Source organism: Faecalibacterium sp. 9, from assembly GCF_048320955.1.
Taxonomy (GTDB): domain Bacteria; phylum Bacillota; class Clostridia; order Oscillospirales; family Ruminococcaceae; genus Faecalibacterium; species Faecalibacterium wellingii.
Genome location: NZ_JBLWGB010000003.1, coordinates 448,267 through 505,651 on the forward strand (window position 1 = coordinate 448,267; position 57,385 = coordinate 505,651).

Below are 57,385 nucleotides of genomic sequence, written 5' to 3' on the forward strand. Positions count from 1 at the left end.
TTGGAGATGCGCTTCAGGGCCACCATCTGGCCGGTGACGCCCTCAAAAGCAGCCTTGGCAGCAGCACCGCCTACCTGATAGGCCTCGGTGATGTCGGTGCGGCTGGTCAGATGGCCTGCGCAGCGCTGCAGGGTGGAAAGCTCGATGCAGCGGGTCTTGGTGTCCAGATTGCGGGCCACCACGTTGGCCAGATACCGGGCGGTGCCGGTCAGGGCCTTGTGGCCAAAGGCGTCCACAGCGTGCACATCGTCGGCCAGCTCACAGACGTAACGGCCATCCTCCAGCTTGACGCCTTCGGACACGGCAATCACGATGCTGGGCTTCTTTTCCTGCATCACGCGCACCTTCTCAATAAAGTGTTCCACGTTGAAGGGGACTTCGGGCAGGCAGATCATGTCCACGCCCTCGCAGTCGTCGCTCTTTGCCAGAGCAGCGGCAGCGGTCAGCCAGCCTGCGTTGCGGCCCATGATCTCCACCACGGTGACGTACTTGGTGCCGTACACGGTGGCGTCGCGGATGATCTCCTTCATCACCACGCCGATGTACTTGGCAGCAGAGCCGTAGCCGGGGGTGTGGTCGGTGACCATCAGGTCGTTGTCGATGGTCTTGGGCACGCCCATAAAGCGGATGTCGCTCTGGATGCGCTCGCCGTACTCGGCCAGCTTGCCGATGGTGTCCATGGAGTCGTTGCCGCCGATGTAGAAGAAGTAGCCGATGTTCAGCTTTTCCAGAATGGCGAACAGCTTTTTGTAGACGGTCTCGTCCGCATGCCAGTCGGGCAGCTTGTAGCGGCAGCTGCCGAGGAAGCTGGACGGGGTGCGCTTGAGCAGCTCGATGTCCAGATCGTCCGTCAGCACGGTGGAAAGATCCACCACCCGCTCCTCCAGCAGACCGGCAACGCCATTGCACATGCCGTAGACGATGTCTGCGCCGCGGCTCTTGCAGCTCTCAAAGACGCCCGCAAGACTTGCATTGATGACGGAAGTAGGACCGCCAGACTGACCAACGATTGCATTTTTACCCATGATGATTTCTCCTTTTTTGTTTTTCTGTTTCGGCAATATATTACGTGCAGGATGCACGAAAACAGACGCGGGAAAAGGGGTTACAGACGGATGTGGCGCGGGGTGCCGTTGACGTAAACGGGGGTCACCTCGTCCAGGATCAGCGGACGGGCATACTCCTCAAAAGCAGCCGTCACCTGCATCCCGTCGGGGCTGATCCAGTCCAGCGGCACCTTCTTTTCAAGGTTTGCCACCTGCTGCACATCCACCGACTCGGTGATGCACTGATAGGGATAAGCGGAAATGCGCTTGAGCGCGATCATGCGGCCGGTCTCGCCCGCAAAGGCGGCGGCTGCTGCGGCACCGCCCACAGCGTAGGCCTCGTTCACGTCCGTGCGGCTGGCCAGATGGCTGGCGCAGCGCTGCAGAGTGGAGAACTCGATGGCGCGGCTCTTGCAGTTCAGCTTGTCGTGGATCAGGTCGGACAGATAGCGGCTGGTGCCGCTGAGCACGGCCTTGTGGCCAAAGGCATCCAGCTGACCGGCAGTGGACACCAGATCACACAGATAGGTGCCGTCGGCAGTCTTGACGCCCTCGCTGGCAGCGATGATGACGTTGGACTTGCGGCGCTGCAGCTCGTCCACCCGGGCAAGGAACTTGTCCTGATCGAAGGGCACCTCAGGCAGCAGGATCAGATCCGGGCCCTCGCAGTCGTCGCCGCCGGCAAGGCAGGCCGCACCGGCCAGCCAGCCCGCGTGGCGGCCCATGATCTCGGCCACGGTCACGCTGCGGATGTCATACACGGAGGAATCCCGGATGACTTCCTTTAAAATGGTGGCGATGTACTTGGCGGCAGAGCCGTAGCCGGGGGTGTGGTCGGTCAGACACAGGTCGTTGTCGATGGTCTTGGGCACACCGATGAACCGCACACTGCTGCCGACATGATCGCCGTAGCGGGAAAGCTTTGCGATGGTGTCCATGGAGTCGTTGCCGCCAATGTAGAACACCGCGGAGATGTCGTACTTGTCAAACAGGGTGAACAGCTTGATGAAGGGTGTGGAGTCCACATCCGGGTCCGGCAGCTTGTAACGGCAGCTGCCCAGATAGCTGGACGGGGTGCGCTTGAGCAGTTCGATGCTCATGCGGTCGTCCAGCAGGACGTTCAGCTCCAGCATTTCCTCCTTGAGCAGACCCTCGATGCCGTACTTCATGCCGTACACCTTGTCTGCGCCCAGACTGCAGGCTGCTTTGTACACGCCCGCCAGACTGGAGTTGATCACGGCGGTAGGGCCGCCGCTCTGACCAATGATCACGTTCTTGGCCATGAGAACCTCCTTTTGCAAATTTCATTCTTATCATTTTTACGCCGCCTGCAAGATACGGCTTCCGCGCCGCTTTGCATGGGAAAATGGTCCTGAGGCCCTGCACTGCCCGCAGACCGACGGTAAACAGACCGCACCTTGCAAGTGATACAAAAAAGTTTGCGGCACGTGCACACGCTTTTTGTAAAATGTGCAAAATTGCCACATCCTTATTGTACCTGTTTTGCCTGTTGTATGCAAGACCCAATTGGTTGCACAGGCAAAAAAATTATGATAAAATAAAAAACAGACCGCTCCGGGGGCGGTAAAAGTCCCCCTCTGCGGGGGAAAATTGGAGAAAGCTGGAAAAACCATGGGCATTTCACACGAATATCATTCGGCACCGCGCCGGGCACGGCACGGCACCGTCAGCGGCAGGCTGCGCTTTCTGGGCGCAGTGATCGCAATTTTGCTGGTATCCTACGCCATCACCGCCATTCTGGAAAAAGGCGCAGAGGGTGCGGACGATACCCCGTCCACCAATGCAGGCGGCATTGCCGAGAACATTCTGGCCCCGCTGCCCATGCAGGGCGAGGCAGACAGCAGCAGTGCCGCACCGGACAGCAGTATCGGCACACCGGACGCCGTCACCTTGGAAGCATTTGGCCCGGCAAAGCAGACCGCCGGAGCGTACACCGTAAAGGCCTATGACGCCAGTGTGATCCGTCAGCCCAGCTGCGGGCAGGTGGACCTGAGCTATTTTGCGGATGCGGCTTTTCTGGGCGACAGCCTGACCGTGGGCTTCTCGGATTACCAGATCAATCTGGGCGGGGCGCTCATCTGCGGCTATACCGGCGTGGGCCCGGATGCCATCGTGAACCGCAGCGCGGTCAAGAGCCCCACCCGCGGGCAGGAGGTGGCACTGGATGTGCTGGCCGCAGCGCAGCCCAAAAAGCTGTATATCCTGCTGGGCACCAACACCCTCACCACACTGGGCGCGTCAGACCGCTTCCTTGCCTACTATGGCCAGATGCTGGATATGCTGCGCCAGACGCTGGGCGATGGCTGCACCATTTACGTGCAGTCTATCCCGCCGGTGCGACCCTCGGCAGCTGCTGAAAAGCCCGGCCTTGCATCGGATGTGCTGCACGGTGTGAACGAGCAGCTGGCTCAGCTGGCAGCCAGCAAGGGCTGCGTCTATCTGGACCTGTGGGAGACCCTTGCAGACGGCGAGGGCAACCTGAAGGAGATGCTTGCCGCACCGGATGGTGTGCATCTGAGCGCCGGCAACGGCTATGGCGCGTGGGTCACCTACCTGCGCAACCATGCAAAGTACAGCGCGGACAATTCCTGGACGATGGGCAGCGTGTACAGCGCACAGTAAAACGGAGTGAAAAATAAAGAGCCATTGCACGAAACGGGTGTGCAATGGCTCTTTTTCGTTTGCAAGGCTTACTCCTGCTCCAGTTCCAGCAGATACTGCTTCATCTCCACGCCATAGGCATAGCCGGTCAGGCGGCCGCTGCGGCCCACCACCCGGTGGCAGGGCTGAAGGATGGCGATGGGGTTGCTGTGGCAGGCTCCGCCCACGGCCCGGCAGGCAGAGGGCCTGCCAATGGCAGCGGCCAGCTGGCCGTAGGTGCGGGTCTCGCCGTAGGGGATGCGGCACATTTCGGCCCAGACCGCTTTCTGGAAGGGGGTGCCCTTGGGGGCCAGCGGCAGGTCGAATTCCCTGCGCGCCCCGGCAAAGTATTCGTTCAGCTGTTCCTCGGCCTCCTGCAGAAGGGGCGTCTCGCATACCTTGCGGGGCAGGGGCTCCAGCTCCGGCACCCCGTCCGGGCAGAGGGCCAGTCCACAGATGGCATTGTCCTCCTCTTCCAGCCGGAAGGTGCCCAGAATGCTGTTCACATACCAGACGTTCAAAAGCTGCGCTTCCTTTCCTGTGAGTTTGTGTTATACTAAAGCTATCTTAACACAAATGTACATCCGGCGAAAGGGGCGTTTTTTGTTATGGTACAGGCATTGGAAGAAATCATTGCCAAAAGCAGCAGCATCGTGTTCTTTGGCGGGGCGGGCGTTTCCACCGAGAGCGGCATCCCGGATTTCCGCAGTGTGGACGGACTTTATCATCAGAAGTACGCCTACCCGCCGGAAACCATCCTGAGCCACACCTTCTGGGAGGAGAACCCGGAGGAGTTTTACCGTTTTTACCGCGATAAGCTCATCGTGAAGGGGGCAAAGCCCAACGCGGCCCACCTGCGGCTGGCAAAGCTGGAACGGGAGGGCAGGCTGAAAGCGGTCGTCACCCAGAACATCGACGGCCTGCATCAGGCGGCGGGCAGCCGCACGGTGTACGAGCTGCACGGCAGCACCCTGCGCAACTACTGCACCCGGTGCGGCAAATTCTACGATGTGGACTTTATTGCAGACAGCACCGGCGTGCCCCGCTGCACCGAATGCGGCGGCATCGTAAAACCTGACGTGGTGCTGTATGAGGAAGGGCTGGACGAAGAGGTGCTGTCCGGTGCGGTGAACGCCATCCGTCATGCGGATACCCTCATCATCGGCGGCACCAGTCTGGTGGTGTACCCGGCAGCGGGGCTCATCCGGTACTTCCGGGGCGACCATCTGGTGGTCATCAACATGCAGCCCACCGGGGCCGATGCCGAAGCCGACCTGTGCATTGCAAAGCCCATTGGTCAGGTGCTGAGCGAGGACGTAACGCTGGATCTGTAAAACAAAAAAGAACGGCCCTGTTTCGCGCCGATTCTCGCCCCCGGTCCGGTATGCTGAGAGCATAACGAAAAGAATGGGGGAAACCAAATGATCCAGGTTTGTGACCCGCCGCGCACGCGGCAGGTAAGGCGGCTTTCAACAGAAGAGTTCTGTCAGCTGGTCAGAGGTGAAGTGAGCTGTGTGTACCGCCCGCGCAGCGAGGTGCTGCGGATGCTGACAGTAGGCGAGGCATGGGGCACCGGCGGTGTGCGGGGCGCTCCCGGTGCCGGATGCATCCTGCTGCCCATGGACGCCGATGTGGCCGCAGCGGCTGCCCTGCGTAGCTTTCTGGGCTGGGGTTGCACGGCGGGCGGGTACTTTCTCACCCCAGCGGCCGGGCCGGACAGCCGTGCCGTCGGGACCCTTGCACCGCTGCTGGCTGCTGCCGCCGCCCGGCAGGAACAGCTGGCCCGGGGCCGGGTGCGGTGGGCTGTAGTGGAGTGCGCTGCCGAAGAAGTGCTGCCGCTGTACCTGCGGCAGGGGTTCGCGCTGCGGGCTATCCGCCCGCTGGACAGTCTGGCCCCCTGCTTCTGGCTGCAGGCGGGCTGTCTGGGACAGAACCAGCCGCCGGTCTGGGTGCCGCTGGCAGACCGGGTGCACATTGCCATCCTGCTGGCCCGGGGCTATGCCGCGCTGGAAAGCCGCGAGAGCCCGCAGGGCACGGTGCTGGCGCTGTATCCCGTGTAAAATAAAAGGGGGAGGAAGTTCAAATGAAAGCAGTTGTTTTGGAAGACTATGCTATACAACAGGGAGATCTGGACTGGTCGGGCGTGGAAGCGCTGGTGCCGGACGTCACCCGCTATGGGCGCACCGCGCCGGAGGAGGTGGTGCCGCGCATCGTGGATGCAGAGATCGTGTTCCTGAACAAGTGCCGCATCGACGAAACCGTTCTGGCCCGGTGCCCGAAGCTCCGGTGGGTGGGCATCATCGCCACCGGCACCGACAACCTTGACCTGCAGGCCTGCCGCCGACATGGCGTGGCCGTGGCCAATGTGCCGGGCTATTCTACGCACAGTGTGGCGCAGATGACCTTCAGCCTGCTGCTGGCCATCTGCCAGTGTGCCGACCGCTATGACCGTCTTGTGCAGGACGGCCGGTGGCGCACCGAAGATCCCGCTGCCTACCGGCTGCTGCCGCAGGTAGAGCTGCTGGGCAAGACCTTTGGCATCTACGGCTACGGCAGCATTGGGCGGCAGACCGCCCGCATTGCCAGAGCCTTTGGCATGGAGGTGCTGGTGTGCACCCGCACCGTGCGGCCGGAGTACGCCGCCGACGGGGTGGAGTTCGTTGACTTTGACGCCCTGCTGGCCCGCAGCGATGTGCTCAGCCTGCACTGCCCGGCAACACCTGCAACACGGGGGCTGATCAACGCGGCCACCCTTGCCAAGGCAAAGCCCGGCATGATCCTGCTGAACACCGCCCGCGGTGCGCTGGTGGACGAGCAGGCCGTGGCCGATGCGCTGAAAAACGGGAAGCTTGGCTTTTACGGTGCCGATGCCTTTGGCACTGAACCGCTGCCGCAGGCAAGCCCGCTGCGGGGCCTGCCCAACGCCCTGCTGACGCCGCACATCGCATGGGCCACCAACGAAGCTCTGCAGCGGCTGATGGACATTACCACCAACAACCTGCGCACATGGCTGGATGGCGCAGGAGAGAACATTGTGAACGCATAAAAATAACGGGAACGCCGCATGGACGTTCCCGTTATTTTTTAGTCCAGAACGCCGCTTGCCTTGATGGACTGCACCGCCTCGGCAATGCGCTCCGGCGGCAGGGTGAGGGCAAAGCGCACATAGCCTTCGCCCAAGGGGCCGAAGCTGGAACCCGGGGTGCACAGCACGCCGCTCTTTTCCACAAGTTCCAGACAGAAGTCCATGCTCTTTGCATACTTTGCCGGGATGGGAGCCCACACGAACATGCTGCCGTGGCTGTCCGGCACATTCCAGCCGATGGAACGCAGACCGCCGCACAGGGCGTCGCGGCGCTGCTGGTACAGGCCGCACTGGGCCTTTACCATGTCCAGCGGGCCGGTCAGGGCGGCGATGGCGGCTTTCTGCACCGGCAGGAACATGCCGAAATCGATCTGACCGCGCAGCTTTTTAAAGGCAGCTACCACGTCCCTGCGGCCCACAAGGAAGCTGATGCGGGCACCGGTGACGTTGAAGCTTTTGGAAAGGCTGAAGAACTCCACGCCCACATCCATGGCACCGGGCGTGTTGAAGAAGCTGTTGCCCACGGCCCCGTCAAAGATGATGTCGCTGTAGGCGTTGTCGTGGATGATGAGAATGTCGTACTTCTTTGCAAAGGCCACCAGCTCGGCGTACAGCTCCGGCGTGCCCACGCTGCCCACCGGGTTTGCGGGCAGGGAGACGATCATGTACTTTGCCTTGCGGGCCACATCCTCCGGGATATCCTTCACGTAAGGCAGGAAGCCATGCTCCTTGGTCAGCGGGTAATACCACGGCTTTGCGCCGCCCAGCAGACTGCCCGCAATGAACACCGGGTAGCAGGGGGTGGGCAGCAGCACGGTGTCGCCCTCATCGCACAGCACCATGCCGATGTGGCCCACGCCCTCCTGACTGCCGGCGCAGCTGGCTACCTGATCCGGCATGATCTCTACGCCGAAGCGGCGCTTGTAGTAGCCGCACACAGCATCCAGCAGCTCAGGCAGGTCGCGCAGGCTGTACTTCCAGTTCTGCGGGTCGGCGGCTGCGTCCATCATGGCCTTGCGGATGTGCTCGGCAGGCGCAAAGTCTGGTGTGCCGACGCTCAGATTATAAATGGTACGGCCCTGAGCTTCCAGATCCACCTTGCGTTCGTTCAGTGCGGCGAAGATCTCATCGCCGAACAGATCCAGTCGTTTGGAAAATTGCATATCCTGATACCCCTCTTTAACACGGATCATTTTGATAATAGGGCTATTCTAGCACGTTTTGCCTGCCTGCGCAACGAAAAGGGCAGATGGGGGAGAAAGTTTCAACTTTCGGTGATGGGAAGCGAAGGATGTTTCACGGGAAGAAAACCCTCTCAGTCACGGCTGACGCCGTGCCAGCTCTCCCGAAGGGCGAGCTTTATGAGTGCAAACCATCAGATGCAAAAGAGCTCCCCCTTTCGGGGGAGCTGGCGAGCGAAGCGAGACGGAGAGGGTTTATCAATCGATCGTCGTTTTTGTCCGCCCCACGCCGATGACGGCGGTGCTGATCTTTTTCCAGCTGCTGCAGCCGCACACACCGTCCACACGCAGGCTCGTGCGCCGCTGGAAACCTTTCAGCGCTTCCTCCGTCCGGGCACCGAAGATGCCGTCGATGCGGCTCCCGGTCTGGTAGCCCAGAGTGGAAAGCGCGTCCTGCAGGATCATCACATAGCAGCCGCGGCTTCCCCGCCGCAGGGTGGGGTAGCCTGCCGTGGTGCCGCTGCAGGCGGGCGTGCCGTAGCGGCGGTCCATGTGCACCCATGTGGGGGTCTGGCTCAGCGGCTCCACATAGCCCCATGCCCCGGTGCCCCGGGCCGCATTGTAGATGGCCGTGCGGGCAGTCTGGGTCAGGCTCTGGCCCACGTCAAAGGATACGCCCGCGTAGTGCTGGCTGCGGGTGCCGTGACCGCCCTCCCAGATGCGGCGGAAGGCATACCCCACCGGGATGCCCTTGCCGTACTTGCGGCGGGTCAGGTTCCACGCTTCCATGGCCGCAATGGTGGTCCACAGGGTGGGGCTGGCAGATTTTCCCCGGAACTCCCGCACCCGCAGGGTGGTGCTGGTGCTGTAGGGCATGGGGTCGTTCTCGTTCAGGTTCGCGTAGGTGTAGACCTTATTCTCGTAGGCGTCGTAGATCAGAAGACGTGCCATCGCTCATTCCTCCTTGCTGCAGTGTGGGCAGCTCTGGGCCTGCAGCGCGGCCCATGTTCCGTGGTCCACGGTGCCGGTCACCAGCAGCCCGGCCCGCTGCTGTGCCAGCCGGACGGCGGCAGTCTCTTCCGGGCCGAAGCGGCGGTTCTCGGTCACATAGCCCTCGGTGCAGTACAGGCAGGAACGCCCGTTCAGCCATGTCTCCACCTGCGCCACGTCCGGCCCCACGCTGCCTGCGCCGATGGCCCGGCCCGGGTAGACCGGGCCATGCCCGATGCTGCGGTCGGGGTTGGGCATTTCGGCGGCAAGTTGCAGGCTCAGCGCTTCCACCGCCGTCCATGTCTCGTCGTCCGCGATGCCAGTCTCCGGCAGAACCAGCAGCTCCTGTGCGCTGCGGGTGGCGGCGGCAGTCTCGTCGGTGTACCGGTCCGAAAGGGGCGGGGCCTCCACGCTGGAATAATAGTAGGCGATGCGCTGCAAAAGCAGGCTGTAGTACAGCACCGCACTGCCGGAAGAGCCCACCGCCAGCGGTGTGCCGGGGTAGGGCAGGCGCTTCAGGGTGATCACCGGCCCGGATGCCCGCAGGGTGGACGCCTTGTCGTACAGGCTGTTCCATGTGGTGCAGCCCACGATGCCATCTACAGTCAGCCCCGCAAAGCGCTGGTAGGCCCGCACGGCAGCTTCGGTGGAAGCACCGAACTGTCCGTCGATGCCAATGGCCGGGATGCTGCTCTCGTAGGCGCTCATGAGATAGAGGTAGAACTGCAGCTCCCGCACCGCTGTGCCGGAAGAGCCTTTGCGCAGCACGCCCGGATACTCGCCGGGGCGCAGGGAAGAGGAAAGCAGCATGTTGGCGATATCGTTGTACACCTCGTACAGCTTCAACCACGTATTGCGGCCCACCACACCGTCGCTGGTCAGGCCAAAGTAGGTCTGGAACCGCTTGACTGCCGCTGTGGTGGCACTGCCGAACTTGCCGTCCACCGTGATGTTGTTCAGGTTCGAGTACACCGTGCGCGCGATCTTGAGCCAGAACTGCACCAGCCGCACATTCTGTCCGCTTGCACCCTCCCGCAGGGCGGTGCCCGGGTAGGCGTTGGGGGTGCCGTTGTCGGACTGGATGCTGCGGAACTGGTCGTACAGCTCGGTCCATGTGCGCTGCCCCACCACGCCGTCCACGGTCAGGCCGTATTTGCGCTGGAAGGCCCGCACCGCTGCGGCGGTGCCGCTGCCGAACACGCCGTCCACCGTGACCGATGGGATGGAGGAAGTGTACTGGGCCAGTGTGTTCAGCCAGAACTGCAGCTGCTCCACGGCGCTGCCGGTGGAGCCGGTGCGCAGCACGGTGCCGCCCCATGTGCCGTCCGAGAGGGTGCCGCTGGACACCTCGCCCTCGCTGGTCAGCTCGGCCAGATCTTTGACCGAGACGTAGATATAGCTGATTTTGTACCATGTCTGCCGCCCCACCATGCCGTCAGCGGTCAGGTTGAACTGCTTCTGGAACGCCCGGACCGTGGCAGCCATCCGGGCCCCGAACACGCCGTCCACAGTCAGCAGACCGAGGAAGGGATAGTCCTTGGTGATGCGGTTCAGCTGGCGCTGCAGGGTGAACACTGCTGTGCCGCTGTCGCCCTGCCGGATGGGCGAACCGGGGTAGCTCTGGGGGATAGACTGGATGTTCGAGGTGCGGATGATCTCAATGTCGTTGCCGTAGTAATACTTCAGGATCTGCAAGGCGTTACGGCCCTGATTGGCCAGCGAGACCGTGCCCCACTGCTTGAGCCCCGGGCAGGTGACCGATTTACCGTCGCAGTACTCGGAGTAGTAGGGGTTCACGGTGCCGGTCTTGCGGAGATAGGTGTTGAAGATATCGTCGGTGATGCGCACCATCACGTCGAACACCGTGCGTCCGTGAACGTAATACTGGTCGTAGCTGGTGGAGTTGGTGATGTTGAAGGTGTAGCCCTTGCTGGGGTACCACTCGGTGTAGATGCGGTTCAAAGCCAGCGAGATCTGACAGTGGATGTTGGCCCGCAGGGCCTGCTCCGGCCATGTGGGATACACTTCGCTGGACGCCACATTGGCAATATAATCCCGGAAGGAGACGGTCACGTTCCGTGCGGATGCTGCAGGCTTGCCCAGATGCACCGTGATGTTCTTGGGGATGATGACTCGGCTCAGCACCCGGGGCACGCAGTTCTCCATGGGGTCCGGGCCGCTGCCGCCGTCGCCGGTGAATAGTGAATGCTCCGGGATGACTATGGGCGGGTTTACCACGTCGCGATCCTCTTCGGTCTCAGGGATCATCTCCGGCTGGGCCAGTGTGACCTGCCCGGCAAAGATCTGCACACCCTGAATGCGCACGGTGCGGAAGCCTGCCTTTGCGGCAGTCAGGTCCACAACGGCATAGGGCCGGATGGTGTTGTCCTCCTGCAGGGACAGCGCACAAGAGGGGGCTTCAATGGAGAGATCGGCAGCGGTGCCGGTCTCGTCGGTGATACGCTGAGCGGTAAAGCCGTTGCCGGACACGGTGACGAGAACACCCTCGATGGGCGAGGACTGACGGGCACCGAAAGCCTGAATGCGTAGAATGCCGGTGTTTTTCATAGGCGGATGCTCCTTTGCTGTGAGAATGGAATGCTTCTCCCACAGCGTATTCCGTCCGGCACCCGGGCGTGCATGGCAATGCACACCGCAAATAAAAAAGCCGCCCGAAGGCGGCAGGGGAGAAAGGTTTATTTGGCGCTGTCCTTGGCAAGGGCGGCGTCGATATTTTTTTGCAGAGCGGCAAGGTTTTCTTCCTTGTCGATGCCGCCAAGCAGGGGCTGCCCCACAACGTTGCCGTCCCGGTCAAAAACGTAAGTGGTGGGGAAGGCCATGATGTTCAGTGCAAACTTGCCGGCCTCACTGCCGGAGGCAAAGTAGATGTTGCGGTAGCTTGCGCCCGTTGTCTCCAGCAGTTTTTTGGCGGCATCAATGCCCTGCTGGTTGCCGTCCAGCGTCTCGGTGTTGATGCCGATGACCTCACCGCCCTGTGCCTTGACCTTCTCGTTCAGGGCGTTCAGGTCGTCCAACTCCTCCACGCAGGGCTTGCAGCCGTTGAACCAGAAATTCACCACCGTAAAGGCGTTGCCCGCAAACAGGCTGTTGTCCACCGGGTTGCCCTCTAAATCGCTGCCCTCAAACTTGGGGAAGGCGGTGCCCTGTGCGGCGGCACTGGAAGCGGCATCCTCTGCGGGGGCAAGAGCGGCGATCTGCTCCTCGATGGCACGAATCTTTTCGGCATCTGCGGTCAGGGTCTTGTACTCCTCGTCCGAGAACTGATCTTTGGCCTTTTCCACAGCGCTGAGCAGAAAATCGCCGTAGTTGGCGCTGATCGTGGTTTCGGTCACGTTTTTGTCCATGGATGAGAACACTTTCTCCCACAGAGCATCGTTTGCAGAAAGGATCTCGTTTTCCTCGGCCAGCAGCTGCTCCTCGGTTTTGCTTTCTGCTGCCGCAGAGGAAGCGGCAGCAGAGGATGCAGAGGATGCAGAAGATGCAGAAGATGCAGAAGATGCGCCCTGCCCGCAGGCGGCAAGGCTGAAAGCCAGCACAAGGCTGAGAAAAAGTGCGGCGATACGATGGATCTTCATGGCTTTACTCCTTTGTTGTTTCGGTATTTGATTGGTCCCCCAGCCCGAACTTGTACTGAATGGCGTCCGTGGGGCAGGCTTTCATGCACATCCCGCAGCGGATGCATTCGGCGTGGTTGGGGGTCTTGGTAATGTCTACGTCCATCTTGCAAGCCTTTGCACAGGCTCCGCAGGAGACGCATTTGTGGGTGTCTACGCGCATCTGGAACAGCGAGACCTTGTTCAGCAGCGCATAGAACGCGCCCAGCGGGCACAGCCACTTGCAGAAGGGGCGGTAGAACACCACGCTGCCCACGATGACCGCCAGCAGGATGCAGGCCTTCCATGTGAACAGCTTGCCCAGCGCAGCGCGGATGCCCGCATTGGTCAGGGAGAGGGGAATGGCACCCTCCAGCACGCCCTGCGGGCAGAGATACTTGCAGAAGAAGGGGTCGCCCATGCCCAGCTCATTGACCGCCAGCAAAGGCAGCAGCACCACCATGACCAGCAGCACCGCATACTTTAAATAGCGCAGCGGCTTCAGCTTTTTGGTGGAAAGCTTGGGGGATGGGATCTTGTGCAAAAGCTCCTGAAACCACCCGAATGGGCAGAGGAAACCGCAGATGAACCGCCCCAGCAGCACCCCAAAGAGGATGAGGATGCCGGTAATGTAGTAGGAAAAGCGGAACTTGGAAGAGCCCACCACCGCCTGGAATGCTCCCACCGGACAGGCACCGGCCGCGCCCGGGCAGGAATAGCAGTTCAGCCCCGGCACGCAGACGTATTTTCCGCCGCCCTGATACAGCGCTCCTTTTGCAAAATTGGGTAGGTGGAGATTGGTCAGCAGGGTAGCCCCGGCTTGTATAAAGCCCCGGAAGCGAGCAAGGGGAGAAAGCTTTTTCTTTTTCTTATCCAATGCCCACACACTCCATACACAGCCGGATGGCTTTTGAAAATACGGTGTCTGCCTCGCCCCGCCATAAGCCGAACAGCAGCATCAGAACCCCGGCGGCAAGCAAAAGCAGCTGCGCCTGTTTTTTTGTCATGAACATCATAGCCTCCTGTTGTTTGATGGCATCAGTATACACCATGCGGGATAAAATCTCTGCTAAGAAAATCTTAACACGAATCTTAACACCGTCTGTTATAATCTGTTATAATGAAGAAAAAACGCAATTTTTATGGGAAAGGTGGAAAACAAAGATGCGCCTTTTGGTGGTAGAGGACGAGCACTCCCTGCGGGAGGATATTGCCCGAAAGCTGCGGCTGTCCGGGTACGAGGTGGATGCCTGTGCAGACGGCGAGGCCGCGCTGGAGGCACTGGCAGCAGAGCGGTACGACCTTGTACTGCTGGACCTCAACCTGCCCAAGGTGGACGGAATGCAGGTGCTGCGCACCCTGCGCCGGCACGACCTTGAGACCTGTGTGCTGATCTTGTCGGCACGCAGTGAAATCGCAGATAAAGTGGAGGGGCTGGATGCCGGGGCGAACGATTACCTTTCCAAGCCCTTTCACCTTGCAGAGCTGGAAGCCCGGGTGCGCAGCCTGACCCGGCGCAAATTTATTCAGCAAGACGTCTGTCTGTGCTGTGGACGGCTGAGCTTCAACACCCGCAGCCGCGTTGCTGCTGTGGACGGTCAGACCCTTGCTTTGACGCGGAAGGAGAGCGGCGTACTGGAATATCTGCTGCTGCATCAGGGACGCCCGGTCAGTCAGGAAGAACTCATCGAGCACGTCTGGGATGGCAGTGTAGACAGCTTCAGCAACTCCATCCGGGTGCATATCTCTGCCCTGCGCAAAAAGCTGCGGGCGGCGCTGGGCTACGACCCCATCCGCAACCGCATCGGGGAAGGCTACGAGATCGGAGGCGAGGTACAATGAAACATTTGTCCCTGCAATGGCGCATCACCCTGCTGACCGCGCTGCTCATCGCCTGCGCCTGCGTGTGCATGAACCTGCTTTTATACCGCACCGGCGTTACCGGCATGGATGCCCTCAACGGCTTTATGATGCAGTACCAGCCCGGCAGTGCGGATCCGTTGACCATCGAGATCCCGCAGGAGGAAATGTCCAGTCTGCTGGCGCATTTTTCGCAGGAAGTCTACGATGCAAAGGTGGTCTTTGGCCGCAAGGGCTGGTGCATCACCGTCGTGGTCACCATCGTCAGCGCTGCCATTGCTTATTTTGTCAGCGGCAGAGCGCTGAAACCGTTACAGCAGCTTGCGCAGCAGGCGCAGCAGGTCGATCAGGACAGCATCGCCACCACCCGTCTGGACGAAAACACTGTGCAGGAATTCGGGCAGTTGAGCCGGTCGGTGAACCGGATGCTGGATGGTCTGGCGCAGTCCTTTGAGTTGCAGCGGCAGTTTGCGGGCAATGCCGCCCACGAGCTGCGCACCCCGCTGGCTATTTTGCAGACGAAGCTGGAACTGTTTGCAGAGGAGCACCCGGCCATGGACGCCGAAACTGCCGGGCTGATCCGCTCTCTGCGGGAGCAGCTGGACCGCCTGATCGCTCTTGTGCGCACTTTATTAGAGATGAGCAATCTGCAATCAGTCTCCCGCACCGACCAGATCGCCCTTGCGCCGCTGGTGGAGGAGATCCTGACCGACCTGACCCCCCTTGCCCAGAAAAACAATATCTCTTTGCAGCAGGACTGCGAGGAACTTGGCATGGTGGGCAGCGATGCGCTGATCTACCGGCTGGTGTTCAATCTGGTGGAAAACGGCATCAAGTATAACCGCCCCGGCGGTGCGGTGCGCGTCACCCTGCAACAGGAAAAGCAGACTGCTGTACTGCGCGTTGCAGATACCGGCCCGGGTATCCCCGCAGACTGCCGGGAAAGCATCTTCCAGCCCTTTTTCCGGGTGGATAAGTCCCGCAGCCGGGAGATGGGCGGCGTTGGGCTTGGCCTTGCCCTTGTGCGGGAGATCGCCGTGCTGCATGGCGGCAGTGTGACCGTGGAACGCAGCAGCGAAAACGGCACTACCTTTGCAGTCACCCTGCCGCTGGCACAGCCCTGCTGAAACTGGGCGGACTGGGACTTTATTTTTGGCACACGGGGGAGTATACTGGAAGCAGAAGACCCCGGAAAATAAGAAGGACAAAGGAGAATACAGCAATGCAGGCAACCATTCACAACGAATTTTTGACCCTCACGGTGGACACCCACGGTGCAGAGGCTGTCAGCCTGAAGAACGCCGCAGGCGAAGAGCTGCTGTGGCAGGCCGACCCGGCTGTGTGGAAGCGCCACGCTCCCATTCTGTTCCCGTGGACGGGCAAGCTGCCCGGCGGTACCTTTGAGGTGGACGGCAAAACGTACAAGGGCGGTCAGCACGGCTTTGCCCGGGACATGGAGCACACCCTGCTCAAGGCCGAGGGCGATACCATCCAGTTGGAGCTGCGCTCGGATGACGCCATCAAGGCCGAGCGCTTCCCCTTTGATTTTGTGCTCACCAGCACCTTCCGGCTGGACGGGAAGACTGTGCACCACACGCTGGCCGTATCGAACCCCGGCAGCGGGGAGCTGCGTTTCGGCATCGGCTATCACCCTGCGTTCAACATTCCCTTCGACGATCAGCACACTACCACAGACTACGAGTTCCGCTTTGACCGGCCGGAGAGCCCGGTCATTCTCGACGCCCGCCCCAACGGTCTGCTGAGCGGCAGATGCTATTACCAGTGGAAGAACCAGCAGGCCATCCAGCTGACCGATGATCTGTTCGCAAACGACAGCTTCTGCATGGCGGGCCTGCGCACCGGCACCATCGGCATCTGTGAGAAGGACACCGGCCGCAAGATCACCTGCAATGTGGAAGGCTACCCCTATTCGCTCATCTGGTCGGCTCCCGCAAAGCCGGTGCGGTTTGTGTGCATCGAGCCGTGGCACAGCCTGCCCGCCGCTGAGACCGACCCGCAGGCGTGGAGCCAGCGTGCAGCCGCCGCCTGCCTTGCCCCGGGTGAAAGCTGGGAGACCACACTGAGCACCACGTTTGAACGATAAAACTCCCTCAGTCTCGTTTCGCTCGCCAGCGATGACGGAAGGAGTTCTGCAAACAAGAAAAAGCTCCCGGAACATCGAAATGCTCCGGGAGCTTTTGTGCTGTCAGTAAAAGGAAAGCTTAGTATGCCACGCCCCAGTAGACCATGGTCTTGGCGGGCTTACCGCAGCAGGGGCACACATCGCTCAGGTGCTCCTGCTCAAAGGGCATGCAGCGGCTGGACAGGCCGGCTTCTTCCTTCATCTTCATTTCGCATGCAAGGTCGCCGCACCACATGGTCTTGATGTAGCCGGTGTTTGCCTTGGCCAGCTCCTTCACCTCGTCCATGGTGGTGGCAGCCCAGGTGCGCTTCTCGCGGTTGGCAAGAGCACGCTCGTACAGGTCCTTGCGCAGGGCCTCCAGCTGGGCGGGGATGGCAGTTTCCAGCTCGTCCAGAGAAACAAAGACCTTTTCGCGGGTGTCGCGGCGCACCAGTACGCACTGGTTCTTTTCCAGATCCTTGGGGCCGATCTCCAGACGCAGGGGCACGCCCTTCATCTCCCACTGAGAGAACTTCCAGCCCGGGGCATTGTCGCTGTCGTCCAGCTTCACGCGGGCATACTTGCTGATCTTTTCAGCCAGCTCGGCAGCCTTCTCGCTGACGCCGGGCTTGTGGGCAGCAATGGGTACCACCACCACCTGAATGGGGGCCACTGCCGGGGGCAGGATCAGGCCGTCGTCGTCGCCGTGGGTCATGATGATGGCACCCACCAAACGGGTGGAAACGCCCCAGCTGGTCTGGAACGGATGATGCAGCTGGTTGTCGCGGCCGGTAAAGGTGACGTCGTAAGCCTTGCTGAACTTGTCGCCAAAGTAGTGGCTGGTGCCGCTCTGCAGGGCCTTGCCGTCCTTCATCATGGCCTCGATGGTGTAGGTGGCCTCGGCACCGGCAAACTTTTCCTTGTCGGTCTTGCGGCCCTTCACCACGGGAATGGCCAGATCCTGCTCGCAGACGTCTGCGTAGCAGTTCAGCTGCTGCTGGGTCTCAGCCTCCGCCTCGGCGGCAGTCTCGTGGATGGTGTGGCCTTCCTGCCACCAGAACTCGCGGCTGCGCAGGAAGGGACGGGTGGTCTTTTCCCAGCGCACCACGCTGCACCACTGGTTGTATTTCATGGGAAGCTCGCGGTAGCTGTGCAGCACGCGGGACCAGTGGTCGCAGAACATGGTCTCACTGGTGGGACGCACGGCCAGACGCTCTTCCAGCTTGTCGGAACCGCCCATTGTGACCCACGCCACCTCCGGCGCGAAGCCATTGACCAGTTCGCCCTCCTTCTGCAGCAGGCTTTCCGGGATCAGCACGGGCATTGCCACGTTCTCATGACCGGTGGCCTTGAAGCGGGCATCCATGTCCTTCTGGATCAGCTCCCAGATGGCCTGACCATAGGGGCGCAGGATGATGAAACCCTTCACACTGGAATACTCCACCAGTTCTGCCTTGACGCAGATATCGGTGTACCACTGTGCAAAGTTTTCTTCCTGACTGGTGATCGCCTGTACGAGCTTCTTTGAATCTTTTGCCATTTGTATTTATCCTCCCAAGGCCGTGCGCCAAACGCTGTGCGTTCCGCACGAACCATAATAAAGCCCCGCCTGCAGCCGCGGCCGGGTGCCGCAGCGCGGAGAACGGGGCTTTTCGACTGAAATCAGTTCTGCGCGTGGCTGTCCACAAAGTTTACCACATCGCCCACGGTGCGCAGGGACTCGATGGCGTCATCCGGCACCTCGATGCCGAACTCATCCTCCAGCGTCATCACCATGTCCACGATGTCCAGGCTGTCGGCCTCAAAATCGCTCATGATGTCACTGTCCATCGTGATCTTTGCCGGATCGACGTCCAGCTGCTCCGCCAGCAATGCACGGATTTTTTCAAAAGTATCCATTCCTGTGGTCTCCTTTTTGCAGTTGTTTTGCTGGTCTGTACACTGGGGCCGTGGGTGCGGCGCTGTGATAGTGCGCCTGCGGATGCTGCGCGGCTCCACCGGGCTGTACAGAACGCTCTCTTTTTTTATATCCCATGCCGTGGCTGTTGTCAAGCCCTGTTTTCGCTTTCCCGTCCGGGAACACGAAAAAAGTTCCAAAACGCATATTTTCGCTTGACAGAAGCCCCCGGGTTTCTTATCATTATAGAGAAGTGAGTTCAGGTGAACGGACTGTTCACCAATAAGGAGAATGGAACATGAAGCTTTCATTTACCAAAATGCAGGGTTGCGCCAACGACTATATTTATCTGGACTGCCGCGAAAGCGGTGTGCCGGAGAACATCGCAGCCCTTTCCGAAAAATTGTCCCGGCGGCATTTTTCCATCGGAGCCGACGGCATCATCTGCATCTGCGCTGCGCAGTCGGCGGGAGCCGACGGCATGATGCGCATCTTCAACGCCGACGGCAGCGAGGGCAGGATGTGCGGCAACGGCATCCGCTGCGTGGCCGAGTGGCTGTATACCCACGGCATCTCCAAAGAGACCCTTGCCATTGATACCCTCAGCGGTCTGAAGACTGTCACCCGCAAGGGCGCGGGCCTGTGGCAGGTGGAGATGGGGGCTTACAGTGCCATGCCTGCTGACCTGCCGGCGGTGAACATGGGAGATGGCGCACTTGTGGATAAGACCCTGACCGTGGACGGGAAAGACTGGCAGGTGACCTGCATCAGCGTGGGCAATCCTCACTGCGTGACCGTGGTGGAGGATGTGGACAGCCTGAAGCTGGAGGACATTGGCCCCGGCTTTGAGCACCACGCAAACTTCCCGGAGCGCATCAACACCGAGTTTGTGCAGGTGGTGGATGCCACCCACCTGAAAATGCGGGTGTGGGAGCGCGGCAGCGGCGAGACATGGGCCTGCGGCACCGGCACCTGCGCCACCGTGGCAGCCCTGACCGAGCTGGGCATCTGCCCGGCAGGGGAGGACATCCATGTGCAGCTGCGGGGCGGTGTGCTGACCATCCGGGTGTTGCCCGGCAGACAGCTGCTGATGACCGGCGCCGCCGAGACCGTGTGCGAGGGCACGACGGAAGTGTAAGAAAAACGAGAACCCTCTCAGTCGCCTGACGGCGACAGCTCTCCCGAAGGGCGAGCTTTTCCACATCAAGAGGAAAAGTTTTTCTTCACAACAAAAAAGCTCCCCCACTCGGGGGAGCTGGCATCGAGCGGACGCGAGATGACTGAGAGGGTCATACCAAAACAGAAGCGAGGGAAAGTACTATGAAGATGAACAAACACTATAACGAGCTGAAGGCCAGCTACCTGTTCGTGGACATTGCCCACAAGGTGGCTGCCTATCAGGAAGCACACCCGGAGAAGGAGATCATCCGTCTGGGCATCGGCGATGTGACCCAGCCGCTGGCAAAGTGCGTGGTCAAGGCCATGCATGACGCTGCCGACGAAATGGGCACGAAGGAAGGCTTCCACGGCTACGGCCCGGAGCAGGGCTACCCCTTCCTGAAGCAGGCCATTCAGGGCTACTATGCAGGCCGCGGCACCCAGCTGGCAGAGGATGAGATCTTCATTTCGGACGGTGCCAAGAGTGATCTGGCCAATGTGCTGGGCCTGTTCGATGTGGACAACACCGTGCTGGTGCCGGACCCCGTTTACCCCACCTATGTGGACGACAACGTGACCGATGGCCGTAAGATCATCTACAGCCGCACCGGTCAGGAGAACGGCTTCCTGGGTATGCCGGACGAGAACGTAAAGGCAGACATCATCTATATCTGCAGCCCCAACAACCCCACCGGTGCCGCCTACACCCGCGACCAGCTGAAGGTCTGGGTGGACTACGCCCGCAAGAACAATGCCATCATCCTGTACGATGCCGCCTACGAGTGCTTTATCTCGGACGAGAACCTCGCCCGCAGCATCTTCGAGATCGAGGGGGCCCGCGAATGCGCCATTGAGATCTGCTCTTTCTCCAAGATCGCAGGCTTCACCGGCACCCGCTGCGGCTACACCGTGGTGCCCAAGGAGCTGGAGCGCGAGGGCATGAACATCAATAAGCTGTGGCTGCGCCGCCAGACCACCAAGTTCAACGGTGTGCCTTACGTGGTACAGCGCGCCGCCGCTGCGGTGTTCACCGAGAGCGGAATGGCCGAGATCCAGCAGAATCTGGACTACTACCGCAAGAATGCCAAGGTCATCGCGGACGCTCTGGATGAGTGCGGCGTGTGGTACTGCGGCGGCAAGAATAGCCCCTACATCTGGCTGCGCTGCCCCGGTAACATGAAGAGCTGGGAGTTCTTCGACTGGCTGCTGGAAAACTGCGGCGTGGTCGGTACCCCGGGCGTGGGCTTCGGCGAGTGCGGCGAGGGCTACTTCCGCCTGACCGCTTTTGGTGACGCCGAAAAGACTAAGATGGCCGCCGAGCGCATCAAGACCGCCATCAAGGCACTGTAAAACCTAAAAAATGCACCTGCTGTCCGTTTTGGACGGCGGGTGTATTTTTTTGCGCATTCTCTTGACAAATCTGTATCTGCTGTATATACTGTGTATATACAGATAAAACACAAGAGCCAAAGGAGCAGCCGATGGAACTGTTTATCAACAACAAAAGCGGCGCGCCCATCTATGACCAGATCTACAACCAGATCAAGCAGCAGATCATCAGCGGGGCTTTGCAGCCGGACGAGGCCATGCCCTCCATCCGGGGGCTGGCACGGGATCTGCGCATCAGCGTCATTACCACCAAGCGCGCCTACGATGAACTGGAAAAAGAGGGCTTCCTTTACGCAGTACCGGCAAAGGGCTTTTTTGTAGCCCCTAAAAACACCGAGTTGCTGCGGGAAGAGAACCTGAAAAAAATTGAAGCGCACCTTACCGAAGCCGTCCGCCTGTCCGTATCCTGCGGGCTGAGCAGGGAAGAGCTGCGGGAGATGCTGGAACTGCTGTGGGAGGGCTGAACATGAACGCACTGGAACTGCGGGGACTTACAAAGCACTATAAGGACTTTACCCTCGGACCGCTGGATCTGACCTTGCCCGGCGGCACCATCTGCGGACTGATCGGTGAAAACGGAGCGGGCAAAAGCACCACTATCCGGTTAATCTTAGATATGGTGCAGCGGGACGGCGGCACCGTGACCATCCTTGGCAGGGACAGCCGCACCGCTTCCGTCCGCACCAGAGAGGAGATCGGCGTGGTGCTGGGCAGCGAGGGCATCCCCCTGTGCCTGAACGCAGTGCAGGCAGGCAAGGTGATGGCGGGCATCTACCGCAACTGGGATGCTGCTGCCTATGCGGAGCTGTGCCGGAAGTTCGGCCTGCCGGACAAAAAGCAATACAAGGACTACTCTACCGGCATGAAGATGAAGCTGTGCATTGCCGTGGCGCTGGCGCACCACCCGAAGCTGCTGCTATTGGACGAAGCCACCAACGGGCTGGATCCGGTGGTGCGGGACGAGGTGACCGACCTGCTGCTGGACTTTACCCGGGACGAAAACCACTCTATCCTCATCTCCTCCCACATCGTCAGCGATTTGGAAAAGCTGTGCGATACCATCGCCTTCCTGCACAAGGGCAGGCTGCTGCTCTGTGAGGAAAAGGACGCTTTGCGGGAGGAATACGCCCTGTGGCACGGTACGGCGGCGCAGCTGGCGGCACTGGATACGCGGGTGTACGGCAAGCGGGTCACCCCCTACGGGATAGAGGCGCTTGTGCGCCGGGATGCAATGCCCGCCGGGGCAGAGCTTACCCCGGTAAGCATTGAGGAGCTGTTTGTGCTGATGGTGAAAGGGGAGAACGTGCAATGAAAGGTCTGCTATTAAAGGATGCCTATCAGATGTGGAGCTACACCAGATGGATCATTCTGGCGTCGGTAGCCATGATGTTGATGGGAACGTTTTTCATGAAGGAAGGGTCTAATTTCTTTATGCTGTACGGCGGGTTTTTGCTGGGCATCCTGCCCATGACCTTGCTGGCTTACGACCAGAACGGCCGGTTCAGCGCTTACAGCGCCGCCCTGCCGGTGACAAAAGGACAGATCGTGGGCGGCAAATACCTCATCGGACTGTGTGGTATGGTGCTGGCGGAACTGCTGAGCATGACAGCGCTGGCGGCAGCACAGCTGCTCTGGGGCACGGTGACGGTTCAGCTCACCGTGGCGACCCTGCTTCAGGTGGCTATGCTGACCCTGCTGGGCAACATTATTTTGCTGCCGCTGGCCTACCGCTTGGGCTACCAGAAAGCCCGGTATGCGTACTACCTGTGCATCGGTCTGCTTGCAAGCTTTATGGGATATTTCGTTTCTTCGGGGGACAATGCTTTAAACAGCCTCCTGCCTGCGCAGGGTTCGCTGCTGGTGCTGGTCGTAGTGCTGGTGGCGGCTCTGGCGCTGTATGCTCTCTCGTGGCGGCTGCCCGTTGCATGGTACGGAAAGGCAGAGCAGTAAAATGAAGAAAAGTCAGATCGCGGGCATCCTGTTCGGTGTTGCCATGGGCATCGCGTTCAGCGTGCCGCTGGGAACAGTGGGTTTTGTGCTGGGCGCCAGCTTTGCAATTCTGGGCATGGTGATGTTCAAAGGATTGGATGCCCCACAGGATAAAAAGTAAGGTGTAAAAAGTGTGACGCCCCTGCAGGAAAAGCTTTTTCTGCAGGGGCGTCACTGTATTTATTTCTCGGACTCTTCGGCGTTTTTCTGTGCAGTTTCCAGCTCCTCCACCCGCTTTTGCAGGTCGGTTATTCCACCGTCTCTTCCTCGTCCGGGTCCAGCTCGATGCTGAACACGGCTTTCTTCAGTTTACCGCAGCCCTGCGCCTTCAGGCCGGATTTATAGGGTTCTCCGGCCAGATACAGGGCAAAACGTCCCTCGCACAGCATTCCGGCAATGCTGGTACCGGCGGTGCCCACGGTGGTGTCGGCGGCTTCATCGGTGGGCTTGGTGGGGGTCAGCTCTGCAAGGCTTACCTCAAACAGCTCGCTGCCGTCCAGATCGGTCTCCAGCGTGATGTGGTTGTCGTGGCGCTGGAACAGAGCCTTGTCGGAGGTCTGGGGCGTGACGGTGCTCACGGTGACCACGGCCTTATCGCCGTCGATACGGGTGCGCCCAGCGGGCAGGGTGGTGATATCCCGGGCCATGATGTACTCAATGACGGTGTCCAGATTGTCGCTGACGCCCAGATAGTTGGGCAGGTTGTTCAGGGTATCGTAGATCATAGAAGAACTCCTTTATCGTGCAAAACAAGGTTCACCGCCTGCATATAGCACAGACGGTGAACCGGAATTTTAAATTTTATTCTGCGTCCTTCGGGTCGGTCATCAGCTCTTTGATGCTGGGCACCACGCCGCCCAGATTCTGAAGCTCCGAAGGAATGATGATCTTGGTTGCCTTGCCGTTGGCCACCTTGGCCAGAGCTTCCAGACTGCGGATGGCCAGAACCTTATCGCTGGGCATGGCCTCGTTCAACAGGCGGATGGCATCGGCGTTGGCCTTCTGCACGGCCAGAATGGCCTGTGCTTCGCCCTCGGCTTCCAGAATGCGCTGCTGCTTCACAGCATCCGCGCGCAGGATGGCGGCTTCCTTTTCGCCCTCAGCGGCGGTAATGGCGGCCTGCTTTTCACCGTCGGCTTTCAGGATGACAGCGCGCTTCTCGCGCTCGGCCTTCATCTGCTTCTCCATGGCTTCCTGGATCTCACGCGGCGGGATGATGTTCTTCACCTCCACGCGGTTCACCTTGATGCCCCACTTGTCGGTGGCTTCGTCCAGGATGGCGGTGATCTTGCCGTTGATGACATCGCGGCTGGTCAGGGTGTGGTCCAGCTCCATCTCACCGATGATGTTGCGCAGGGTGGTGGCGGACAGGCTTTCGATTGCCGCAATGGGCTGGTTGACACCGTAGGTGTAGAGCTTGGCATCCATCACCTGAAAGAACACCACGGTATCGATCTGCATGGTAACGTTATCGCGGGTGATGACCGGCTGAGGGGGAAAGTCTGCCACCTGCTCCTTCAGGCTCACCTTTTTGGCGATGCGCTCGATGAAGGGAATCTTAATGTGCAGGCCTGCCGACCATGTGTCGGAGTAGCTGCCCAGCCGCTCAACGACATACACCTTGGACTGGGGCACGATGACGATATTGGTGATGATCACCAGCAGGACGACAAAGACCAGCGCGAGGATCAGAAAAAACATGACCATAGTGGTTCTCCTTTTTCAGATGGGTGCAACGTTTCAGCGCAGAACGCAGATCACGCTCTGCGGCTTTCGGTCAATACGGGCTCCACGATGAGCAGGGTGCTGTGCAGTTCGGTCACACGGCAGCGCTGCCCGGGGGTGAGAATGTCGCCGGGAGTGGCGCAGCGGGCATTCCAGTCCACGCCGTCCAGTCGCACACGGCCCGGCAGGTCGGCGGTGACGGTGGTCAGCACGGTGGCCTCCCGGCCAAGGTTTCGGTCGCCATTGGTGGGGGTGATTTTCTGGCGCAGCTTTGCAGCCAGCGGCCGGAACGCCAGCAGGCACAGAATGCTTACCACGATGAACACCAGGGCCTGCGCCCGGAACGAATCCGTGAACAGGCAGGTGAGCAGGGCGGCAGCTGCGCCGACGGCGAACCAGACGGAGGTCATGCTGAAGGTGGAAGCCTCCAACAGCAAAAAGCCCACCACGGCAGCCAGCCAGAGAAATGGAACAGGATTCATGGTTCTCCCTCCTTATGCCCCTATTATAGAGTATCCCCCGGGTGGAAGGTCAAGCGTTTTTTACTGGAACGTTGCGCAGAAAACGAAATAAAGACGAAAGAACCCTCTCAGTCACAGCTAGCGCTGTGCCAGCTCCCCCGAGAGGGGGAGCTTTTAAGCAGCTGACGGTAAGCAAAGCTTCTGTTGAGAAGAAAGAACTTGCCGAATAGCGCATAAAGCTCGCCCTTCGGGAGAGCTGGCAAATCCGATAGGATTTGACTGAGAGGGTTCTCAATTACTTGATATCGTAATAGCTGTGGTTCGGGTTGTGACCGTTCTCATCCACCACGATGGTAAAGCCCATGGGGTTCACCTCCGTGTGCTTGCCGGAAGCCAGCGGCTCCACGATGATGTGTTCCGAGCGGTTCACGATGATCTCGGCGGTTTCCGCTTCGCCTACGCGCTGGTAGTGCAGGATGCCATCCTGCGCCCGCAGCACCCGCAGCTCACCGGTGCGGAAGGCTTCGCAGCTGTGGCGCAGCTGCGCCAGCTGTGCCAGTACCGGCTTCAGGCGCTTTTCGTGGCTGTCCCAGCAGAAGAAGGCACGGTTGAAGGGGTCGCGGTAGCCCTGCATCCCGATCTCGTCGCCGTAATACAGGCAGGGCACGCCGGGCAGCGTGTAGATGATGGCATAGGCCATGCGCAGGCGCAGCATCCCCTCCTCGTAGGCTTCGCCGGTCACACAGCGGCCGCTCTGCCACTCGCGGCCACGGCCGTTGGCGGGCTCGTCCGCAATGACGGTGAGGGCGCGTTCGGTGTCGTGGGTGGAGAGAAAGTTCAGCGCAGTGTCCATGGCAGGGGCGGGGTAGTGCTCACAGATGGACAGAATTTCGCCCATGGCCTGCTCGGCGGGTTTACCCTTTACAAAGTCCAGCACAGCATTCTTGAAGGGGTAATTCATCACGCTGTCCAGCCCCTTGCCCAGCAGATAGGTGCGGCGCTGGCCAAAGCCGTATTTGGTGGTGGCGTCCTCCCACACCTCGCCCAGCAGGAACTTCTCCGGGCTGACCCGCTTGACAGCGGCGCGGATCTTTTCAATAAAGTCGTCCGGCAGCTCGTCGGCCACATCCAGACGGAAGCCTGCGGCACCGCGCCGCAGCCATGTGTCAATGACACCGCCCTCGCCGGTGATGAACTCCACATAGGAGGGATTCTCTTCGTTCACCTCGGGCAGGGTCTCGAAGCCCCACCAGCTGCGGTAGCCACCCTTATACTTGGGGTCAAAATCGTACCAGCTGCGGTAGGGGGAGTTGGGGTCGCGGTAAGCGCCGCCATCCCCATAGCGGCCTTCGCGGTTGAAATAGCGGCTGTCGGAACCGGTGTGGCTGAACACACCGTCCAGCACGATGCCAATGCCGTACTTGGCGGCCTCGCGGCAGAGCACCTCGAACTCCTCGTTGGTGCCCAGCAGCGGGTCTACGTTGAGATAGTCGGCGGTGTTGTAGCGGTGGTTGGAGTGCGCCTCAAAGATGGGATTGAGGTAAAGGTAGTCCACCCCCATCTCCCGCAGATAGGGCAGCTTGATGCGGATGCCTTCCAAGTCGCCGCCGAAATAGTCCTCGTTTAGGTGGCCGCCGGTCTCGTTGGGCTGCCAGAAGGGTTCGGCGTGTTTGTCGGCCTGATACAGCCGGTCCGGGAAAGGCATGGGCTTGTTCTCAATGCCCTCGCAGAACCGGTCCGGGAAGATCTGATAGAACACCTTGCCCTTGATGCACTCCGGGGTCTGGAAACCGGCATCGTAGACGGTGATCTGCCACTTTTCGCCTTCCTGCCAGCTGACAACGCCGCAGTTGTCCGGCCCGCGGTAGATGCGGCGGAAGTCGGTGTAGAGGTCGAAGTAGTAGAAGTACAGGCCCGGGTCGTTCAGCGGCAGCTCCACGGAAAAGTGGTTCTGCTGGGGGGTCTGGCCGTCGAACTTCATGCGGTAGTGCACCGGCACGTCATATTTTCCCTCCTTCTGGAGCACCAGATGAGGATCGACATAGCCCAGCTCTTCCGGGATGCAAAGGGTCAGGCGTACGGTCTGACCGGCCCGCAGTGCGCCAAAGGGCTGCTTGAAATAGGGGTCGTAGCTATTGAACAGACAAGACAAAGCAGGGTCGTCCTTTCTTAAAAAAGCCCCGGCGGGCCAAACGCCGCCGGGGCAGATGATTTTTTAAGGGAAAATTACTTGCCCATGGGCACCGGGGAAGCGTACCAGATGTCGTGTGCGTAATCCAGCACAGAGCGGTCGGCGCTGAAGATGCCGCTGTTGGCAATGTTCTTCAGGCTCATGTGTGCCCACTTTTCGCGGTCGGCATACAGCTTCTGCAGGTCGGCCTGTGCGCGGCGGTAATCCTTGAAGTCGGCCATGACCATATACGGGTCGCTGCTGCGCAGGTTCTCGGTCACTTCGTGGAAGTTCTCGCCGTTCCAGCCGCGCTCCAGGAAGTTCAGAGCGTTGTTGGCAACATCGTCGCCCATGATGAAAGCGTTGGGATGGTAGCCCACCTGCTTGAGGTTGTTCACCTCGGGGGTCAGCATACCGAAGATCAGCTCGTTCTCCTTGCCGGCAGCGTCTGCGATCTCCACGTTTGCGCCGTCCAGAGTACCCAGAGTGATAGCGCCGTTCAGCATAAACTTCATGTTGCCGGTACCGGAAGCCTCGGTGCCGGCCAGAGAGATCTGCTCAGAGACCTCGGCGGCGGGCATCAGGTGCTCGCTCAAAGAGACGCAGTACTCTTCCAGATAGACCACGCGCAGCTTGTCGCGCACAGCGGGGTCGTTGTTGATGAGGTCGCCCAGCTTGCAGATCATGCGGATCATCTGCTTTGCCATGTAGTAGCCGGGAGCAGCCTTTGCACCGAAGATATAGGTCTTGGGGATGAAGTCGGCGTTGGGGTTCTCCTTCAGGTACAGGTACTGGGCAGCAATGTTCAGCGCGTTCAGGTGCTGGCGCTTGTACTCGTGCATACGCTTGACCTGACAGTCAAAAATGGAGTTCGGGTCGATGACCTGACCGGTGCTCTTTGCCAGATAGTTGGCAAAGCTGGTCTTGTTCGTCAGCTTGATCTCGTTCAGGCGCTTGAGAACGGTCTTGTCGTTCTCAAACTTGTTCAGCTTGGACAGATCGGAAGCATCATGCTTGTAGCCGTCGCCGATGGTCTCGTCCAGCAGCTTGCACAGGCCGGGGTTAGAGGCCAGCAGCCAGCGGCGGTAAGCGATGCCGTTGGTCACGTTCTTGAAGGCCTGCGGCTTGAACAGGTAGTAATCGTGGAAGACGCTGTCCTTGATGATCTCGCTGTGCAGCTTGGACACGCCGTTGATGCTGTTGGCGGTGTAGGCGCAGATGTTTGCCATGCGCACCTGATTGTCGCCGATCAGTGCCATATAGTCGATCTTGCCCTTGTCGCCGGGGAAGACCTTCTCCAGCTCGGCACGGGCGCGGCGGTCCATCTCCACCACGATCTGGTAGATACGGGGCAGGGTCATCTTGAAGATGTCCACATTCCACTTTTCCAGAGCCTCAGCCATGACGGTGTGGTTGGTGTAAGAGAAGACCTTCTGGCAGATGTTGAATGCCTTGTCCCAGTCAAAGCCGCACTCGTCCAGCAGAATGCGCATCATCTCGGGGATGGCGAGGGTGGGGTGGGTGTCGTTCAGCTGGATGGCGACCTTGTCGGGCAGGTTCTCAAGGGTCGCATAGCTGGACAGGTGGTTCTGGACGATATCGCCGATGGAAGCGGCAGACAGGAAGTACTGCTGGCGCAGGCGCAGGATCTTGCCCTCCACGTGGTTGTCGTTGGGGTACAGCACCTTGGAGATCAGCTCTGCATTGGCGTTCTTGCTCATTGCAGTGTTGTAGTTGCCCAGAGAGAAGCTGGACATATCAAAATCCGGTGCTTTTGCCTGCCACAGGCGCAGCTTTGCAACGCCCTTGCCGTCGTAGCCCTGCACATACATATCAGAGGGGACAGCCATGACGCTGTTGTAGTTGGTATGCTGGATATAGTGGAAACCGTTGTCCCAGTTCTCGTGGATCTCGCCGTCAAAACGGACTTCCACTGCCTGATCCGGGTGGCTCTTCAGCCAGACCTGACCGCCGGGCAGCCAGTTGTCAGCGCGCTCCTGCTGCCAGCCGTCCACGATCTTCTGCTTGAAGATGCCGTACTCGTACAGGATGGAGTAGCCGGTGCCGCAGATGCCGGTGGTGGCCATGCCGTCCAGATAGCAGGCAGCCAGACGGCCCAGACCGCCGTTGCCCAGACCTGCATCCGGCTCTTCCTCAAAGATGCCGTCAATGCTGATGTCGGCATCGGACAGGGCCTTCTTTGCCACCTCGTCCAGACCCAGATTCAGCAGGCTGGTCTTCAGGCTGCGGCCCATCAGGAACTCCATGCACAGGTAGTACACCTGCTTGGTGCCGGTGCCAATGGCCTTGGACTGGAACTTCTTGTGGTTTTCGCTCATCATCTGGCGGCAGATCAGCGCCAGAGAGCGGTAGATCTGCTGGTTGGAAGCAACACTCAGCTCCACGCCGTACTCGCTGGTGAGCTTGTCCTGAAGAAGTTTACCGAATTCTTTCGATGTCATAAAGGTACTCCTATCCGCATAAGTTTTCAGCTTTGCTAAAATAATTGAAATAATTGGCGCCTGCAGGCACTTTCCCTCACTTGCTCTGCCGCCAACATAACAAAGATATTATAATATGGCAGAATGACAAATGCAAGGAATCAAGGGATTTTTTCCGTAACTGACATTTTTTTATTGAACTTTCTGATAAATATGCCAAAATTTCAAAAAATACACTTTTTCTTGATGCTTATTTATATTATAATAGGGAGAGAAACCTGCTTTCCGAAACATTTTCGGGCACAAATTCCGGGGGAAATGTGCCGGGTAACTCTCCCGGAGGGGAACAAAACACCGAAACGGTACCGGAAACGGTGCCATTTTCCGGAAATCGCCAAGAACAGAACCGCCTGCACAAGGGCGGAAAAGGATAAAGGGGAATAGATATGGTCAACAAGGTACGGGTGAACATTGCGGGTACGCCGTATGCCATCGCTACGACGGACCCGGAAAAATATATCCAGTCGCTGGCAAAAAAGCTGGACGAGGATATCACAAAGCTGCTGGATGCAAACGAAAACCTTTCGGTGACGAAGGCGGCGGTGTTCTGCGCCATGGACTATCTGGACGAGTACCGCAAGAGCACCGGCAGCGCGGAGAACATGCGCAGCCAGATCCAGGACTACATTGCGGACGCCGCCCGCGCAAAGCTGGCAGAAGACAAGGCAAAGGCGGAAAACGAGGTGCTGCGCCGGGAGGCTGCCGCTCTGCGGGAACAGCTGGAAAAGATGCGCAGCAAGGAAGCCCGGCGCGAAGAGCGCGCCCAGCAGGCCGCGCAGCAGACGGCGGGCAAAAGCGAAGACGCGGAACAGAAGGGCTGAGCGCCTTTTACAGGATAAAGGAGAAATATGTCAAAGATCGAGATCCTTGCCCCGGTGGGCAATGAAGAAATGCTGCGTGCCGCCGTGTTCAGCGGGGCCGATGCAGTGTATCTGGGATTTTCGGGCTTCAATGCCCGCACCAGTGCCAACAATTTTGACGCAGACACGCTGAAAGATGCAGTGCGCTTCTGCCATGCCCGGGGCGTGGCCGTGCATGTGGCGCTGAACACTACCGTCTACGGCGGGGAGCTGCCTGCGCTGGAAGCGGCCATTCGCGCCGTTGCTGCCAGCGGGGCAGATGCCGTCATCTGTCAGGATCTGGCGGTGGCAACCCTGATCGGCAGGATCGCTCCGCAGCTGCCCCGCCACGGCTCCACACAGATGAGCGTGCACAGCCTGCAGGGTGCACTGGAGCTCAAGGAGCTGGGCTTCACCCGGGTGGTGCTGGCCCGGGAGCTGAGCCTGCCTGAGGTGGAGCACATCACGAAGCACTGCGGCATCGAGACCGAGTGCTTTGTGCATGGCGCGCTGTGTATGTGTGTCAGCGGCCAGTGCTATATGTCGGCTTTTCTGGGCGGGCGCAGCGGCAACCGCGGCTCCTGTGCAGGCCCCTGCCGACTGCCCTTTGAGGCAAACGCTCTGCCGGAGGGTAAGCCGGGCCGTCTGCACCACCTGTCCCTGAAGGACAACTCGGTCATCGATAAGCTGGACCAGCTGCAGGCGCTTGGCGTGGCATCGGCAAAAATTGAGGGCCGTCTGCGCACGCCGGAGTACGTGGCGGCGGCGGTCAGCGCCTGTCTGGCAGGCCGGGAGGGCCGCGCCTACGACCGTGACCTTTTGAAAAATGCCTTCAGCCGTTCGGGCTTCACCTCCGGCTATCTGGATGGGAAAATTGACGGTACCATGTTTGGTGTGCGCAGCGAAGCGGACGCCGAGCAGACCAAAAAGACCCTGCCCATGCTGCGGGAGCTTTACCGCCGTGAGCGCAGCCGTGTGCCGGTGAAGATGAAGCTGGAGATCGAAGAGGGCGGCGAGAAGCTCACCGTCATGGACGCCGACGGCAATAAGGCCTTCGCCTATGGCGACGCTGAGCCGCAGCCCGCCCGCACCGACCCTACCGAGAGCCTGCACCGCAGCCTTGCCAAGACCGGCGGTACGCCCTTTGCGGCATCGGCAGAGGATATCACGGTGGAAATGGACGGTGGGCCGTGGTTCGTGCCCGGCAGTGCCGTCAACGAGCTGCGCCGGGAAGCGCTGGATACCCTGCTGAAAAAGCGGGAAGTGCTGCGCCCATGGCCCGCCACGGACGAGCATGTGCCCGCTCTGCCGCTGCGCACCCTGCCGTCCCGCCGCACCCTGCGTGCCCGGTTCGAGAACTGGGAGCAGGTGCCGGAGCGGGCGCTTGACGGCATCGAGTATCTCATCCTGCCCATTGCGCAGGCCGACCGCGTGCCCCGGGAATGGCGGGCAAAGACCCTTTTGGAGCTGCCCCGGATCATGTTCGGCCGTCTGGAAGAGGACACTGCCCGCCGCATCGCGGCCACGCAGGATGCCGGTTTTGCGGGCTATGAGGTGAGCAATATCGCCCACCTGCGCCTGTGCCGGGGCCTGCCCATGAGCGGCAGCTTTGGCCTGAACATCACCAATCAGCTGGCCGCACAGTTCTATGCAGACAATGGCCTTGGCTCCATGCTCATCCTGCCCGAGGTGAAGGATAGCGACATCAGCACCATTGCACCCACCCACGACGGCAGGCCGGTGCCTACCGGTGTGCTGGTGTACGGTCACATGCCGCTGATGGTCACCCGCGCCTGCCCGCTGCAGAACATCCACGACTGCGCCCACTGCGATAAGACCGGTGTACTGACCGACCGCAAGGCAAAGAAATTCCCGGTGCGGTGCGGCCTTGGTGTGCGCACCATCTACAATCCCGTACCTATTTATATGGGAGATAAGCCGGGCGCACTGACGGTGGACTACGGTGTGGCCTACTTCACGCTGGAAAGCCGGGAGGAAGCAGCGCAGATCCTTGACATGATCCGCACTCACGCACCCTTTGAGGGGGATTTTACCCGCGGACTGTATTTTAAAGGTACGAACTGACCCTCTCACCGGTATCGTCCGCCTGCGGCGGCGCAATGCCGGAGCTCTCCCGAAGGGCGAGCTCGCAGTAGAGGAATAAAAAACGAGGTATACTATGGAACCCATCACTGTAAAATATAAGGTACTGGATGCCCGGGCAAAGGTGCCCGCCTACGCCACCCCCGGCTCTGCCGCCGCCGACCTGTGCGCCGTTCTGGACGAGCCGCTCACCCTTGCCCCTATGGAGCGGGCACTGGTGCCCACCGGCCTTGCCATCGAGCTGCCGGGTGCCCACAGCGTGGCACTGGTGTATGCCCGCAGCGGCCTTTCCATCAAGCACGGCCTGTGCATGGCCAATGGCGTGGGCGTGGTGGACAGCGACTACCGCGGCGAACTGAAGGTGCCCATGGTCAATCTGGGCAGGGAGGCTTACACCATCCAGCCCGGTGAGCGTGTGGCGCAGCTGTGCATTGCACCGGTGTACACCGCCGCCTTTGTGCCCGCCGAAGAACTGGGCGATACCCAGCGCGGCGAGGGCGGCTTTGGCTCGACGGGTAAATAAGCGGGCAAGGATGTTGAAAAGAAAGATGAATCCTATGAATTTGATTTTAGCTTCCGGCAGCCCGCGCAGGCGGGAGCTGCTTTCTCTGTACACCACCGATTTCACCGTCTGTGTCAGCGATTTTGACGAGAGTACAGTGCAGGCCGACACCCCTGCTCAGCTGGTGGAGCAGCTGGCCCGGGGCAAATGCCTTGCTGTTTCGGCCCAGCACCCGGGTGCGGTGGTCATCGGCTGCGACACCGTGGTGGATGTGAACGGTGAAGTGTTCGGCAAGCCCCACAGCACAGAGGACGCAAAGCGGATGCTGCGGGCCCTTTCCGGTGCTGCCCACGAGGTGCACACCGGTGTGTGCATTTCGGACGGGACCCGCACCGAAAGCTTTGTGGACAGCTGCCGCGTTACCTTTTTTCCGCTGAGCGGGGAGGAGATCGACTTTTACGCTTCCACCGCTGAACCCTACGACAAGGCCGGTGCCTACGCCATTCAGGGCCGTGCGGCCCTCTGGTTGGACCGCATCGAGGGCGACTACTACACGATCATGGGCCTGCCGGTGAGCCGCACCGTACAGCTGCTGGCACATTTTATGTGAGAAAACTGGAAAAAACGAAGAAAACTTGCGCAAACGCTTGAGAAATCATTGGCTTGCGGCTATAATAGAACCGTGTTATTCTGCGCAGGGCGGCGTAAAAAGTCCGCCGGACGCTCTGGATAGATTTCAATGGGAAGCAATAAGGAGAGAAATTACAATGGGCCTGTTTTCAAAAGATGTGGGTATCGATCTGGGTACCGCAAATACTCTGGTATATATGAAGGGCAAGGGCATCATCATGCGTGAGCCTTCGGTGGTGGCCGTGGACACCAAGACCGATGAGGTGCGCTGCGTGGGTGCCGAGGCAAAGGCAGTCATTGGCCGCACTCCCGGCAGCATCGTAGCGGTCCGCCCCCTGAAGGACGGCGTCATTGCTGATTTTGACATCACGGCCAATATGCTGGAGAACTTCCTCAAGAAGGCATGCGGCAACAGCATGTTCTCCCGCCCCCGCGTGGTCATCTGCATCCCGTCGGGCGTCACCGAGGTGGAGCGCCGCGCGGTGCGCGAAGCGACCCTCAAGGCCGGTGCCCGTCAGGTGTCCGTCATTGAAGAGCCCATGGCTGCTGCTATCGGTGCGGGCCTGCCCATCAGCGAGCCTACCGGCAGCATGATCGTGGACATCGGCGGCGGTACGGCTGAGATCGCTGTCATTTCTCTGGGCGGCATCGTGGCCTCCCGCAGCGTGCGCATGGCCGGTGATATGTTCGATCAGGCCATCATTGCCTTCATCAAGCGCAAATACAACCTGCTCATTGGTGAGCGCACCGCAGAGCAGATCAAGATCGAGATCGGCTCTGCCTATGTGCTGGACCCTGAAATGACCATGGAGATCAAGGGCCGCAATCTGGTGGACGGCCTGCCCAAAAACATCGTGGTCCACTCGGAGGATGTGCGCGAGGCACTGCTGGAGTGTCTGGTCAAGATCACCAGCGCCATCAAGGAAACGCTGGAGCGCACCCCGCCGGAGCTGAGCGCGGATATCATCGACCGCGGCATCACCCTGACCGGCGGCGGCGCACTGCTGCGGGGTCTGGATCGAGCTGATCCAGAGCGAGACCGGCATCGACGTGCACATTGCGGAAGATCCGCTGGACTGCGTGGCCAAGGGTGCCGGTGCGGTCCTGGATCACGTGGACGTCCTGCATGATGTGCTGGACACCGACGGCGGACACATGTAACACGGGCCGCAGCCCGTACTTGCGGAAAAAGCTCTTTTGCGCAGCGCCTGCGCTGATTTCCGCGGCAAACAATGTTCCTTGCGCGGATGGCAGAGCTGTCCGCGCTTTTCTTATGGCAGGAGCCCGAACAGGAGGACACCCCCTTGAAGGATTTTTTTGACACATGGAAATTTAAGATACTGGTGGCGGTGGCGGTGTTTCTGGTGGGAATCATGGCCTATGCCGGCGCCAATGGCCGGCTGACTGCCGCCCCGCAGGAGCTGCTGAGCGTGGTGCTTACGCCGTTTCAGAAGGTGACTTCGGCCCTGAGCGGCGGCATCGGTTCGGTGTGGGAAAAATACACCAGCATCGATGATGTGATGGCCCAGAACGAACAGCTGGAGGCTGAGAACGCCGAACTACGCCAGCAGATGGTGGACTACGACCGCATCAAGGCGGAGAACGAAGCCTACAAGGCGCTGACCCGCATTCAGGATACCAACAGCGAGGCCAGTTATGTTTCCGGCTTTGTGATCGGCCGCGACCCGCTGGATGAGTTTGGCGGCTTTACGCTGGACTGCGGCACCGTGAACGGTGTAGCCGTGAGCGATGCCGTGATCAGCGATAAGGGCTACCTTGTGGGCGTCGTGGTGGAGGCAGATACCACCAGCTGCAAGGTGATGACCGTCCTGCATCCCAGCTTCAACGCAGCGGGCGTTGTGTCCCGCACGCGGGAAAACGGCATCCTCACCGGCAGCACCGACTACGCCGGTGACGGCCTGTGCGTGCTCACCAATCTGGAGCGCGCCGCCGAAACTCAGATGGGCGATCAGGTCATCACCACCGGCCTTGGCGGCGTGTTCCCGCCGGATGTGCTGGTGGGCGTGGTGCAGAAGGTGGAGCCGGAAGTCAGCGGCAAATCCTCGTTGGCGGTCATCCGCCCGGGCGCAGACCCGCGCACCGTCAAGCATGTTTTTGTCATCACCGATTATTAAGGAGGCACCGGTATGGAATCACGCCGTATGCGCAGCCGCAGTCAGGCGTTGAAATGGGTCTGCTACGCGGCAGCGCTGTTTGTGTGCGCGGCATTGCAGACCACGCCCGGCCTGTTCCGGCTGGGGCAGGCAAAACCGCTTTTCATCCTGCCGCTCTGTCTTGCGGTGGCGGTGTACGAGGGCGAGTTTGCCGGGGCGCTGTTCGGCGCGGTAGGCGGCCTTTTGTGGGATTACACCGCCGGGCGCACGGTGGGAATGCTGGCGCTGGAGCTGCTTTTGCTCTGCTTTGCGCTTTCGGTGCTGGTGCAGGTGTATCTGCAGGGCAGCACATGGAACTTTGCGCTCATCGGCACCGGCACGGCCCTTGTGGTGCTCTCGCTGGACTGGCTGTTTTTTTACTATATGCCGGGTTACAGCTGGGCGCTGAGCCGCTGGCTCACCTTTGTGCTGCCCTCGGCAGTGATGACGCTGGTGCCGTCGCTGGTGCTGTTCAGTCTGGTGCGGCGCATTTATAACGAGTTCAAAATCGACAACGGCGTGATCTGAACCGCCGGAGGAAACGCGGATGAACCAAAACGAACGAAAAACCGTCCTGCGGCGGATGCTCCTGCTCATCGCAGTGGCCTGTGTTATCATGGGCCTGTATGCGATGCGGCTGATCTTTCTGCAGCTGGTCAACGGCGACGATTTCAAAGCCAAGGCGACCAACACCACCGACTATAATTTCACGGTCACTGCGGCCCGCGGCGACATCGTGGACAGCGCCGGGCGGCGCATTGCCACCACGGCCACCAGCTATAATGTGGTGCTCAACAAGCTGCTGATGGGAGACCGCGATCTGGACGCCATGCTGCAGCAGATCGTGGAGCTGCTGCGGGAAAACGGCGAGAGCTGGAACGATACCCTGCTCATCGGCCAGCCGGACGCAGCAGGCCGCTATGCCTTTACAGACGATGATTCTTCTGCCAGCGATCAGAAGCAGCTGGCAGATATGAAGGAGACCCTTGGCCTGCAGCAGTATGCCACCGCCAACGATGTGATGGAAATGCTGGTGGAAAAGAACGAGCTGCAGGGCTTCTCGCTGGAATGGCAGCGGGTGCTGGCCGGCATCCACTACGAGATGGACCGGCAGGCCTTTTCCAATGTGAACAACTTTGTCATGGCAGAAAACGTCAGCGCGGCAACGGTGGCTACCATCAAGGAGCACAGCCTGCAGCTGCCCGGCGTGGAGATCGTGGAGACCAGTGCCCGCAGCTACGATCAGAGCGATATCATCCCGGCCGTGCTGGGCCGTGTGGGCAAGATCACCGCTGAAAAGTGGAAGGTGACCGATTCAAATGGTCAGGTGACCTATCCGCTGCGGGAAAAAGGCTATAATATGAACGATGTTCTGGGCATTTCCGGTCTGGAATCCGTTTATGAGGATGAGCTGCGCGGCAAGGATGGCGTGGAGACGATCACCCGCAACTCGGACGGCGTGATCGTGGATACCCGCCTGACCACAGTGCCGGAGCCGGGCCATACGGTGCAGCTGACCATCGACAGCAACTTCCAGCGCGCCGTGGACAAGGCGCTGGCAGAGAACATCGACATGATCAACCGCGTGTACAACACCGGCACCATGAAAGCTGCCGCCGGTGCGGTGGTGGTACTGGATGTGAAGGACGGCAGCGTGATGGCAGCGTCCAATTACCCCAGCTATGACCAGAACCTGTATGCGTCCAACTACAGTGAGTACAGCTCTGACCCGAGCCTGCCGCTGTTCAACCGCGCATTGCAGGGCCTGTATACGCCGGGCTCCACCTTCAAGCCCGCCGTGGCGGTGGCTGCGCTGGACAGCGGCCTCATCAATCAGTATTCTACTGTATACTGCAACGGCGTGTACAACTACTTTAAGGACTATCATCCCCGCTGCACCCGCCACGGCCACAGCGGGAACATCGATGTGATCACAGCCATCAAGTGGAGCTGCAACGTCTTCTTCTATGATGTGGGCCGCCGCCTGACCAGCGATGTCTATGATGCCTATGCCTATAAGCTGGGTCTGGGCCAGCGCACCGGCGTGGAGGTGGGTGAGGCGCTGGGACGGCTGACCACCAAGAACGACTCCAACTATACCGCATCGCTGGACGTTCAGGCTGCCATCGGTCAGGGCAACACGGTGGTCACCCCCATCCAGCTGGCCACCTATGCGGCAACGCTGGCCAACAACGGCACCCGCTACCGCACGCATTTCGTCAAGGCCATTCTGGATACCAATACCGGCGAGGTGCTCAGCGAGACCAAGCCCGAGGTCATGGATGTCATCGAGGGCACCGGCAACACCTTTGAACTGGTGCGTCAGGGCATGAAGCAGGTGCCCAGCACCATCAGCGGCAAAATTTCAAGCTATCCGGTGCCCATCGCCTGCAAGACCGGTACGCCCCAGCGCAGCGAGACCTATGCCTCAGGCAAGCACTATCTGAACGCCATGATGGTGGCTTATCTGCCGGCGGACGATCCGCAGATCGCCATCGGCATCACCATTGAGTACGGCGGCTACGGTGCACGTACCGGTGATCTGGTGGTGGATATCGCCAATGCCTACTTTGCCCTGAAGGACGGCTCTCTTGCCCAGCAGGCAGAGGAAGAAAAAGAGGCCGAGCAGGCCCAGCAGGCAAAACAGGACGCGTCCCAGACCGATGCCGCAGGACAAACGGCAGTCGGGCAGACCGCCGACACTGCTGCGCCGCAGGCCGGGCAGACGGCTCCCGCAGCGCAGGACGCTGCACCGGAAGGGATTGCCGCAGACACAGCGCAGCCTGCTGTACCGGATGGGACGGACGTAGCGCAGGCTGAACAAAACCCCGATGCCATTGCGCCGGAGAACTGAAAACGGGAGACAAAACCGACGCGGGAAAGGGCGCTGCAGCGGTGGTTTGAATGGGAACACCCCTGAAAAGAAAACAAAATTGAATGTTTTGTATAAAAACCGGTTGTAAAAGATTGGATTTTGTGATATCATTTCAACCAAAGGACTTTTTACAAGTGGGTCCGCATCGTGAAGAAAGAGGAGAGGGTAACGGATGACGATCGCACTCATTGCACATGACTCCAAAAAGGAGCTGATGGTTCAGTTTTGTACGGCTTACTGCCGTATCCTGAGCCAGCATAAACTGGTGGCCACCGGTACGACCGGTAAGTTGATCGCTGAGGCTACCGGTTTACAGGTACAGCGCTTTCTGGCCGGTGTGCAGGGCGGCGACCAGCAGATCGCATCCCGCATCGCCTGCAATGAGATCGACCTGCTGCTGTTCTTCCGCGACCCCATCAACGCAAAGCCCAGCGAGCCCAACGAAATGACGCTGCTGCGCCTGTGCGATGTGCACAATATCCCCATGGCCACCAACATCGCCACCGCCGAGGTGCTGATCCACGGCTTGGAGCGCGGCGATCTGGACTGGCGCGATATCGTGCATCCCCAGAACTGACAAAACGATTTGGAATGGCTCGGCGTGCGCTGCGCCATATTCAGCGGAAATTATATTGATAATGCGAAAATCGGGAACATCTGCGGATGTTCCCGATTTTCATTTTCACGGGAATGGGGTTCGAACCGCAGAATGCATTTCTGCCGCCGTGCAGCTGTTTCCGCAGGAAGCAAAAACAGCAGATGCCGTGTGCCGCAGCGGCCTTTCCTGTGAAAAAAGAATTCCGGAAAATCCGCAGATTTTCCGGAATTCTAATATAAAAATAATGTTTCCGCTGAATATGGCCAGAGTGCAACGGAGGCCATTCAAAATTGTATTTGTTAAACTTTAAAATCCTCGGCCATTTCGGCTACATCTTCCGGGGCAAAATCACCCAGCGGTAAAATCAGCCGTGCCAGTGTCTCCTGTGGCAGAGCTGCAAGAATCGTGCTGTCATCGCTGCCGGTGCCTGCGGGCGGGCAGACAGTGTGCACGCCGTCTGCGCCGGTCTCCACCCGGGCGCGGTGAGCGGTTGCCACATACTGCATCCCAAACTTGTCTGCAGCCGTCAGCAGGGCGGCAAACAGCGGTGTGCCGCCATCGCCCAGAACATCGGCGTCCTGACCGGCCAGTGCTTCGGCGTTCAACACGATGCACTCGATGCCAAGGGCTTCCGCCGCCTTTCGGGCCGCCTCCGCTCCGGCGGCCTGCCCGGCGTCCAGCCGCACGGCGGCACCTGCCACGGCAAAGCCCTGCTGCTGTAAAATGCGCACGGCTACGGCGCATTCTCTGCTGCCATCCATCTGCACCAGAACTTTATCCTGACTCTCGTAGGTGTCAAACCCGCTGCCGGGCAAAAATGTGTCGCTCATGTTCCCTGCCTCCCGCCATGTGCTTTGCTCTGTGCCACGGCCAGCTGGTCGCAGCGTTCGTTCTCCGGGTGGCCTGCGTGGCCCTTGACCCAGACGTAGGTGATCTTGTGCCGGGCTTCCTGCTCCAGTGCCTGTGCCCAGAGGTCCGGGTTCAGGGCAGGGGAGCCATCCGCTTTTTTCCAGCCCCTGCGCTGCCATCCTCTGGCCCAGCCCTTCTGCAGCCCGTTGATGACATACTGGCTGTCGGAGCACAGCCGCACCTCGCACGGCTCCTTGAGCTGGCGCAGCGCCTCGATAAAGGCTGTCAGCTCCATGCGGTTGTTGGTGGTGCTGTCATCACCGCCGCTGAGCTCCTTTTCATAGACTTTGCCGTTAAAACGGTAGCGCAGCACGGCACCCCAGCCGCCCGGGCCGGGATTGCCGCTGCATGCGCCGTCGGTGTACACTTCGACCTGCTTCATGCGGTTCTCCTTATAAAATGAGTTGCTTCTATTTAGCGCTATTTTTGGGCTTCTGTCAAGTGCGAATGTATATTCCGTGCCGGAGCTGCCAAACCTTGGAATTGACAAAAACGCCGGGAAATACTATACTTATCCTAACAAAATGCGTATAGGGGCGCACCGCAGGCGTGTGCCCGGGCGTTCCAACAGAAAAGCCACGGTCGCATCGAGCAGATGGACTTATCTGGCACAAAACCTCTTACGGAACAGGCAGCGGTTTGCAAAAAACACGCTGAGAAATAAATTCTATACGGTGCATCCAACGGAAGCCGATGCGATTTTTCAAGGTGCTTCCCATGCACAGCGCGGCTGTTCCCACAAACGGGGACGGCCTGCGCTGTAATTATTTTGGAGGTCAGAATGGCACAGTCGAAAGAAAATACCAATGTTTCCGCACGCGGTAAGGCCGCAGCAGCGAATCAGAATGCGGGCGCACCTACTGCGCAGACGGGCGAAAAGCGCCCCCGTACCACCCGTCGTCCTTATTATAACCGCCGGCCCCGCCGCCCGCAGCAGCCCAGAGAGGCTGCGGTGCCCATCCACATCTATCCGCTGGGCGGTCTGGGTGAAGTGGGCAAGAACATGACCGTCTACGAGTGCAACGGCGACATGATCATCGTGGACTGCGGTCTGGTGTTCCCGGACAGCGACATGTACGGCGTGGACATGGTCATCCCGGACTTCACCTTTGTGGTGCAGAACAAGGATAAGATCAAGGGCTTGCTCATCACCCACGGCCACGAAGACCACATCGGCAGCATCCCGTATCTGCTGCAGAAATTTGATCTGCCCATCTATGGCACCCGCCTGACCTGCGGATTGATCCGCAACAAGCTGGAAGAGTTCGGTCTGGCAGGCAAGACCAAGTTCGTGGAGATCACCCCCAGACAGAAGATCAGGCTGGGCTGCTTTACCATTGAGCCCATCCATGTGAACCACTCCATCCCGGACGCGGTGGCCTTTGCCATCGACAGCCCGGCGGGCACCATCATCCAGACCGGCGACTTCAAGATCGATTATACCCCGCTGGCCTGCGGCGTCACCGACCTGTCCACACTGGCCGAGTACGGTCAGCGCGGCGTGCTGGCCCTGCTGAGCGATTCCACCAACTCCGAGCGCCCGGGCTTTACCGCCACCGAGCAGAAGGTGGCTGCAGGTGTGCGCAATCTGTTCGCCCGTGCCCGCAACAAGCGGATCATCATTGCCACCTTTGCCTCCAACATCTACCGCGTGCAGCAGATCATCGATCTGGCCGTGGAGGATGGCCGCAAGGTGGCCTTCAGCGGCCGCAGCATGGTGAACAACACCGCCATGGCGCAGGAGCTGGGCTATATGCACATCCCGGAGGGCACCCTCATCAGCGTGGATGAGCTGAACCAGTACCCGCCGGAGCAGGTAGTGCTCATTACCACCGGCAGTCAGGGCGAACCCCTGAGCGCCCTTTCCCGCATGGCGTCCTGCAGCCACCGTCAGGTGCGGGTTGGCCCCGGCGATTTCATTATCATTTCGGCAAATCCCATCCCCGGCAACGAGAAGAGCGTGACCAAGATCGTCAACGGTCTGCTGCTGCTGGGGGCAGAGGTCATCTACGAGAGCATGTACGATGTGCACGTTTCCGGCCACGCCTGTCAGGAAGAGCAGAAGCTCATGCTCACCCTGACGAAGCCCAAGTATTTCCTGCCGGTGCACGGCGAGTACAAGCAGCTCAAAAAGCATGCCCTCACCGCCGCAAGCCTCGGCATCCCCACCAGCAACATCCTCATTGCGGAGAATGGCTCCAACGTCATCCTCAGTCAGGATGAGATGAAGCTGGGTGAGCCGGTGACGGCCGGTGCCGTCATGGTGGACGGTCTGGGCGTGGGCGATGTGGGAAATGTAGTCCTGCGCGACCGCAAGCACCTGTCCGAGGACGGTCTGGTGATCATCGTGGCCACCGTGGACAGCAAGACCGGCAAAGTGCTGGCCGGCCCCGACCTTGTGAGCCGCGGCTTTGTGTATGTGCGCGAGAACGAGAGCCTGATGGACGGTGCACAGAGCATCGTGGAAAATGCGCTGGACCGCTGCGTGGACGAGCATGTGCGCGACTGGAACAGCGTCAAGACCCGTGTGCGCGAGGCACTGAGCAGCTATATCTATCGGCGCACCAAGCGCAGCCCGATGATCCTCCCCATCCTGATGGAGGTCTGATCCGGGCACGCTGCCGCAAACAATGCGGCGGAAGGCAGGAGATTTGATGAAACAAAAACCAAGATGGACATTGGAGATGCTCACCGCCAGTCTGGCCGTGCTGTGCGGCCTGCTGGTGCTGGTGCTGCTGGTCCAGCGGCCCACGGCATGGCCGGCGCTGCTGGCACTGGTGGTGCTGTGGGGCGTTGTGGTGGTGCTGTTCCGCTGCCAGCTGCGCAAGTGGGTGGCCCGGTGGATGTGCGGCGGCAGCTTTGAAAGCTCCAAACTGCAGTTCAGTCTGGAGCCACTCTCGCAGCCGGCCGCGCTGCTTTCCGGTGAGACGGTGCTGTGGTACAATGCACAGTTCCGCGCCCGCCTGTTGAACGGGCAGGATGTGCTGGTGAGCCGTGTGCAGAAGGTGATGCCCGGCCTTGACCTGCAGCAGTGCCGCAAGCAGGAGGGCCAGCTGCTGACCCTCGCGGACGGCATGTGGAGCGTACACAGTTCCACGGTGCCCGGCAATGCCGAGAGCATGACCCTGCTGGTGCTGAACGAGGAGACCGCCCTGCGCAAGGTGGAGGCGGAATACAAGGCCAGCCGTCCGGGTTATCTGGTGTTTCTGGTGGATGGCTACGATGATGTGTTCGGTGACATGCTGGACAGCGAGCGCGCCCGCCTGCTGGAAGGCATCAACCGCACGCTGGAGGATATGATCGGCCGGGGCAGCGGCTTTTTGCGCCGTGTGGCCAGCGGCCGCTACATCGCTGTGGTGGAAGAGCGCCAGATGGAGCAGTTCGCCAACCGGGGCTACGATGTGCTGGACAAGATCCGTGCACTGGACCCCAGCGTGAATCTTTCGCTGTCCATCGGCATTGGCCGCGGGGCCAAGACCCTGCGGGAAGCGCAGGATATGGCCGTGCAGGCACTGGATATGGCGCAGGGCCGCGGCGGCGATCAGGCGGCTGAAATGACGCCGGACGGCTTTACCTTTTACGGCGGCGTGAGCCATGGCGTGGAAAAGCGCAGCAAGGTGCGCAGCCGCATCGTGGCCGATCAGCTGGTGAAGCTGATCAAGGAAGCCGACCATGTGGTCATCATGGGCCACCGTATGAGCGATCTGGACGCCATTGGCTCTGCCGAGGGCGTGCTGCGCATCTGCAAGATCTGCGACGTCCCGGCGGTGATCGCAGTACGGCGGGATGCCACGCTGGCGGGTAGCCTGATCGATGCCCTGTGCAAAGCGGGTCAGCGGGATGATTTCATCGACCCGAAGGATGCCCTGCCCATTATTTCCAAACGCACCCTGTGCATCGTGGTGGATACATATCAGGCAGGCCTTGTGGAGAGCAAGGAGATCCTGGAAAAATGCGGCAGGGTGGCCGTCATCGACCACCACCGCAAGGGCGTGGGCTACATCCAGAACCCGGATCTTGTCTGCCACGAGCCCTATTCCTCTTCGGCCAGCGAACTGGTCACCGAGCTTTTGCAGTATGTGGGCGACCGCGACGACAAACCCAACCGGGTGGAAGCCGAGGGCTTGCTCTCCGGTATCATGCTGGATACCCGCGATTTTACCCTGCACACCGGTGTGCGTACCTTTGAAGCCGCTGCTGCTCTGCGCCGCTACGGTGCGGAGACCGAGCGGGTGCGCCAGCTGTTCGACGTGACGATGGTGGAGTACAACGCCAAGGCGGGGCTTGTGGAAAAAGCAAAAATGTACCGGAACTGCGCCATTTCCATCGGCGGTGAGGTGGCCGCGGAGGCCCGTGTGGCCATTGCACAGGCGGCAAACGACCTGCTGACCATTCAGGGCGTGGATGCCAGCTTTGTGGCGGTGCAGGTGGGCACAGGCGTGAACGTCTCGGCCCGCAGTCTGGGCGCTGTGAACGTGCAGGTCATCATGGAGAGTCTGGGCGGCGGCGGACACCAGACCATGGCCGCGGCACAGCTCAAGCACATCACGCCGGAGGCAGCCCGCTCCCGCATCGAGGGTGCCATCGACAAATACTACGCATCGCAGAAAAAGGGCGGTGCTGAGGGAAAATAACCAGAAGAGTGAGGTCCACACCTATGAAACAATACGATTACCTGATTGTCGGCGCCGGCCTTTATGGTGCCGTGTTCGCACAGGAAGCAAAAAAAGCAGGTAAAAAGTGCCTCGTCATTGACAAGCGCGGCCACATTGCAGGCAACATCTACACCGAGCAGGTGGAGGGCATCAACGTCCACCGCTATGGTGCGCACATTTTCCACACCAATAACAAGGCCGTGTGGCAGTATGTGAACCAGTTTGCGGAGTTCAACCGCTACACCAACAGCCCGGTGGCGAACTATCACGGCGAGATCTACAACCTGCCCTTCAACATGAACACCTTCAATAAGATGTGGGGCGTTGTTACCCCCGCCGAGGCCAAGGCCAAGATCGAGGAGCAGAAGGCTGCTGCCGGCATCACCGACCCGCAGAATCTGGAAGAGCAGGCCATCAGCCTTGTGGGCACCGATATCTACGAAAAGCTCATCAAGGGCTACACCGGCAAGCAGTGGGGCCGTCCCTGCACGGAGCTGCCGGCCTTTATCATCAAGCGCCTGCCGGTGCGCTTCACCTACGACGACAACTATTTCAACGCACTGTATCAGGGCATTCCCAATGGCGGCTACACTGCCATGGTGGAAAAAATGCTGGACGGCACCGAGGTGCGTCTGGGCGTGGATTATCTGGCTGACCGTGACGCGCTGAACGCACTGGCAGAGAAGGTTGTCTACACCGGCCCGGTGGACGCATACTTCGGCTATCGTCTGGGTGCGCTGCAGTACCGCAGCGTGCGGTTTGAGACCGAGGTGCTGGACACCGACAACTATCAGGGCAACGCGGTGGTCAACTACACCGACGCCGAGACCCCCTACACCCGCATCATCGAGCATAAGCACTTTGAGTTCGGCACCCAGCCCAAAACGGTCATCAGCCGCGAGTACAGTGCTGAATGGAAAAAGGGCGATGAACCGTACTATCCCGTCAATGACGAGAAGAACGGCGCCCTGTATGCCGAGTATAAGAAGCTGGCCGATGCGGAGCCGGGCGTCATCTTCGGCGGTCGTCTGGGTGAGTACAAGTATTACGACATGGACAAGGTCATTGAGGTGGCTCTGGACGTGGCTGCAAAGGAACTGGCGTAACCGCTTTGCTTAACGCTTTTCGTATTAAAGTCGCTGCGCGACGGCCGCAGGCCGACAGCAGCGTATGCCGTTTGCCGTTACGACCCCTCCTGTGAAAAAGTAAATCAGAAAAATCCGCAGATTTTTCTGATTTACAAATTAAAAATAAAATTTCCGCTGAATATGGCCAGAGCGGAGCGGCGGCCATTTTAAATGGTCAGGCGCTTCCTCTTGCCCAAAAGCGGCAAATGCGCTATACTATAAACACAACAACTGCACCGGTTTTCCGGTGAGAAGTGAGGGATACTATCATGAAAGTGATTCTCAAGCAGGATATCAAGGGCATTGGCAAGAAGGATGAGATCCATGAGGTCTCCGACGGCTACGCCCGCAACTATCTGTTCCCGCGCAAGCTTGCCGCTGTGGCAGATGCCAGCGCTGTGAACGTTGCCCGCAGCAAGGAAGCTGCAGCCGACTTCCATGAGGCTGAGACCGTGGCCGCTGCCAAGGCTCTGGCTGCAAAGATCGAGGGCAAGACCGTGACCATCAAGGCCAAGGGCGGTGCATCCGGCCGTCTGCACGGCAAAGTCACCGGCAAGGAGGTTGCCGATGCTCTGGCTGTGCTGGCAGGCGCTCCCATCGATAAGAAGAAGATCGAGCTGGAAACCAAGGACATCAAGGACGCCGGTGTGTTCAACGGCAAGGTCCGCCTGCACGTTGGTGTGGTTGCTTCCTTCAAGATCCAGGTGGAAGTGGAACAGGCCTGATTTTTCTGCCATCTGCGCCCCCTCACAGCAGGGGGCGCTTTTTGGCTTTTCAGCAAAAACGCAAAAGGATAAATGACCATGCCGAATGAACGACGTTATTCCAATGAACTGAATCTGGAAAGTGTGGGCATCAACCTGCCCTATAACATGCAGGCAGAGCAGAGCGTGCTGGGCGCGGTGCTGCTCAAACCAGAGACCCTCACCGATCTGGTGGAGATCATCCGGCCGGAGATGTTCTATACCCGGCAGAACGCGCAGATCTATTCGGAGATGCTGCGGCTGTTCACCGCCGACCAGACCATCGACTTTGTTACCCTGCTGGACGCGGTGATCTCGGACGGCGTGTTCCCCAGTGCCGACGAAGCAAAGGTCTACCTGACCGGCCTTGCCGAGACGGTGCCCAGCATCTCCAATGTGAAGGCCTACGCCCAGATCGTGCAGGAAAAGTATCTGGTGCGCCAGCTGATGGGGGTGGCAAAGGACATCCTGCAGGATGCCGGAGATGAGCCGGACGCCGATCTGCTGCTGGAAAACGCGGAACAGCGCATTTATGAGATCCGCTCCGGCCGCGATTCCAGCGCACTGACGCCGCTTTCCTCCAGCATGGTGGAGACCCTGACCAACCTGCAGAAGATCAGCGGCCCGGATGCAGACAAATACAAGGGCATCCCCACCGGGTTCCGCCTGCTGGATACGGTGCTCACCGGCCTTGGCCGCGGCGACCTCATCATCCTTGCAGCCCGCCCCGGTATGGGCAAGACCAGCTTTGCGCTGAACATCGCCACCCGTGTGGCCATGCAGCAAAAGGTTCCGGTGGCGATCTTCAGTCTGGAAATGACCAAGGAACAGCTGACCAACCGTATCCTTTCTGCCGAAGCCGGCATCGACAGTCAGGCCTTCCGCACCGGCGCCCTGCGTGCTGAGGACTGGGAGTATCTGGCTCTTGCCACCGAAAAGCTGCACGATGCACCCATCTATATGGACGATACCTCCGGCATCACCATCACCGAGATGAAGGCAAAGATCCGCCGGGTGAATCAGGACCCTACCCGCCCGAACGTGGGCCTCATCGTCATCGACTATCTGCAGCTGATGACCACCGGCCAGCGCAGCGAGAACCGCGTGCAGGAAATCAGCTCCATTACCCGAAACCTCAAGATCATGGCAAAGGAGATGAATGTGCCCATCATCGCGCTTTCCCAGCTGTCCCGTGCGGTGGAAAAACAGGGCAACAACTCCAGCCACCGGCCCCAGCTTTCCGACCTGCGTGATTCCGGCTCCATCGAGCAGGACGCCGACTGCGTTCTGTTTCTGTACCGCGATTCCTACTATGCCAGCCAGAACCCGGACGGCGCGGAGGTGGACGCCGATACCGCCGAGTGCATCGTGGCAAAGAACCGTCACGGCGAGACCAGCACGGTGCCGCTGGGCTGGGATGGTGCCCACACCCGCTTTATGGATGTGGACTTCAAACGCTGATGGAAAACGAAACGATCCTTGCCCGGGTGCGGGAATACTGTCTGCGGGAAGCACTGCTGACCCCGGGTGCCCCGCTGCATGAGCTGCATTTGGCGGCGGCAGTGTCCGGCGGGGCAGACAGTATGGCACTGCTGCGTATCCTGCTGGCCCTGCAGCCGGAGTTCGGGTTTGAGCTTTCTGCCTGCCATGTGAACCACGGCCTGCGGGGTGAGAGCGCCCACCGGGACGAAGCCTTTGTGCGGGCCGAATGCGCCCGTCTGGGCGTGCCGCTGCGGGTGTTCCATGCGGAAGAGTTTAGCTCTGTACCGGAACATGCCGGGGAGGACTGGGCCCGCCGCCTGCGCTACGCCTGCTTTGCGCGTTTGTGCAGGGAGGGGATAGACGCCGTTGCAACAGCCCATACTGCAAATGATCAGGCGGAGACCCTGCTGCTGCGTCTGGCCCGGGGCACGGGGATGCACGGCGCAGCAGGCATCCGGCCCAGACGCGGGCCTTATCTGCGGCCTCTGCTGCCCCTTACCCGGCAGGATACCGAAAGCTTCTGCCGTGCAGCCGGGCAGCGCTGGGTGACGGACGAGACAAACGAGACCGATGCCTATGCCCGCAACCGGGTGCGCCGTGCGGCGCTGCCTGCACTGCAGAGCACCAACGGCGCAGCGGTGGAAAACCTTGCCCGCTTCTGCGAAAAAGCGGCCCGGGCGGATGACTACTTTGCCCGGAAAGCGCAGGAACTGCTTTCCGCTGCGCGTCTGGATGGGACTCAGGCCGTCGGCATCAGGGCCCCGGACGCCTGCAGGGTGTGGCGGCTGGGCCCGCTTTCCGCTGCGGATGCGCCTGTTCTGGAAGCGGCCATGCATTCGCTGACGGCCCCTGTGCGGGACGCAGAGGAAAAATATGTGCAGCTGCTGTGCGCCCTTGTGCGGCGCGGCAGCGGCGCGGTGCAGCTGACCGGCCGGGTACGCTTTTGTGCAGGAAAGGGCTTTTTCTGGCAGGAAGAGGTGACGGAGCTGCCGCAGAGGCAGACCACGCCGCAGCCCGAAAGCTGGCCTTTTGTGCCGGAAAAACAGGCAGAATACGGCTTTGCAGGCGGCTGGAAGGTGACTGCAGAGCTTTTTACGGCTGATTTTGAAGAAAAAATACAAGTCGTTCATAAAAAAGACTTAAAAAATCAGGCGGATTATGCTAGAATAACTACGTTGTATGCTGGTCTTGTTCTGCGCACCCGCCAGCCGGGGGATGTCTACCGCCCGGCGGGACGAAGTGTGCACAACCGGCTGCGCAAGTGGATGAACGAAGCGGGCATCCCCGCGCAGATGCGCGATCAGCTGCCGCTGCTGGCGGCGGGCAGCGAGGTGCTTTGGGTCTGCGGTGCAGGCTTTGCAGAGGGCCTTGCTCCGGACGAGGACACTGCACAGGTGCTGCAGATGGAAATGGAACATAGGGAGGAACTATCATGAGCATGCATGATGATATCAAGAACGTTCTGGTCAGTGAAGAAGAGCTGAAGGCAAAGGTGGCTGAGCTGGGTGCACAGATCAGCAGGGACTACGAGGGCAAAAACCTTGTTCTGGTGTCCATCCTCAAGGGTTCGGTGGTGTTTATGGCCGACCTGATGCGTGCGGTGAGCATTCCGTGCAGCATCGATTTTATGGTGGTGTCCAGCTACGGCGGCAGCAACACCGTTACCAGCGGCCTTGTAAAGATCATCAAGGATCTGGACGGCGATCTGTCCGGCAAGGATGTGCTGATCGTGGAGGATATTCTGGATACCGGCGTCACCCTCTCGAACCTTGTGCCCATGCTCAAGATGCGCAACCCCAACTCGGTGAAGATCTGCACCATTCTGGACAAGCCCAGCCGCCGCAAGGCCGATATCCAGCCCGACTACGAGGGCTTCCAGGTACCGGACGAGTTCGTGGTGGGCTACGGTCTGGATTACGATGAAAAGTACCGCAACCTGCCTTATGTGGGTGTGCTCAAGCCCGAAGTCTACGAGAAGTGATTTCTCACACTATAATTCATCCAAGAACTGGAGTTGATTTTTTTGCAATCCAAGAGACCCCGTTTCAATCCGCTGATTTTGGCGCTGGCGCTGGCGGCGGTGCTGATGGTCTGGTCGGTGCTGGGCGGCACCGGCTCTGCCGGCAGCTCTTCCATGGAGTATTCCACGGTGGTGCATTACTTTGAAAGCCTGCAGGTCACGCAGTTCTCGCTGGACCTGAACACCGGCGTCATCACCATGGACATCAAGGAAGGCGGCAAAAATAACCTGCCCCTGCCGGATACCACGGCCCCGAGCACCACACAGGCCACCGGCGGCCTGCTGAGTGGGATGCTGTCCTCTTCGGACAGCACTGCATCCGCTGCGCAGAAGAACAGCGACGGCACTGTGACGGTGCGCTACAAGCTGCCCTATGCCTCCATGTTCGTCAAGTATGTGGGCGACTACATTGCCGCCTATGACGAAGCGAACCCGGATGCTCCCATGGTGTACGATTATACCCCTGTCAAGGAAAGCATCCCATGGATGGAGATCCTGTTCTATCTGGCAATGCTGGGCTGCACCGGCTTTTTGCTCTTCTCTATGATGCGCGGCGGCGCTGGCGGCGGCGGGATCATGAACGTTGGCAAGGCCAAGGTGAAGGATGAGCACGAGAACAAAAAGACGGCTACCTTTGCCGATGTTGCCGGTGAGGACGAGGAAAAGGAAGAGCTGAAAGAGGTCGTGGAGTTCCTCAAGAGCCCCGAAAAGTTCAACACTCTGGGTGCCCGCATTCCCCACGGCGTGCTGCTGGTAGGCCCTCCGGGTACCGGTAAGACCCTGCTGGCCCGTGCCTGCGCCGGTGAGGCCGGTGTGCCGTTCTATTCCATTTCCGGCTCTGACTTTGTGGAAATGTACGTCGGCGTGGGTGCATCCCGCGTGCGTGACCTGTTTGATAAGGCCAAGAAGTCCATGCCCTGCATCATCTTCATTGATGAGATCGATGCTGTGGGCCGTCAGCGTGGTGCCGGCTTAGGCGGCGGTCACGATGAACGCGAGCAGACCCTGAACCAGCTGCTGGTGGAAATGGACGGCTTTGAGGCCAACGACGGCATCATCGTCATGGCGGCCACCAACCGCGCCGACATTCTGGATAAGGCTCTGCTGCGTCCGGGCCGCTTTGACCGTCAGGTCTATGTGGGCCTGCCGGATGTCAAGGGCCGTGAGGAGATCCTCAAGGTCCACACCAAAAAGAAGCCGCTGGCCCCGGATGTCTCTCTCAGGGTCATTGCACAGCGCACCGCAGGCTTTGCGGGCGCAGACCTTGAGAACCTTGTCAACGAAGCGGCCCTGCTGGCTGCACGCCGCAACCGCAAGGCCATTACCATGGAGGATATTGAGGAAGCTTCCATGAAGGTCATGGCCGGCCCCGAAAAGAAGAGCCGCGTTGTGACCCCCGAGGAAAAGAAGCTGACTGCTTACCATGAGGCAGGCCACGCGGTGGCGGGCTTCTACTGCAAGCATCATCCCCGTGTGCACGAGATCACCATTATCCCCCGCGGTCAGGCAGGCGGCTACACGATGTATCTGCCCGAGAAAGACCGCAGCTATGTGACCAAGGGCGAAATGTTCGAGGATATCGTTTCCAGTCTGGGCGGCCGCGTGGCCGAACAGCTGATTTTGGAGGATATCTCCACCGGTGCTTCCAATGATCTGCAGCAGGCTACCAACATTGCCCGCCAGATGATCACCAAGTACGGCTTCTCGGAGCGGCTCGGCCCTGTGGTGTACGGCACCTCGCAGGAGGAGACCTTCCTGGGCCGCGATCTGGGTCAGGGCAAGGGCTACAGCGAGACCACTGCTGCCGAGATCGACGGCGAGATGCGGGATATCATCGACGAAGCCTACGAGACCTGCCGCCGCACCCTGACCGAGCACATCGATCAGCTACACGCGCTGGCAAAGGCTCTGATGGAACGCGAAAAGCTCAATGAGCAGGAGTTCAACACCATCATGGCCGGCGGTACCCTGCCCCCGCGTGAAGGGGATGAGCCGGAGCAGACCGTGCAGGCTGCACCGGCCGAGACCGCAGAGCAGGCGCAGCCTGCAGAAGCTGCGGAGCCTGCCGAACAGGCCGAAACGGCCCAGCCGCTGCCGGAGACCGCTGCACCGGAAACGCCGGATGCACAGGACCCGCAGAACTGATTTGATCCAAATGGAAAGGAGCGAGTGTCGTGGAGGAAAATTTTAACCCGGTCGCACGGACCCGCGCAAACTATTACACCCCCGGCAGTCCGGTGCAGTTCGTCTGCGTGGAGCTGCTCAAGGGGGATGTCAGCGGTGAGCACGCGGTCTGCCTGACCTTCAAGAATATTTCCAAGGTGACGTTGACTGCGCTGGAGATCCACTTCAAGTGCAAGGGCGTGGACGGTGTGATCCTGTGCGAAGACCGGTTCGAGTACCACGATCTGGAAGCGAAGCCCGGCGAAATGTTTGGCATGGATGATGCCGTGTTCGTTACCTCCAAGGCGATCACCAGCGTGGATGTTTCGCTGTGCAATGTGTACAACGGCAAACGGGTGGTGCATCTGGATGCCATCAAGCGCGTGCGCCTGCCTGCCCCCAAACGCCTGTCCGCAGAGCTGGAAAAGGCGCTGGAGGTCCGCATGAACCGCCCGGAGCTGAAGTATCAGCCTCAGGTGTTTGAAAACGGCTGGTACTGCGCCTGCGGTGCGTTCCATCCCAAGGAAGAAGACACCGTTTACTGCTCGGAGTGCGGCTGTGACCGCATCCTGCTGCAGAATGCGCTGAACACCCTGCTACAGCCGGAACAGCCTGCCCAGACCGAGCCGGAGCTGGAAACTCCTCTGGCGCCACAGCCGGAACAGGAAGAGCCGACCCGTATCATGGGAGCCGCCCCTGTGCAGCCGGCACAGGAGGAGCCCACCCGCATCATGGGCGCACCGCGCCGCCCGCAGCCGCAGGAGCCTGCTGCAGAGCCGACCCGTATGCTGGATGACGGAATGCGGGAACAGTTCCCGGACAGGGCAGCGCGTGCACAGGCAGAGGAAGGCACCCGTGTGATGCCTGCCACCTCCCGCCGTGCACAGCCGGCGGCCCAGCAGCCGGAGCCTGATTATGAGGACAATGAGGAGTACGAGGACGAGCGCGACAGCGTGGCAGAAACGCTGATCCGCTGGGTGCCGCCCATCACTGCCGTCATCTGCGCGGCTGTGGCGCTGTGCGGCTTCGTGTACTATCAGTTCGTACTGTAAACACAAACAGCAGCGGAGAGGGCTGATCTGCCTTCTCCGCTTTTTGCATATCAGAAGGGAGAACCCGACCATGCCGGAAGAAGCCTTACAGGCCGCTTTTGAGATCAAGACCGCCTGCGATGAGATCAGCCGCCGCCTGCTGCGCTGGCACTGGGAGCACAAGCCCGGCTCCAACAGTCTGGGCGCATTGTTTGACCATATTGCCCAGCGCCAGCAGGAAAGCCCGGACTACTATGACCGGATGCCGGATCTTTCCGGCAAGAGCAGCTGGCAGCAGCTGGACACCACTATCTGTATGCGTGTGCTGCTGGACCCGGAAAAGGATGCGGAAAAGCCTCTGGATCTGCTGGGAAACACCAGCAGCCCGGGTGCAGCCCGCCGCGCCTGCAACACCGTGCGAACGGCCCGCAACGAAGCAGCCCACGCCACCGACCAGACCGACGCGGCGCAGGCGGCGATCCTGTTCAACGAAGCCATCGAATGTCTGGAGGATGCCTATGCGGGCACGGCCTTCCGGGAAAACGAGCTGGCCCGCTATTACCGTCAGGCAGAGGAGTTTTTGTCCCGCTGCGGGGCAAAGGAGCCTGTTGCATCCAGCCGTGCACCGGCTGAAGAAAAGCCTGCCGCCCGCAGTACATCCCGCCAGAACACAAGGCAGAACCAGCGCGGAAGTGCCCAGAGCCGCAAAACGGGCAGCAGCCGCTCTGCCGGCAAGAGAACGGCAGCGCACAGCAATTCCGGCCGCGGCAGCTCTGCAAAGGGCCGCGGAAATACAAATTGTAAAAAGAAACGGAAAAATTCCGGCAATCAGACAGTCATGATCGTGCTGCTGGCGGCGCTGGTGCTGGGGCTGCTGGTGCGTGCCTGGAGCATGGGTGCAGTGTGACCTGTCTGTTTTGAAAAAATGGTCGCTTTTCGCCGGGAGAAAAGGCCGTCTTTTGTGCACGGTCAATAAAAAAACAAATCACATACCGGGATAAACCGGAAAAAGCGCATCTTGCAGGATGGGTGAAAGCGGTTTATAATAAGCGTGAAAACGTTTACACACAACAATGCACCCCAAAAGAGAGAAGTACCGCGAATATGACCATCAGTGATATTGCAAAAATGGCTGGCGTGTCCAGTGCGGCCGTCAGCCGTTACCTGAACGGCGGGCCTCTGAGCGAGCAGAAGCGTGCCATCATCCGGGAGGTTGTGGAGAAGACCGGCTACCGCCCCGATACGACCGCTCAGACTCTGCGCACCGGCAAAGTGAATCAGATCGGCGTGATCGCCCCCAGCATCGGCTCCCAGTCGGTCGGGCAGCTCACCGCCGGGATCGCCAGTGAGCTGGATGCCAGAAACTATCTCCTGCTGCTGGGAAACACCGAGCTGGACGCCCAGCGGGAGCTGGGCTATCTGAATGCCATGCAGCGCAACCACGTGGCGGGCATTATCCTGCTGGGCAGCTACTATACCCCTCAGCTGGCACAGGCGCTGAAAAACTGCAGTGTACCGGTGGTGGTCACAGGCCAGCGTTTTCCGGACGTGGCCTGCGTGTACAACGATGACCATACCGCCGCCCGGGAGCTGACCCAGCGGATGCTGGAGCATGGCCGCAGAAGGATCGTTTACATTGGCGGCTCCGAACGGGACGATGCCACCGGCATCCAGCGCCGGGAAGGCGTGCAGGATGCCTTGAGGGACGCAGGGCTGGATGGCAATCAGCTGCCCCGCATCTGCTGCAATGCATTCACCGTGGAAGAGGGGCAGCGCTGTATGCAGGAGCTGCTGACCCGCTGCCCGTTTCTGGATGGTGTGGTCTGCGTGACCGATACGGTGGCCTTTGGCGCCATGCATGCGCTCAAGCAGGCAGGACGGCAGATCGGACGGGATGTGGGCCTTGCCGGCATTGGCGACAGCTGGGCGGGCAGTGTGACCGACCCGGGTCTGGCCACGGTGCGATTTTATCAGAAGCAGGTGGGGCAGGAAGCCGCCCGGATCCTGCTGCAGATGCTGGAAGAGAAGGAATATGGCGGCCCGGTGCGTCAGGTGACGCTGGGGTATCAGGTAGTGGAGCGCGGTTCTCTGTAAACAGAGGGTAAGGATGATATGGATCACAGATTGATTTTTCTGGATATTGACGGTACCTTGCTGCCGCCGGGGGATATGCTGATCCCGGAAAGCACGCTGGCCGCGCTGGACAGCGCCAAAGCAAACGGGCACAGGTTGTTTTTGTGCACCGGCCGCAACCACCGCATGACCGAGCCGCTGCTGCGCCACAGCTGCTTTGCGGGTGCGGTGTGCAGTGCAGGCGGTTATGTGCTGTGCGATGGCAAGACTCTGGTGGATATCCCCATGGAGCCGCAGCAGGCCGAAGGCGTGCGCGCGGCGCTGGAACGCCATGGCGTGGAGTGCACGCTGGAAGCCCGGGATGCCACTTTTGGCGGTATCAAGATGGTGCAAAGGTGGAATTTTATCCACCAAAAGAATGGAGCACCACTGAACAGCGAAGCAGAGCGCTGGCGCAAAGCCATGGAAGAGGGCATGTCCATCCTGCCGCTTTCCGATTACAAAGGGGAACCGCTGTATAAGATCGTATTCATTGCCGACCACGAAAGCGACCTTGCCGAGGCAAAGCGGCTCTATGCGGATCAGTTCGTGTTCTGCGAGAGCAAGCTGGACAGCCTGACCGATGGCTTTGTGAATGGTGAGCTCATCAACCGCAAATTTGATAAGGGCACCGGCATCAAGGCCATCTGTGACCATCTGGGCTGTACGCTGGCAGATACCATTGGCTTTGGCGACAGCGATAATGACCTGCAGATGACCGATGTGGCAGGCATCAGCGTGTGCATGGCCAATGGTTCTGAAACACTGAAAAAGCGCTGTGACCGCATTGCGCCCTCGGTATATGAGGACGGCATTGCAAAAGAGTTCAAGGCGCTTGGCCTGATCTGAACAAAAACAACAAAGGCTGCGGCAGGGATAAGACCCGGGCCGCAGCCTTTTTGCTGCCGCATCGCCGGAGCACAATAAAATAATTTTACAAACCGGAAAAATGTGGTAAAATAAAACAAAGTGCCGGAGTACCATCCGGCAAAAAAGGAGGATTTATCATGCGCTCTGTTCTGGAAGTATGTGTGGACAGCACCGCCAGTGCGCTGGCGGCAAAGCGCGGCGGTGCCGACCGGCTGGAACTGTGTGCCGACCTCATCGTTGGCGGTACAACGCCCAGCCTGACGCTGGTGCAGCAGGTCAAGGCAGAGACCGGCCTGCCGGTGCGGGCGCTGCTGCGGCCCCGCTTTGGCGATTTCTGCTATGACAGCTATGAGCTTGCCCAGATGGAACAGCTGGCTGCAGAGCTGGTGGAAGCCGGGGCAGACGGTATCGTGACCGGTGTGCTGACCCCGGAGGGTGCGCTGGATGCAGGAGCCATGCAGCCCATCTATGCGGCGGCACGCAAGGCAGCAGAGAAGGCGGGCCGTCCGGTGGCGTGTACCCTGCACCGCGCTTTTGACGTCTGCGCGGACCCCTTTGCTGCGCTGGAAACAGCCCGGGAGATGGGCCTTTGTACCATCCTCACCAGCGGACAGGCGGCCAGCGCGCCGCAGGGCGCTGCACTGCTGCGGCAGCTGACAGAGCGTGCAGGGAAGGATGTGGAGATTCTGGCAGGTGCCGGGGTCTCGGCACAGAACATTCCGGT

General features: G+C 60.0%; 52 protein-coding genes and 1 pseudogene (2 of these 53 running past the window's edge). 35 read left to right on the top strand and 18 right to left on the bottom strand.

What is annotated here, in order from left to right; translation table 11 throughout:
- Positions 1-1,025: the 5' portion of a 6-phosphofructokinase gene (locus ACKXF9_RS14605; RefSeq protein WP_418266615.1), read on the bottom strand. It extends 208 nt beyond the left edge of the window; only the first 1,025 of its 1,233 coding nucleotides appear in the window; its start codon is at positions 1,023-1,025; its stop codon lies off the left edge, out of view.
- A gap of 80 nt (positions 1,026-1,105) precedes the next feature.
- Entirely contained in the window at positions 1,106-2,329 is a 1,224-nt protein-coding gene (locus tag ACKXF9_RS14610; RefSeq protein ID WP_418266616.1) for a 6-phosphofructokinase, read from the bottom strand.
- A 349-nt stretch (positions 2,330-2,678) separates the two neighbouring features.
- Here ACKXF9_RS14610 and ACKXF9_RS14615 point away from each other — a divergent pair, with 349 nt between their 5' ends.
- A complete protein-coding gene (locus ACKXF9_RS14615) occupies positions 2,679-3,689 on the top strand; it encodes a GDSL-type esterase/lipase family protein (RefSeq protein ID WP_418266617.1) in 1,011 nt (336 codons plus the stop codon).
- A 68-nt stretch (positions 3,690-3,757) separates the two neighbouring features.
- Here ACKXF9_RS14615 and ACKXF9_RS14620 read toward each other — a convergent pair whose 3' ends face one another.
- On the bottom strand, positions 3,758-4,228 hold the full coding sequence (locus tag ACKXF9_RS14620; RefSeq protein WP_418266618.1) for a methylated-DNA--[protein]-cysteine S-methyltransferase: 471 nt from the start codon (positions 4,226-4,228) through the stop codon (positions 3,758-3,760).
- An 87-nt stretch (positions 4,229-4,315) separates the two neighbouring features.
- Between ACKXF9_RS14620 and ACKXF9_RS14625 the strand changes: the two genes are divergently transcribed.
- From ACKXF9_RS14625 to ACKXF9_RS14635, 3 genes are all read left to right on the top strand, one after another.
- Complete coding sequence (locus tag ACKXF9_RS14625; RefSeq protein ID WP_339395204.1) at positions 4,316-5,041, top strand: NAD-dependent protein deacylase; 726 nt, start codon at positions 4,316-4,318, stop codon at positions 5,039-5,041.
- An 87-nt stretch (positions 5,042-5,128) separates the two neighbouring features.
- Positions 5,129-5,767 (top strand): hypothetical protein, encoded by a 639-nt coding sequence (locus ACKXF9_RS14630; protein ID WP_418266619.1) that lies wholly within the window; start codon positions 5,129-5,131, stop codon positions 5,765-5,767.
- 23 nt (positions 5,768-5,790) lie between these two features.
- Positions 5,791-6,753, top strand: a complete 963-nt coding sequence (locus tag ACKXF9_RS14635; RefSeq protein ID WP_418266620.1) for a D-2-hydroxyacid dehydrogenase — start codon at positions 5,791-5,793, stop codon at positions 6,751-6,753.
- Between the two features lie 38 nt (positions 6,754-6,791).
- Here the strand turns inward: ACKXF9_RS14635 and ACKXF9_RS14640 are convergent, their stop codons facing one another.
- The 6 genes from ACKXF9_RS14640 to ACKXF9_RS14665 all read right to left on the bottom strand — a co-directional run bounded on the left by ACKXF9_RS14640 (position 6,792) and on the right by ACKXF9_RS14665 (position 13,590).
- On the bottom strand, positions 6,792-7,985 hold the full coding sequence (locus ACKXF9_RS14640; RefSeq protein WP_418266621.1) for an aminotransferase class I/II-fold pyridoxal phosphate-dependent enzyme: 1,194 nt from the start codon (positions 7,983-7,985) through the stop codon (positions 6,792-6,794).
- 246 nt (positions 7,986-8,231) lie between these two features.
- Positions 8,232-8,924: a peptidoglycan-binding domain-containing protein gene (locus ACKXF9_RS14645; protein WP_418266622.1), complete on the bottom strand. Its 693-nt coding sequence runs from the start codon at positions 8,922-8,924 to the stop codon at positions 8,232-8,234.
- Positions 8,925-8,927: 3 nt separating this feature from the next.
- The gene (locus ACKXF9_RS14650; RefSeq protein WP_418266623.1) at positions 8,928-11,531 is read right to left on the bottom strand and encodes a peptidoglycan-binding protein; all 2,604 of its coding nucleotides are present in this window, start codon (positions 11,529-11,531) and stop codon (positions 8,928-8,930) included.
- Between the two features lie 128 nt (positions 11,532-11,659).
- The gene (locus tag ACKXF9_RS14655) at positions 11,660-12,559 is read right to left on the bottom strand and encodes a TlpA family protein disulfide reductase (protein ID WP_418266624.1); all 900 of its coding nucleotides are present in this window, start codon (positions 12,557-12,559) and stop codon (positions 11,660-11,662) included.
- A gap of 4 nt (positions 12,560-12,563) precedes the next feature.
- Positions 12,564-13,454 carry a 4Fe-4S binding protein gene (locus tag ACKXF9_RS14660; protein ID WP_005939881.1) on the bottom strand — a complete coding sequence of 297 codons (891 nt, stop codon included), beginning with the start codon at positions 13,452-13,454 and terminating at the stop codon, positions 12,564-12,566.
- Positions 13,447-13,590, bottom strand: a complete 144-nt coding sequence (locus tag ACKXF9_RS14665) for a CD1871A family CXXC motif-containing protein (RefSeq protein WP_337678835.1) — start codon at positions 13,588-13,590, stop codon at positions 13,447-13,449. Before ACKXF9_RS14665 ends, ACKXF9_RS14660 begins: the two co-directional genes overlap by 8 nt.
- A 151-nt stretch (positions 13,591-13,741) precedes the next feature.
- Between ACKXF9_RS14665 and ACKXF9_RS14670 the strand changes: the two genes are divergently transcribed.
- The 3 genes from ACKXF9_RS14670 (at position 13,742) to ACKXF9_RS14680 (ending at position 16,541) form a co-directional block, all read left to right on the top strand.
- The gene (locus tag ACKXF9_RS14670; protein ID WP_044953424.1) at positions 13,742-14,419 is read left to right on the top strand and encodes a response regulator transcription factor; all 678 of its coding nucleotides are present in this window, start codon (positions 13,742-13,744) and stop codon (positions 14,417-14,419) included.
- Positions 14,416-15,564, top strand: a complete 1,149-nt coding sequence (locus ACKXF9_RS14675; RefSeq protein ID WP_418266625.1) for a sensor histidine kinase — start codon at positions 14,416-14,418, stop codon at positions 15,562-15,564. Before ACKXF9_RS14670 ends, ACKXF9_RS14675 begins: the two co-directional genes overlap by 4 nt.
- 95 nt (positions 15,565-15,659) lie before the next feature.
- Positions 15,660-16,541 carry an aldose 1-epimerase family protein gene (locus ACKXF9_RS14680; protein ID WP_418266626.1) on the top strand — a complete coding sequence of 294 codons (882 nt, stop codon included), beginning with the start codon at positions 15,660-15,662 and terminating at the stop codon, positions 16,539-16,541.
- Between the two features lie 118 nt (positions 16,542-16,659).
- Here ACKXF9_RS14680 and proS read toward each other — a convergent pair whose 3' ends face one another.
- Together proS and acpP are read right to left on the bottom strand one after the other, a co-directional pair.
- Positions 16,660-18,099, bottom strand: a complete 1,440-nt coding sequence (gene proS, locus ACKXF9_RS14685) for a proline--tRNA ligase (protein WP_348583149.1) — start codon at positions 18,097-18,099, stop codon at positions 16,660-16,662.
- A gap of 122 nt (positions 18,100-18,221) precedes the next feature.
- Entirely contained in the window at positions 18,222-18,458 is a 237-nt protein-coding gene (gene acpP, locus ACKXF9_RS14690; RefSeq protein ID WP_044953468.1) for an acyl carrier protein, read from the bottom strand.
- A gap of 296 nt (positions 18,459-18,754) precedes the next feature.
- On the opposite strand from acpP, the gene dapF reads away from it, so the two are divergent.
- The 6 genes from dapF to ACKXF9_RS14720 all read left to right on the top strand — a co-directional run bounded on the left by dapF (position 18,755) and on the right by ACKXF9_RS14720 (position 23,113).
- Complete coding sequence (dapF, locus tag ACKXF9_RS14695; RefSeq protein ID WP_418266627.1) at positions 18,755-19,594, top strand: diaminopimelate epimerase; 840 nt, start codon at positions 18,755-18,757, stop codon at positions 19,592-19,594.
- A gap of 182 nt (positions 19,595-19,776) precedes the next feature.
- Entirely contained in the window at positions 19,777-20,964 is a 1,188-nt protein-coding gene (locus tag ACKXF9_RS14700) for an LL-diaminopimelate aminotransferase (protein ID WP_249237013.1), read from the top strand.
- 83 nt (positions 20,965-21,047) lie between these two features.
- A complete protein-coding gene (locus ACKXF9_RS14705; RefSeq protein WP_339395265.1) occupies positions 21,048-21,467 on the top strand; it encodes a GntR family transcriptional regulator in 420 nt (139 codons plus the stop codon).
- Between the two features lie 2 nt (positions 21,468-21,469).
- On the top strand, positions 21,470-22,315 hold the full coding sequence (locus ACKXF9_RS14710) for an ABC transporter ATP-binding protein (protein WP_418266628.1): 846 nt from the start codon (positions 21,470-21,472) through the stop codon (positions 22,313-22,315).
- Positions 22,312-22,953, top strand: a complete 642-nt coding sequence (locus ACKXF9_RS14715; protein ID WP_418266629.1) for an ABC-2 transporter permease — start codon at positions 22,312-22,314, stop codon at positions 22,951-22,953. The genes ACKXF9_RS14710 and ACKXF9_RS14715 overlap by 4 nt, the downstream gene beginning before the upstream one ends.
- Position 22,954: 1 nt before the next feature.
- Positions 22,955-23,113, top strand: coding sequence for a hypothetical protein (locus ACKXF9_RS14720; RefSeq protein WP_418266630.1), 159 nt, complete (start codon positions 22,955-22,957; stop codon positions 23,111-23,113).
- Between the two features lie 127 nt (positions 23,114-23,240).
- Here ACKXF9_RS14720 and ACKXF9_RS14725 read toward each other — a convergent pair whose 3' ends face one another.
- From ACKXF9_RS14725 to ACKXF9_RS14745, 5 genes are all read right to left on the bottom strand, one after another.
- Complete coding sequence (locus ACKXF9_RS14725; RefSeq protein ID WP_348583158.1) at positions 23,241-23,717, bottom strand: YhcH/YjgK/YiaL family protein; 477 nt, start codon at positions 23,715-23,717, stop codon at positions 23,241-23,243.
- A 76-nt stretch (positions 23,718-23,793) separates the two neighbouring features.
- Positions 23,794-24,699, bottom strand: coding sequence for an SPFH domain-containing protein (locus tag ACKXF9_RS14730; RefSeq protein ID WP_005939926.1), 906 nt, complete (start codon positions 24,697-24,699; stop codon positions 23,794-23,796).
- Between the two features lie 50 nt (positions 24,700-24,749).
- Entirely contained in the window at positions 24,750-25,199 is a 450-nt protein-coding gene (locus ACKXF9_RS14735) for an NfeD family protein (RefSeq protein ID WP_120079455.1), read from the bottom strand.
- Between the two features lie 274 nt (positions 25,200-25,473).
- Complete coding sequence (locus ACKXF9_RS14740; protein WP_418266631.1) at positions 25,474-27,330, bottom strand: glycoside hydrolase family 13 protein; 1,857 nt, start codon at positions 27,328-27,330, stop codon at positions 25,474-25,476.
- A 74-nt stretch (positions 27,331-27,404) separates the two neighbouring features.
- Positions 27,405-29,810 carry a glycogen/starch/alpha-glucan phosphorylase gene (locus tag ACKXF9_RS14745; protein WP_418266632.1) on the bottom strand — a complete coding sequence of 802 codons (2,406 nt, stop codon included), beginning with the start codon at positions 29,808-29,810 and terminating at the stop codon, positions 27,405-27,407.
- A gap of 425 nt (positions 29,811-30,235) precedes the next feature.
- Here ACKXF9_RS14745 and ACKXF9_RS14750 point away from each other — a divergent pair, with 425 nt between their 5' ends.
- From ACKXF9_RS14750 to mgsA, 9 genes and pseudogenes are all read left to right on the top strand, one after another.
- A complete protein-coding gene (locus ACKXF9_RS14750) occupies positions 30,236-30,670 on the top strand; it encodes a cell division protein ZapA (protein WP_418266633.1) in 435 nt (144 codons plus the stop codon).
- Positions 30,671-30,697: 27 nt separating this feature from the next.
- Positions 30,698-32,773, top strand: a complete 2,076-nt coding sequence (locus tag ACKXF9_RS14755) for a DUF3656 domain-containing U32 family peptidase (RefSeq protein ID WP_418266634.1) — start codon at positions 30,698-30,700, stop codon at positions 32,771-32,773.
- A 94-nt stretch (positions 32,774-32,867) separates the two neighbouring features.
- Positions 32,868-33,314, top strand: coding sequence for a dUTP diphosphatase (gene dut / locus ACKXF9_RS14760; protein ID WP_249237002.1), 447 nt, complete (start codon positions 32,868-32,870; stop codon positions 33,312-33,314).
- Positions 33,315-33,348: 34 nt separating this feature from the next.
- Positions 33,349-33,903 (top strand): Maf family protein, encoded by a 555-nt coding sequence (locus ACKXF9_RS14765; RefSeq protein WP_249237001.1) that lies wholly within the window; start codon positions 33,349-33,351, stop codon positions 33,901-33,903.
- 157 nt (positions 33,904-34,060) lie between these two features.
- A pseudogene (locus ACKXF9_RS14770) lies at positions 34,061-35,084 on the top strand (rod shape-determining protein).
- Between the two features lie 143 nt (positions 35,085-35,227).
- Entirely contained in the window at positions 35,228-36,058 is an 831-nt protein-coding gene (gene mreC / locus ACKXF9_RS14775) for a rod shape-determining protein MreC (protein ID WP_418266635.1), read from the top strand.
- Positions 36,059-36,070: 12 nt separating this feature from the next.
- Positions 36,071-36,604 carry a rod shape-determining protein MreD gene (mreD, locus tag ACKXF9_RS14780; RefSeq protein ID WP_418266636.1) on the top strand — a complete coding sequence of 178 codons (534 nt, stop codon included), beginning with the start codon at positions 36,071-36,073 and terminating at the stop codon, positions 36,602-36,604.
- Positions 36,605-36,623: 19 nt separating this feature from the next.
- Positions 36,624-38,930: a peptidoglycan D,D-transpeptidase FtsI family protein gene (locus ACKXF9_RS14785; protein WP_418266637.1), complete on the top strand. Its 2,307-nt coding sequence runs from the start codon at positions 36,624-36,626 to the stop codon at positions 38,928-38,930.
- A 193-nt stretch (positions 38,931-39,123) separates the two neighbouring features.
- A complete protein-coding gene (gene mgsA / locus ACKXF9_RS14790) occupies positions 39,124-39,528 on the top strand; it encodes a methylglyoxal synthase (protein WP_005939970.1) in 405 nt (134 codons plus the stop codon).
- A gap of 320 nt (positions 39,529-39,848) precedes the next feature.
- Here the strand turns inward: mgsA and ACKXF9_RS14795 are convergent, their stop codons facing one another.
- Positions 39,849-40,379 (bottom strand): hypothetical protein, encoded by a 531-nt coding sequence (locus tag ACKXF9_RS14795; protein WP_418266638.1) that lies wholly within the window; start codon positions 40,377-40,379, stop codon positions 39,849-39,851.
- Positions 40,376-40,840: a ribonuclease HI gene (gene rnhA, locus ACKXF9_RS14800; protein ID WP_249236995.1), complete on the bottom strand. Its 465-nt coding sequence runs from the start codon at positions 40,838-40,840 to the stop codon at positions 40,376-40,378. Before rnhA ends, ACKXF9_RS14795 begins: the two co-directional genes overlap by 4 nt.
- A 399-nt stretch (positions 40,841-41,239) precedes the next feature.
- On the opposite strand from rnhA, the gene ACKXF9_RS14805 reads away from it, so the two are divergent.
- The 13 genes from ACKXF9_RS14805 to ACKXF9_RS14865 form a co-directional block, all read left to right on the top strand.
- Positions 41,240-43,066, top strand: a complete 1,827-nt coding sequence (locus ACKXF9_RS14805; RefSeq protein WP_418266639.1) for a ribonuclease J — start codon at positions 41,240-41,242, stop codon at positions 43,064-43,066.
- 46 nt (positions 43,067-43,112) lie between these two features.
- Positions 43,113-45,092 (top strand): DHH family phosphoesterase, encoded by a 1,980-nt coding sequence (locus ACKXF9_RS14810; protein ID WP_418266640.1) that lies wholly within the window; start codon positions 43,113-43,115, stop codon positions 45,090-45,092.
- Between the two features lie 23 nt (positions 45,093-45,115).
- Positions 45,116-46,219, top strand: coding sequence for a UDP-galactopyranose mutase (gene glf / locus ACKXF9_RS14815; protein WP_418266641.1), 1,104 nt, complete (start codon positions 45,116-45,118; stop codon positions 46,217-46,219).
- Between the two features lie 290 nt (positions 46,220-46,509).
- A complete protein-coding gene (rplI, locus tag ACKXF9_RS14820; RefSeq protein ID WP_249236991.1) occupies positions 46,510-46,965 on the top strand; it encodes a 50S ribosomal protein L9 in 456 nt (151 codons plus the stop codon).
- 78 nt (positions 46,966-47,043) lie between these two features.
- Positions 47,044-48,444, top strand: coding sequence for a replicative DNA helicase (gene dnaB / locus ACKXF9_RS14825; protein WP_339395263.1), 1,401 nt, complete (start codon positions 47,044-47,046; stop codon positions 48,442-48,444).
- Positions 48,444-49,901, top strand: coding sequence for a tRNA lysidine(34) synthetase TilS (gene tilS / locus ACKXF9_RS14830; RefSeq protein WP_418266642.1), 1,458 nt, complete (start codon positions 48,444-48,446; stop codon positions 49,899-49,901). The genes dnaB and tilS overlap by 1 nt, the downstream gene beginning before the upstream one ends.
- Positions 49,898-50,446: a hypoxanthine phosphoribosyltransferase gene (gene hpt / locus ACKXF9_RS14835; RefSeq protein ID WP_249236988.1), complete on the top strand. Its 549-nt coding sequence runs from the start codon at positions 49,898-49,900 to the stop codon at positions 50,444-50,446. The genes tilS and hpt overlap by 4 nt, the downstream gene beginning before the upstream one ends.
- Positions 50,447-50,479: 33 nt before the next feature.
- Positions 50,480-52,630 (top strand): ATP-dependent zinc metalloprotease FtsH, encoded by a 2,151-nt coding sequence (ftsH, locus tag ACKXF9_RS14840; RefSeq protein ID WP_418266643.1) that lies wholly within the window; start codon positions 50,480-50,482, stop codon positions 52,628-52,630.
- A 29-nt stretch (positions 52,631-52,659) separates the two neighbouring features.
- Complete coding sequence (locus ACKXF9_RS14845) at positions 52,660-53,700, top strand: hypothetical protein (RefSeq protein ID WP_418266644.1); 1,041 nt, start codon at positions 52,660-52,662, stop codon at positions 53,698-53,700.
- Between the two features lie 70 nt (positions 53,701-53,770).
- Complete coding sequence (locus tag ACKXF9_RS14850) at positions 53,771-54,586, top strand: hypothetical protein (protein ID WP_418266645.1); 816 nt, start codon at positions 53,771-53,773, stop codon at positions 54,584-54,586.
- A gap of 197 nt (positions 54,587-54,783) precedes the next feature.
- A complete protein-coding gene (locus ACKXF9_RS14855) occupies positions 54,784-55,773 on the top strand; it encodes a LacI family DNA-binding transcriptional regulator (RefSeq protein ID WP_418266646.1) in 990 nt (329 codons plus the stop codon).
- A gap of 18 nt (positions 55,774-55,791) precedes the next feature.
- Entirely contained in the window at positions 55,792-56,640 is an 849-nt protein-coding gene (locus ACKXF9_RS14860) for an HAD family hydrolase (RefSeq protein WP_418266647.1), read from the top strand.
- A gap of 158 nt (positions 56,641-56,798) precedes the next feature.
- A protein-coding gene (locus ACKXF9_RS14865) for a copper homeostasis protein CutC (protein WP_418266648.1) crosses the window boundary here: on the top strand, positions 56,799-57,385 show its 5' portion. It continues 181 nt past the right edge of the window; the window shows 587 of its 768 coding nt (coding positions 1-587); its start codon is at positions 56,799-56,801; the stop codon falls past the right edge of the window.

Coding starts and splice junctions, on each gene's coding strand:
- ACKXF9_RS14610 (WP_418266616.1), bottom strand. CDS start 2,329: ATGGCCAAGAACGTGATCATTGGTCAGAGCGGCGGCCCTACCGCCGTG.
- ACKXF9_RS14615 (WP_418266617.1), top strand. CDS start 2,679: ATGGGCATTTCACACGAATATCATTCGGCACCGCGCCGGGCACGGCAC.
- ACKXF9_RS14625 (WP_339395204.1), top strand. CDS start 4,316: ATGGTACAGGCATTGGAAGAAATCATTGCCAAAAGCAGCAGCATCGTG.
- ACKXF9_RS14630 (WP_418266619.1), top strand. CDS start 5,129: ATGATCCAGGTTTGTGACCCGCCGCGCACGCGGCAGGTAAGGCGGCTT.
- ACKXF9_RS14635 (WP_418266620.1), top strand. CDS start 5,791: ATGAAAGCAGTTGTTTTGGAAGACTATGCTATACAACAGGGAGATCTG.
- ACKXF9_RS14640 (WP_418266621.1), bottom strand. CDS start 7,985: ATGATCCGTGTTAAAGAGGGGTATCAGGATATGCAATTTTCCAAACGA.
- ACKXF9_RS14645 (WP_418266622.1), bottom strand. CDS start 8,924: ATGGCACGTCTTCTGATCTACGACGCCTACGAGAATAAGGTCTACACC.
- ACKXF9_RS14650 (WP_418266623.1), bottom strand. CDS start 11,531: ATGAAAAACACCGGCATTCTACGCATTCAGGCTTTCGGTGCCCGTCAG.
- ACKXF9_RS14655 (WP_418266624.1), bottom strand. CDS start 12,559: ATGAAGATCCATCGTATCGCCGCACTTTTTCTCAGCCTTGTGCTGGCT.
- ACKXF9_RS14665 (WP_337678835.1), bottom strand. CDS start 13,590: ATGTTCATGACAAAAAAACAGGCGCAGCTGCTTTTGCTTGCCGCCGGG.
- ACKXF9_RS14670 (WP_044953424.1), top strand. CDS start 13,742: ATGCGCCTTTTGGTGGTAGAGGACGAGCACTCCCTGCGGGAGGATATT.
- ACKXF9_RS14675 (WP_418266625.1), top strand. CDS start 14,416: ATGAAACATTTGTCCCTGCAATGGCGCATCACCCTGCTGACCGCGCTG.
- ACKXF9_RS14680 (WP_418266626.1), top strand. CDS start 15,660: ATGCAGGCAACCATTCACAACGAATTTTTGACCCTCACGGTGGACACC.
- proS (WP_348583149.1), bottom strand. CDS start 18,099: ATGGCAAAAGATTCAAAGAAGCTCGTACAGGCGATCACCAGTCAGGAA.
- acpP (WP_044953468.1), bottom strand. CDS start 18,458: ATGGATACTTTTGAAAAAATCCGTGCATTGCTGGCGGAGCAGCTGGAC.
- dapF (WP_418266627.1), top strand. CDS start 18,755: ATGAAGCTTTCATTTACCAAAATGCAGGGTTGCGCCAACGACTATATT.
- ACKXF9_RS14700 (WP_249237013.1), top strand. CDS start 19,777: ATGAAGATGAACAAACACTATAACGAGCTGAAGGCCAGCTACCTGTTC.
- ACKXF9_RS14710 (WP_418266628.1), top strand. CDS start 21,470: ATGAACGCACTGGAACTGCGGGGACTTACAAAGCACTATAAGGACTTT.
- ACKXF9_RS14715 (WP_418266629.1), top strand. CDS start 22,312: ATGAAAGGTCTGCTATTAAAGGATGCCTATCAGATGTGGAGCTACACC.
- ACKXF9_RS14720 (WP_418266630.1), top strand. CDS start 22,955: ATGAAGAAAAGTCAGATCGCGGGCATCCTGTTCGGTGTTGCCATGGGC.
- ACKXF9_RS14725 (WP_348583158.1), bottom strand. CDS start 23,717: ATGATCTACGATACCCTGAACAACCTGCCCAACTATCTGGGCGTCAGC.
- ACKXF9_RS14730 (WP_005939926.1), bottom strand. CDS start 24,699: ATGGTCATGTTTTTTCTGATCCTCGCGCTGGTCTTTGTCGTCCTGCTG.
- ACKXF9_RS14735 (WP_120079455.1), bottom strand. CDS start 25,199: ATGAATCCTGTTCCATTTCTCTGGCTGGCTGCCGTGGTGGGCTTTTTG.
- ACKXF9_RS14745 (WP_418266632.1), bottom strand. CDS start 29,810: ATGACATCGAAAGAATTCGGTAAACTTCTTCAGGACAAGCTCACCAGC.
- ACKXF9_RS14750 (WP_418266633.1), top strand. CDS start 30,236: ATGGTCAACAAGGTACGGGTGAACATTGCGGGTACGCCGTATGCCATC.
- ACKXF9_RS14755 (WP_418266634.1), top strand. CDS start 30,698: ATGTCAAAGATCGAGATCCTTGCCCCGGTGGGCAATGAAGAAATGCTG.
- dut (WP_249237002.1), top strand. CDS start 32,868: ATGGAACCCATCACTGTAAAATATAAGGTACTGGATGCCCGGGCAAAG.
- ACKXF9_RS14765 (WP_249237001.1), top strand. CDS start 33,349: ATGAATTTGATTTTAGCTTCCGGCAGCCCGCGCAGGCGGGAGCTGCTT.
- mreD (WP_418266636.1), top strand. CDS start 36,071: ATGGAATCACGCCGTATGCGCAGCCGCAGTCAGGCGTTGAAATGGGTC.
- ACKXF9_RS14785 (WP_418266637.1), top strand. CDS start 36,624: ATGAACCAAAACGAACGAAAAACCGTCCTGCGGCGGATGCTCCTGCTC.
- mgsA (WP_005939970.1), top strand. CDS start 39,124: ATGACGATCGCACTCATTGCACATGACTCCAAAAAGGAGCTGATGGTT.
- ACKXF9_RS14795 (WP_418266638.1), bottom strand. CDS start 40,379: ATGAGCGACACATTTTTGCCCGGCAGCGGGTTTGACACCTACGAGAGT.
- rnhA (WP_249236995.1), bottom strand. CDS start 40,840: ATGAAGCAGGTCGAAGTGTACACCGACGGCGCATGCAGCGGCAATCCC.
- ACKXF9_RS14805 (WP_418266639.1), top strand. CDS start 41,240: ATGGCACAGTCGAAAGAAAATACCAATGTTTCCGCACGCGGTAAGGCC.
- ACKXF9_RS14810 (WP_418266640.1), top strand. CDS start 43,113: ATGAAACAAAAACCAAGATGGACATTGGAGATGCTCACCGCCAGTCTG.
- glf (WP_418266641.1), top strand. CDS start 45,116: ATGAAACAATACGATTACCTGATTGTCGGCGCCGGCCTTTATGGTGCC.
- rplI (WP_249236991.1), top strand. CDS start 46,510: ATGAAAGTGATTCTCAAGCAGGATATCAAGGGCATTGGCAAGAAGGAT.
- dnaB (WP_339395263.1), top strand. CDS start 47,044: ATGCCGAATGAACGACGTTATTCCAATGAACTGAATCTGGAAAGTGTG.
- tilS (WP_418266642.1), top strand. CDS start 48,444: ATGGAAAACGAAACGATCCTTGCCCGGGTGCGGGAATACTGTCTGCGG.
- hpt (WP_249236988.1), top strand. CDS start 49,898: ATGAGCATGCATGATGATATCAAGAACGTTCTGGTCAGTGAAGAAGAG.
- ACKXF9_RS14850 (WP_418266645.1), top strand. CDS start 53,771: ATGCCGGAAGAAGCCTTACAGGCCGCTTTTGAGATCAAGACCGCCTGC.
- ACKXF9_RS14855 (WP_418266646.1), top strand. CDS start 54,784: ATGACCATCAGTGATATTGCAAAAATGGCTGGCGTGTCCAGTGCGGCC.
- ACKXF9_RS14860 (WP_418266647.1), top strand. CDS start 55,792: ATGGATCACAGATTGATTTTTCTGGATATTGACGGTACCTTGCTGCCG.